Below are 57,671 nucleotides of genomic sequence, written 5' to 3' on the forward strand. Positions count from 1 at the left end.
TGACATCCTGCGTCACGTCGTTTACATTCATAACGAGGAGACGGTCCCTACATAAGGCCGTCGAACGAATCGTCCTCCGAAAACCGGTACCATGCGACCCCCTTCCAATGGGCACGCCATAGTGTGAGCAGTTACTCGTGAGCCGCGTCCCACTCGGTCGGCTTCCGGAAATTTCCACACTGGTTGCACTTGATCCGGCCCATCGAGTCCATCGCGTTGTCGATGCTCTCGCAGTTCGCACAGAACCAACCGTATCGCTGGTTGCAGTCTCGAGACTCGTAGGCGACGAGAAACGGCGCTTTAGAACCCGTATCGCCCTCGGACTCGGAGATGTAGACCGTCCCGTCGTCCGTGGATTTCGTTTGCATAACGCACCGTTGGTGGGCTCGAAATAAATGCGTGTCTTTCCCACGAATTCTCCTCGCGTGTGTCCGTGTGCGCGTTGGGATAATCCTGCAGGAGAGACCGACGGAATCAAGCTACCGGTGACGTAATTTCCGGCGAATGTCTCTCCACCTGGTACAGTACTCCGACATCGAAAACGCCTGTGATTACCCCGAACAGATCGGGCGGCTCGCACGAGCGATCAGAACGCGATCCGACGACGGAACACTGGTCATCGGAACGGGAGATAACACGTCTCCCGGCGTCTTGCCGCTGATGACCGAGGGCCGACAGGCGCTCGAGTTTTACGATGCGGTCGAACCGGACGTCGAAACCTTCGGCAATCACGACTTCGACTACGGCTACGAGGCGACTCTCGAGATCGTTCGGAATTCGCCACAGCAATGGGTGAGCGCGAACGTGATCCGGAACGGCGACACGTTCGGCGCGGAGGCAGGGGTCAAACCGTGGACGACGGTAGAGCGAAACGGAACGACCGTCGGAATCACCGGTGTCACGACCCAGCGAACCGGGTCGTTGAACCCGATGGCGACGGGGTTGGGGTTTCGTGATCCGATCGATGCCGCGGACGAAGCTGTAGCTGAGCTCCGCGCTGCGGGTGCCGAGATCGTCGTAATCTGTTCGCACCTCGGCGGGGCCGACGGTGACCTCGCGCATGCGGTCGACGCCGACGTTATTCTGGGCGGCCACGTTCCGAGCACGCGACTCGAGCGGATCAAGGGAACGCTGCTAACCCGACCCGGCGACGGTGGAAGCGCGATCGTCGACGTAACAATCGAGAGCGAGCCGGATTCGAGGATCGTCCGGACGGACGGGTACGAACCCGCGCCAGACGTCGTCGAGGCGTTTCGAGAACTCGAGGTCTCGGCGGGACTGAACGACGTTGTCGCGACGGTCGATGACCCGATCGAACGGACCGAATCGACGCTGTTCGGTGGCGAAAGTCGTGTGGGGAACTTCGTTGCCGATGCCTATCGGTGGGAGACGGGTGCCGACGTCGCCGTCCAAAACAGCGGCGGAATCCGCTCTGGAGCCTCACTCGAGGGCGAAGTAACTGCGTCGGACCTCATTAGCCTGATTCCGTTCGACGAACCGATTGCAATCGCAGAACTCACCGGAGAGCAACTAGCTGCGGTGTTCGACGACGCAGCGGGCCTCGACCTCGGATTTGCTGAACCCGGCTGGTGGCACGCACACGTAAGCGGGATCTCGCTCGAGTGGGAACGAGAGAACCACGGGGTGACGATTCAGCGGGTAAATGGTGAACCGTTCGATAGCGACGCAATGTACGAACTAGCAACATCGAACTACCTCTTTCATACGGACGACGAGTTCCCGGCGCTTGGGGCCGCTGATCGAACGGAAACGACCGAATCCACTCAGTACGAAGTATTACTCGAGTATGCACGCGAATGTGGAATCGATCCGTCAGTCGACGACCGGGTCCGACCGCGATACTAAACGTTTACCAGCGCGGGGAGTGTTCGAGTGGATGATGACGCTGGTCGTGGTCCCCGTTCGGTACCCACTAACAACACACTCTAAACGAACGCTCGAGCAGGCTATCAATGTCGCGCGCGAGCGCGAAGGAGCGCTGACTGTCTTGCACGTCAACCTATATCAGAACGGAAAGAGCGTAACTCGAACCGAACTAAAAGACGCCGTCGAAGAGCACTTCGGACAACTCAAGAACGTTCGGTACATCGTTCGCACCGGGTTCTTGGTTGAGGAAAGCATTCTCGAGGAAATTGCAGCGGAAGAAGCGGATGTCGCGGTCATCGGAACCAAACAGGTGAGTCGGTTGCGACGGATATTCAGGCGATTTACGGATAACCCGAATATCGATCATTACCTGCGTTCGCACCTCGATTGCGAGGTGATCACCGTGGATAAATCACTGAGTTGAGCGACGGAGACTCGGGGATGTCACTGGCCCGATTCGCGGTCGGTGGATCCTGCGTTACGAACGACGAGAACGGGAGTCGACGCGTTATCGACGACCCGCTCCGAGACGCTCCCTAACGAAGTCACTTTCTCCCGAGGACTTTTTCCGCGGGTTCCGATCACGATGAGGTCGATCCCCTGCTCGTTCGCGTACTCGAGGATCGCCTTTGAGGGAGTTCCGCGTCGGACGGATCCGACCGTGTTGAGGTCCCGCTCGCGCGCCGTAGCTTCGACCGCGTCGACGGCGCGCATTCCCTCGGACTCGAGTGACTCCTCGAGATCCGCCTTCGTCTCGTCGGCGGCCGCAGTCGTAATTCGACTGTCGACGACGTAGAGTCCGTGAACCGTTGCGTCGTTGTCTACTGCGATCGAAACGGCATGCGAGAGAGTTTCCGGAACGGTATCGCTGGCGTCCGTCGGAACGAGAATGTCGTCGTACATCTATCGATCTACCGTGGGATTTGAACGCTGTCCCCATAAAATGACCTCAGGGGGGGTTACGGTCCGGGCGCATCGGGGTTGCCGTCACCGGTCTGAAACTCCGTTCGCGGCGCTCGTTCCTGCACGTGCTGGTCCTCGATGGTCGTTCGGGCGACACCGCTCGTCTCGTCGAAGACGTGATGGGTGTGCGGGTAGGCGAACTCGACGTCGTTTTTCGCGAACCGGCGTCGGATCTCGGCCTGGACGTCCGAGCGGGCGACCGTCTGCTTGTAGGGATGTTCGATCCAGAACCGGACCTGTAAGTTCACGCCGTGATCGCCGTACTCGATAATATCGCAGATGGGCGCCGCACCGTACCGTGCGCTCCCGATTCGAATGTCAGGGCCGCCCGAAATGACGGTATCGACGCTTCGAGCCGCCCGTTGAGCATGGCGTCGAGCGGCTTCGAGGTCGCTTTCGTAGGTGACGTCGAACGCGACGGAGACTCGCGTTCGCTCGTCTTCTGCCGAATAGTTGACGACGTCCCGGCGGTGAATCTCGGAGTTTGGTATCACGAGAAAGGTATTATCGAGCGTGAATATCTTCGTGTATCTGATGGTGATGTCCTCCACGAAGCCTTTGTGGCCTTCGTCGGTGACTTCGATCATGTCACCGATCTCGAAGGGGCGGTCCGAGAGGATGAAGATACCATTGATGAAGCTGCTGATCAGGGGTGCGAGGACGACACCGACGATTGCGGAGATGACGGCGACCGAAAAGAAAATCTCGCCGCCACCGACGCCGAAGATGCTCGCCACGACTGCGAACGTGAACAGGAGAACGCTGACGCGCACGCCCCTGAGAATCGTCCGGGTGACGCTCGGCCGTTCGATCTGTCTGGCGACGGTCCGTCCGGTGAGTCTCACGACGAGCTTCGAGAGATACCAACCGGCGACGAGGACGAGACACGCGAGGAGAATCTCGAAGCCGGCGTCGACGAGCCGTTCTGAATCCCAGTCCGAAAGGAGACCGTAGGATTCTTCGGCCACAGCGAGCTCACCGGCCCTCAGCCAGTCTTCGCGCATAAAAACACACTCTTGTTGCCGGTGGTTAAGCGTTCTGACGGACTCGCCGATGACAACCGAATTTCGAAAACGAGTGTTACTCAATCCATAATAAATCATTTATCCTTCGAGAGCATACGGTGTCACATGTCACAGGACGAGCTTCGCTCGACCGTCGAGCGTGTCGGGGACCGATTCAACCTCGGCGAATACGAAATCGATGCCTATCTGACGGTCCTAGAGCAGGGCCAGCTCACGGCGAGTGAAATCGCGGATCGGACCGATATTCCCCAGCCGCGAGTGTACGACACCGTCCGAAGTCTCAGCGACCGTGGGCTGGTCGAGTTGCGAGAATCTCGCCCGATGAAAGTCGTCGCCATCGATCCCGAGGAGGCCTTCGAGAACGTCCAGAGCTCCCTCGAACAGATGATCGACGAACTCGAATCCCGGTATACGGCACCCGCTCGAGATACAGAGGCCGTCTCGCTCGTCAAGTCTCGGTCGACAATTCTGCGCTACCTCGAGGAGGTGATCGATGCGGCCGAGTACGAGCTTGCACTCTCGCTGACTCCCGATCTGTTGACTCGTTTCGAGGACGAACTGAAGGCGGCCGTCGACGACGACGTGAGTGTCGATCTGATCGTCACCCCCGCCTCAGAGGCGCCCGAACCCGACGAGTTCGATTACCTGGAAGTTGCGACGACCGCACGTGCCCGAAGAGGAATCACGACGCCAGTCGTCGCCGTCGCGGACGGAAACTATTCGATCTACGCAACGCAGGATGCCCTCCGCGACGACCAGGATCGGTATGGAGTCATTTTCAACCGGTCCGCACTGGGCTTTCTCGTCTCGGGCTTTTTCGGAACCGTGCTCTGGACCACCGCTGAACGGACGCTGGGCGAAAACGGAAAGGGGCGACCCTATCCCCGCCGATACGCGTCGATTCGGCGCTGTGTGAAAGACGTGATCGACGAAGGCGGAGAGTTCTACGCGACAATCGAAGGACGGGACGTCGCCGTTGGCGGTTCGCGCGTCGTGCAGGGACTCGTCACCGACGTTTCCTTCGAAGTTTCCGAAGAGGTCGCCTCGCTAACCCTCGAGACGAACGACGGCGACCTGACCGTCGGCGGTCGCGTGGCAGCACTCGAGGATATCGAGGCACACGAGATCCGGATCGGCCGACACAAGCCACCGGCGCTCGACGAATAGATCATCGGACATCCACGCTCTGTACATCCCGACTGAGCATTCACGCTCTGTACATCCCGACTGAGTATGGACTCGCATCCGCGCTCAATGAGTGTTTTACTGGCGAAACTCGATATTGATGAGAAGGAGACGACGCTACTCGTTTGTTTGGCTCAGTCACTCGAGAAAGTGATCGGTGACGAGAACGGATCGTCGATGAACGACGGCTGAGTCGACTTGTAAGCTCGTCTTAGACGCGTACAGAATCGAGAGATTCAGTTTTTATTACAACGATTCTAGCGAAGAATTATATTGGAGAGTGCACTCTAGTTGGAAGAGATGGCCCCGAAGGCAAGCGACGAACGTTCCCGGCGAAGGGTTTCCCGGCGGATATTCGTCAAAGCGGCGTCGGTGTCGGCGGCGACGACTGGCGTCGCCGTCGCCGGCTGTCTGGGTCGGGCGCGCCAAGAAGGTACGGTCGTGATGTCCGGCGATACGGACTTCGAGGACATCATGCACGCTGACGGCGACGAGCCGTCGGTTCAGCAGGCGCTCTGGGATGCCGGGCTCGACGAAGACATTACCGTCGAGGTGCAGGCGAGCGTCGACGATTCCGCACAGCGGATGCAGTCATACCAGTCCGCGTTGCAGGCCGGGCGATCCCCGCCGGACATCTTTATGATGGACAGCGGGTGGACGATCCCGTTTATTCTCCGGGAGCAAACGACGCCTCTCGAGGAAGAACTCTCGCCTGAGATCATAGAGCGGGTCGAAAACGAGTATCTCGAGGCGGCACTCGAGACGGCTCGCAACCCGGAAACCGACAGGCTCCACGCGATCCCGTTGTTCCCGGACTTCGGTACGGTGCTCTACCGGCAGGATCTGATCGAAGACGCGGGATACGAGACGGACGAGTGGGGGACCGAGCCGCCGACCTGGCAGGAGTTCTCCGAAGTGACGGGCGATGCACTCGAGGAGAGCGGTGTTGATTTCGGGTTCACGACGCAGGCGGCGGCCTACGAGGGACTCGCTTGCTGTACGTTTACCGAGGTGATGTCCACCTGGGGCGGCGGATACTTTGGCGGGACCGAGAACCTGTTCGTCGCGGGTGATCGCCCGATTACCGTCGACTCGGAACCGGTTCTCGATGCGATTCGGATGATGCGGACGTTCATCCACGGGCCAGACGACGAGCACGCGCTCGAGGGGTATCAGCAGATCTGTCCCTCGGCTATCGTTCAATGGTCCGAAGAAGAATCGCTGAGCCCGTTCGCGAACGGGAACGCGGTCGCCCACCGCAACTGGCCCTTCGCGATCGCACAGACCGGCGCAGAGGACGCTTTCGGCGAAGACCTCGGTGTGATGCCGATGCCGTACGCGGTCAGCGAAGACGAGTCGGAGTTCGAGGGTGTCGGCGGAACGGCCGCCGGACTCGGCGGCTGGCACCTCACTCTCAATCCCAACACCGATCGAGTCGACGAGGCGGCGCAGGTTCTGGAGGCGTTCACTCAGGAGGAAGTGATGCTCACCATCTTCGAACTCCAGGGCTTTCTCCCGCCGATTCTCGAGCTGATCGAGGAGGCGGATCCGGACGAAATCGGCCCCGTCGCACGATACACCGACCAGATACAAATCGCCGGGGAGAACGCCGTTCCACGACCCGTTACCGACATCTGGCCCGAACAATCCGCGCTGATATTCCAGGAGGTAAACGCCGCCTATCGTGGTGCAAAGTCGCCGGAGGGTGCGATGTCAGATCTCATGGACCGACTCGAGGCGAGCGAAGCAGGCGTGGAGGAACAGAATGTCGACTGACACCGATTCCGATCGAGAGTTGCTGGTCGGCGGAGACGGCGAGTCAGAACAGGACCGAACCGGTAACGTGATCACCAACTGGATGGAGGGGCTGAGCGAGGCGGCGTACGCCTACCTGCTTTTGCTTCCGGCGTTCGCGCTCTTGGCGTTTATCGCCTTCTATCCGCTGTTGATGACGTTCGTGATGTCCCTGCGGGAGGACCAAACGAGGGGTGCGGAGCCGTTAGGCGGGTTCGTCGGAATCGACAACTACGCCGACATCCTCACCGGAAACGCGCGACTCGCTCGCCAGTTTCTCGACGTATCGGTCTCGACCTCGTTCCCGTTTATCGACCTCGGCGTTCCGTTTTTGCAACAGGCGCTGTTCGTCACGCTCGCCTTCGCCGTTGTCAGCGTCTTCCTCGAGACAATCATCGGCTTCGGGCAGGCGTACGTACTGGATCAAGACTTTCGTGGACGGCGGTGGGTTCGCGTCGCGATCATCCTCCCGTGGGCCGTTCCGATCGTTATCCAGGGGATGATCTTCTTCCTGCTCTTTCAACCTACGGTCGGCTTCGGCAGCGACCTCATGCAGTGGCTCGGAATCTTCGGGCCCGACCCGCTCGCGGATAGTCAGGACTCGTTTATCATCATCCTCATCGCGGATATCTGGAAATCCTCTGCGTTCATGGCGTTGCTTATTCTCGCCGGACTCCAGAGCATCGATCGGAGCCTGTATAACGTCGCCCAGGTTGCCGGAGCGTCACCGTGGCAACGGTTCAAACTGATCACGCTCCCGCTGGTGTTGCCCGCCTTGCTGGTCGCGATGTTGTTCCGAACGATGGACGCCATGCGGGTGTACGGACTCATCGAATCGACCGCTGGTTGTACGACCGTTCCGTCGTTGACGTGTCTTGTCGTCGAAGCGATGTTTGGCGGGACTCGCATCTACGCGACGGCCGCGGCCGTTGCGTTCGCGACAGCGCTCGTGATCGGCCTGATCATCTCGGCGTACGTCTTTTTCTTCCGGGATACCGAGGGAGGTGTCTACTAATGACCGGTGATCGAAACCACGCCGAAGACGACGGCGGATCGGCTACGGAACGAACCGGTGATGAAGCCGTTAATCGGGACACTACCCTCGAGAAAGGGACCGAAGCCGGGGCCGAACTCTCGGCAACTCGAGCGGCCGACGGCGGAACGACCGTCGGCGAAACCGACGACGCGGAGCTCCGGCGAGGGTTCTTCCAGCAGTGGGTGGCCGACTCGATCTCGAATCCGGCCCGGGTGTACCGGTCGATGTTCTACGTCGCGACGATCTTCTTCCTGTTGACGACGCTCTTTCCGTTCTACTGGCTCCTGATGGTGGCGCTGACCCCCGAAGGGCAACAACAGGATATCATCCTGACGCCGAACGGATTCAATCCCGGGGCGTTCGTCGAGGTCTTCGAAGTGATTCCGTTCCACTGGTACATGTTCAACAGCTTCGTGATTGCGACGGCGTCGACCATCATCGTCCTCGTCATCGCGAGCCTCGCGGGCTACGCCTTCGGCCGACTCGAGTTCCCGGGAAAAGTTCCCCTGTTGTTGCTCGTGTTGGTGATTTCCTTTTTCCCGCCGGCGGCGTTTTTCATCCCGTTGAACGACCTGTTCAACACGCCCGTCGGAATCCTCGAGCCGATCACCGGCGATGGAACGCTGTACAACACGCCCGGGGCGATGGTCATGCCGCTGTCGGCGATCTTCATGCCGCTGGCGATCTTCATCCTGACGACGTTCTACTCGCAGATCCCCGAGGGACTCGAGGACGCCGCCCGTGTCGAGGGCACCACGCGGCTGGGAGCGCTCTTCCGGGTCATCATCCCGCTGTCGGCACCCGGCGTCGCCACGGCGGGCGTGTTGACCTTCATCGCCGTCTACAACGAGTTCTTCTTCTCGTTTCTGATGACAGACGGCCAGCCCGAGAACTGGGCCCCGATTCTCGAGGGGATCCTCGGTTACCAGGGGCAGTACGAAGTGATGTACCACCTCATGGCCGCCGCGAGCATCATCGGGGTCATCCCCGTCGCGATCCTCGTAATCGTGGCCCAGGAAAAGATCGTCAGCGGACTCACCGCGGGCGCACTCAAGGAATAATCACAAACTATGGCACGAGTACGACTCGAACACGTCACGAAACGCTACGAAGATATCACCGCGGTCGACGACGTCAGTCTCGACATCGAGGACGGAGAGTTCCTCTGTCTCGTCGGGCCCTCGGGCTGCGGGAAATCGACCACGATGGAGACCGTCGCCGGGCTCACGAAGCCGAGCGACGGAACCATCTACATTGGCGAGCACGAGGTCACGAACCTCGCGCCGAAAGACCGGGGCGTCGCGATGGTCTTCCAGAACATCGCGTTGTTCCCCCACATGAACGTCTTCGAAAACATTTCGTTCGGACTTCGACTGCGAACCTACGACGACGAGGAGATCGAGCGACGCGTCACGCAGGCCACCGATATCGTGCAGTTAGAAGGGATGCTCGAACGAATGCCCGACGAGTTATCCGGCGGGCAACGACAGCGGGTGGCGATCGCCAGGGCGATCGTGAGGAATCCGGGCGTGTTCCTGATGGACGAACCGCTCGCGAACCTCGACGCGAAACTTCGCGTCCACATGCGGACCGAACTCCAGCGACTTCATCGCGAGTTACAGACGACGGTTATCTACGTCACGCACGACCAGGCCGAGGCGATGACGATGGCCGATCGCATCGCGGTGCTCGACGCCGGAAAGCTCCAGCAGGTCGACCCGCCGCTAATCTGCTACAACAAGCCCGATAACCTGTTCGTTGCCGGTTTCATCGGCTCGCCGTCGATGAACTTCGTGGAGGGCGAAGTCGTCGAAAACGGACTAAAAACCCCGAATTTCCTCGTCGAATTCGATCCGACTCGAGTCCCCGACGTTTCCGTCGGACAAGCGGTGACACTCGGGATCCGCCCCGAGGATGTCCACCTCGCTGAGTTCACCGAATCGGTGACACAGCCGACGGACTCCATTCCCGCTCGAACGGACGTTATCGAACCGATGGGTGACGAGGTGTTCGTCTACCTGTTGCTCTCGGAGGCCGTCGAAGGTGGGATGGAACGGGACCCTGCGTCTTCGCCGGATCAACTTCTGATGAGCGTGACTTCCGACACCGAGATCACCGACGATCAGCCAATCGACGTCGTGTTCGACGGGACGAAGGTGCACCTCTTCGATACCGAGACGGGGACGGCACTCACGCACGGTATCACAGAACTCGGCGGGACGGACGACGGGGCGACGATGACCGAGGCGGACGGGTGACCCGTTTTCGCCCGTTCGGACGCCACCGGTGAAGCGAAGGGAGACCCAGACGGACTGCTGTCAGGCATTTCCGGCGCAACCGCGACCCGTTTCCTGCGGTTGCACCGATAAATCGTGACAGCGGACCGTATCATTCGTTGCAAATCGCCGACGGACCAAAGACCACCGAGTGCGTACCGGTCGGTACTGTTGGCTCCACATCGGAACGCTCCCGATCATCGCCGGCGAAACCGAACTCGGATTGATCAGCACCAATGACTCCAGACCGAACTGATATTAAAACGGGAATCGTCGGACTCGGAAACATTGGCCAGTATCACGCCGAGCGGCTCCTCGAGCTCGGCGTTCCGCTAGTCGGCGGCATGGACGTCGCCCCCGAAGCGCGGAAACGATTCACGCGGCGGTACGATGTCGACGTCTACGAGGACCACCAGGAGCTATACGAGGCCGTCGACGCGATTATCATCACGACGCCGAACAAGTTCCACGAACAGTACGCCGTGAGCGCCTTCGAAGACGACCTTCACGTTCTTCTCGAGAAACCGCTGGCCCATACCCTCGAGAGCGCAGAACGGATCGCCGACGCAGCCACACAGTCGTCGGGGATCACCATGGTCGGATTCAACAACCGGTTCGCAAATACCGTCCAGATCGTCAAAAACCGGATCGAACGAGGCGACCTGGGAACCGTCACACACCTCGAGGCGAACTACGTTCGGAGGCGAGGGATTCCCGGACGCGGTTCGTGGTTTACTCGGCGGGCGATCGCTGGTGGCGGCGCACTTATCGATTTGGGCGTTCATGCAATCGACCTCGCCCTGTACCTACTCGGGTACCCAACCGTCCTCGAAGTGTCCGGCGTCACGCGCGGCGAGTTCGGTCCGCGGGAGGAGTATGCGTACCTCGAGATGTGGGGAAGCGACTCGGGGCCCGGCGAGTTCGATGTCGACGACTCCGCGAGCGCCTTCGTCCGCTGTGAACAGAACCGGACGATTTCTCTCGAGGTGGCCTGGGCGACGAACCGGCCCGAAAACCACGAGTTCGTCGTCCGCGGAACGAACGCAGCCGCGAAATTCGACCTCCTCGAGAACGACCTGACCTTCCACTCGGCGAGTACGATCGGTCCGGATCACCTCGAGAACACGTCGATAGAAACGCGTCAGAACGATACCCACACGGACGAACAGCAGACGTTTTTCGACGCTATCGTCACCGAGATCGACCTCGAAGACAGCGTCGAGCAGGGGCTCGACGTCCAGAGAATTATCGATGCGATCTACCGCTCGAGCGAGGAGGAGCAAACGATCTCGGTTTCGGACCGATAGCGATTTGGCGTCGGTTTTCCAACAGACGCCCCCGTCTTATTTCGCCGCTGGCGTAAAACGCCCCCCATGGAGATCGGTCTTCACACTCCGCCGCTGGCAAACGAGTCGCTCGAGGGCGCACTCGCGTACTGCAACGAACAGGGCGTCACGGCGATCGAACCCGGTGTCGGCGGATTTCCAGGACAGGATCATCTGCCACGAACCGAATACCTTGACGACGCCGACGCGCAGGCCGACCTCGAAGACGTTCTCGATACCTACGAGACACGGATCAGTGCACTCGCCGTGCACAACAATCCGCTTCATCCGGACGAACAGCGAGCGGATCGAGCTTCGACCGAGCTTCGGGAGGCGATACAACTCGCGGCCCAACTCGACGTTTCCACCGTCACCTGCTTTTCGGGGCTCCCCGCTGGCGGGCCGAACGACGACGTACCGAACTGGATTACGGCACCGTGGCCCACAGAACACGCCGACGCGCTCGAGTACCAGTGGGGTCGAGCCCTCGAGTACTGGAACGAACTCGCGGCGTTTGCGGCCGATCACGGTGTTGACGTCGGGATCGAAATGCATCCAAACATGCTCGTGTACGAACCGCACGGATTGCTTCGATTGCGCGAGGCGACCAACGAGCGGATCGGAGCCAACTTCGATCCCTCTCATCTCTACTGGCAGGGAATTTCGATTACGGACGCGATTCGGTTACTCGGTGAGGACGATGCGATCAAACACGTCCACGCCAAGGACACGAGAATCTACGAGCCGCAGGCTCGAGAGAAAGGCGTTCTCGATACGACCGCCTACGACGACGAGGCGAATCGATCGTGGCTCTTTCGATCCGTCGGCTACGGCCACGACGAAACCCATTGGAAGGACATCGTCTCGACCTTGCGAATGGTCGGCTACGACGACGTTCTAAGCATCGAGCACGAAGACTCGCTCACGAGTTCTCGAGAGGGACTCGAAAAGGCAATCGAATTCCTCGAGCGGGTCCGCTTCGGAACGGATCCAGAAGATGCTTACTGGACGTAATTAGGGCCGTACGCGACGGCAGCCGAGATAGATGGAATTTCGTGGAATGTGTGTCGTTGCGCTGAGTGCTATCTCCGTTTCGTAAATTCAGTATCGTCGCTGAATCCTTGCTGTCGAACTCCGCTGGCGGTGGCGGGTGGTGTCGTCGATATCCTTCGTTGCGACCTCATTTTCCGATCGAGTTAACCGTATCATCGGACGGACTCGCCTCCGAAACGTCGACCCGACCACCGTCGTAGACGTCGACTTCGTATCCTTCGTACGTGAACGTAACCCGAATGTCGGAGTCGTTCCCCTCCGGCGGATGTTCGTCGAACAGTAAATCCAGTGCTTCGGGATCGATCACGGAATACAGTGGATCGTACGCGGGCGGTCGCAACTCCACGACATCGACACCTTCGGCGTTCGCTACGGCTTCGATGATCGCCCGGGTTGGAGGGATCCCTCGATCGGCCGTCGAAGTGTCTCTTGGAGTGACCATATCCTATGGTAACTGTTGACAAGGCATAAGTTTGCTGGTTAATTCCACCGGATCAGGCTATCGTCTACATATTCCCAGAGAGAACCCGTCGGTTACTCTCGGTCACCTTCGAACCGTGTTTGGGCGTCTTTAAATTTCGTACTGAAGAAGACCCTCGCAGTCCTCACGAGCCCCTCGACGGTATAATTACGGCCAATATAGACACTAACGAGGGCGAGAAACGTTCCGGCGATCACGTCTGAAAACCAGTGAATACCGAGATACATCGTCGAGAGTGCAACACTACCGGCGAGAACGCCCGAAAGAGGGACCCACAACGGATACTTCTCTCTGGTATGTACCGCGAGGAAAAATACCGTCATTGCCATCGATGTATGAAGCGAGGGAAACACGTTCGTGTTGTGATTTATCGAGTGCGTGAGAAATCCCGATTCAGGGAACGCCGTATAAAGAAGCCCATCAAATAGCGTTGGGTCGACGTTTCGAGGGCCGTATGCGATAAACACGAAATAACACAGCAGGCCGATTCCGTAGTTGGCGGTGTATGCGAGTATGAGCGTCGAAAGGTCGTCCATCTCACGGAGAGCGAAATACGCGACGAACGGAAACGCGAGCAAGAACGCGTAGCCGTATATATAGACGAACACGAAATACGACGTCAATTCGTCCATCTGGATCGACTGCAAGAAGACAACGGGCGTTTCGCCGAAAAGCGCTCGGTCGATCCCGAAGAGATAATCCGTGATAGCAACACCAGTTACCTGTGTCGAAATCGTCTGAGCGACGTCCTGCGTCGCCCATCTGAGGAACAGCACGCAGAGTAACACAGTCGTTGGAAGCGCGATCCCCTCGAGTCGCCATCGGAAGTCCCGAACTGCCCGAACGAGTTGACGAGGGCCAACGATGACGAGCGTCGCCGTAACGAGCATAGCCAGGACGGCGAGGCCGATCTCGAGAACGACGCTAGCGAAGACCATATTGTGAGAGTACAAACTGCAGGCCACTAATACAAACCGGTTGGGAAACGACGAGTCCCGAGACTACTCTGTAACTGTCATCGCGCAGTGAATGTGTTTCGGTGGAATCGAATCGAGACCGCATCGGTGGCCGGACCTGGATGCGGTCACTCCAGTAACGTATCATCGTCGTATCGATACCCCTCGTCTTCGAACAAGGTCCGAACCAGGTCCTGGTTAATCTCTCCATCCGATCCAGGGAACCGCAGTACGGAAGCCGTTCCATCGGCCGATCGACTGCTATCGTCGGGCGATCGAACACCGGCCAGTTCGGCGTAAGTTTCCGGCTTTTCAGCGTACCCGTCGAAAACCTCCTCGACGACGTGATCCCGGTCGATCAGCCGAGAGACGAGAGAGCGAAACCGTGGGTCTCCGAGCTGTGGGTGCTGGAAGTTGTATCCAACGATATACGCCGAATCGGTCGAGGAATTCACCATCGAAACGTCGCTCTCCTCGACGATCGATCCGGCGTGTTCTGGCGGGAGGTCCGCACCGATGATATCGATGTCGTCGTCCGCCATCATATCGATAAGAACGCCTGGATACGGACCGACGATGTGGAATTCTATCCCATCGTACTGCGGAAATCCGTTGAGAATCGACGGGCGATCCGAAACGGCCGGATCCAAAAGGACGTGATCGTCGAACAGTTCGAACTCGAGTAGCTCGTTCGCTTCGTGTTCGCCGAACCTGAACAGGCCCGAACCGATAGGAGGCTCGTTATCCGTGGTTCGGGCTTCGGTCTGGTACTCACCGACGGGTTCGGAACGGGACTCCCAGACGTGTTCGGGCAGGATCGGAACGGTGAGTGGCCGACTCGCAACCGCTTCGCTGGGCGTTTCGAACGAAAATTCGACGGTCCTCGCTCCAACCGTCGACACGGAATCGACCACCGACTGACACCCTCTGTACTGTGACGTCGGTACCCCACTTTCTATCTCTCCAAGCGACGTGTCCTCGAAAAACCGTATCGTGAACTCGACGTCGGAGGCATCCAGTGATTCGCCGTCGTGCCAGGTGAGGCCCTCTCGAAGTCTTACCGTCGCCTCGATCTCGACGCCCGAATCGTCCCACGAAATGTCGTCAGCTAGCCACGGAACGTACTCGCCGTCGATCCTGCGAGCGAGTGGATCATACAGGAGTTCGAGCAGCGGCCGTTCGCTTCCGACGTCCGCAGCGATCGGGTTGAACCGATCCGAGAGCCCCTCCCCGAACAACCCCACTCGGAGTGGATTGGTTCGGCTTCCGTCCGCAGGCTCGGTCGAAAGCAGGTCGATATACCCCTCGGCACGGTTTGGAGTCCACGATGTTCTCACTTCGTTGCGAGCACCTCCCAGATGGTTTGGGAAGGCCACGACCGAATGGGGGCCGATCTGCTCGAGCGATTCGAATAGTTCCTCGAGCGTTTCTTCGCGCGTTTCGCCCTCGGACGTATGCTGTTTCTCGAGCAGTTCGTCGATCGCCATGTTCGAGAAATTAAATGGGTTCTGCCACCCTTCTTCGGTCCTGAACGCCGAGTGAAGCAGATCGCGAAGGGCATCCGGCTCGAACAATCCGGGGTGGCGTCCGACGAAGATGTCGTAATCGCGCTGGATGAGAATTTCTCGGTAGAATTCGCGCTCTGCGACCGGTTCGGTGGTTACTTGGATTCCAGCGTCGGCGAGGTTCTCTCTGAGCTGGCTCAGAATCGATGCCGCGATATAGTCGTCGTCCGTCGGGACCGTTTTGATGACTAATGAGACTTGCTCCGGCGTGTTCTCGTCCGACCCAGACCAGAACCGCTCCATGCACCCCGCGACACTTCCAGTTGTCGCTGTGGCAATTCCAGCGAGCAATTGACGGCGGGTGGGTGGAGCGAGTTCCTCCATACGAGACCCGTAGTCACCACGATGTATAGGACTTACTCCCCAGACGACAGCTTTCTTCAAAGCCTGTACTGCCCGTGTGCGGATATCGAAATCGGAAGGGGCGGTATCACCGCTAGCCGCTCTTGGGGTCGCCGGCCGAACGCGAACATCACCGGCCCGGATCATTCACGACTTGATGATAGTATTGACTGCTTGACTGTCTTTTCATCGATCGTACGTGGGCCATAACAATACCCGGTATTGGCGACAGAGGAAACGTGGAAACCGTTCCCGACTCGGCCCGGCGGGGCCCCCGCTGACCGCTCTCGGAGAACGGCCACAATCGATAGCTATGAAACTCGCACTCATCGGCTTCGGACAGGCAGGCGGGAAGGTGGTCGACGAGTTCCTGGCGTACGAACGCACGATCGACGGTAGCTTCGTCGAATCGGCAATCGCAGTCAACTCTGCGACGACTGATTTACAGGGACTGGAACAGATTCCCACGGAGAATAGGGTACTCATCGGACAGGCACGGGTGAAAGGACACGGTGTCGGTGCCGACAACGAACTCGGCGCGACGGTGACAGAGGAAGATATCGGCGAGATTCAGGGAGCCGTAGATCGCGTCCCGGTTCACGAGATCGACGCATTCCTGGTCGTCGCCGGCATGGGGGGCGGAACCGGTTCGGGTGGTGCCCCCGTCCTCGCGAAACATCTCAAACGGATCTACTCCGAACCGGTGTACGGGCTCGGAATTCTCCCCGGTACCGACGAAGGAGGGATCTACACGCTCAACGCCGCACGATCGTTTCAGACGTTCGTTCACGAAGTCGATAATTTACTCGTCTTCGACAACGACGCCTGGCGACAGACCGGCGAATCGATCCAAAGCGGGTACGATCAGATAAACCGAGAAATCGCCGAGCGATTCGGCCTCCTGTTCGCCGCCGGCGAAGTCGGACAGGGCGATCACGTCGCCGAAAGCGTCGTCGATTCATCCGAGATCATCAACACCCTCTCGGGCGGTGGCGTTTCGACGATCGGATACGCCCGAGAGACGGTCGAGAACAGTCAAGACGGACTCATGTCCAGATTCCGCGGGAGCGACTCGCCGGACGAACTGTCCGCGACGAATCGACTGACGAGTCTGATTCGAAAGGCGGCGCTCGGCCGGCTCACGCTTCCGTGTGATGTCTCGAGTGCCGAACGGGGACTCGCAGTTGCGACCGGCCCGCCGTCGTACCTGAACAGGAAGGGCGTCGAACGCGGACGTACGTGGCTCGAGGAGGAAACGGGAAGCATGGAAATCCGAGGCGGTGATTACCCGCTCGTTGGAGAAAACGAGGTTGGATCGATCGTGCTCCTCTCGGGCGTTACGTCGGTCCCGAGGATTGAGACGCTCCAGCAGGTGGCGATCGATGCAAAGGATCGGAACGCGGACATCCAGGCACAGAGTCAGGATCAGTTCTCGTCGCTCATGGACACCGGTGGCGAGATAGACGCACTTTTCTGACGGGAGTTGTTCCTCCATCGGCTCTGAGAGGAGAACTCGGACAGTAACGGCCCGTTCGAAATTACGACAGAACCCGATCCTTTCGAGCAGTTCGTTCTCAAAAGGATCGGTGTGGGGTTGAAACCGTTGTTATTATTTTGAGAATATTTCTAAACATGTTTTTTCTTTTTATGGTAGAATTCTTCCGTAGAAAGGTATAGTGAGTTTTACCGCAACATTGTTATCGTCGCAGTTAGTTACATTCAACAATCATCATGGTTGGGAGACAATGACACAACATGGGATAATCAACACCAAGGTCGGGGTGGTCGGCGCCACGGTACTAATTATTGGAAACGTGATCGGTGTGAGCGCGTTCGTCCTTCCCGGACCCCTCGCAGGCGACGTTGGTCCGGGCGTTATCTTTGCACTGTTGCTCGCGCTGATTCCGCTCGTCTTTGGGATCATCATGTCGCTACAGTTGGGTGGGGCGATTCCGGTCGCGGGCGGTAGTTACGTCTACGCCTCCCGCCTCGTCGGGCCGTTCTGGGGGTTCTTACTCCCGTGGATTACGATCCCCGGCGTTTGGGCCGGAATGTTGTTCATCGCACTCGGGTTCGCGGAGTACGTCGGGTTCGTCTCCGAAACGATCTCGTTCGTTCCGGCGATCCCCGAACTCACCTTGATTTACGGCTTGCTCATCCCGTTCATTATCTTGAACGTACTCGGCATTCGAATGGTGGCGATCATCCAGTTCCTGATGGTGTCGCTGATCGTCGTCGGAATGGCCGCGTTCATCGTTCCCGGGGCGTTCGCCGTCGAAACGTCGAACTACACGCCCCTGTTCCCCAAAGGAACCGCGCCCGTTATCGTCGCGATCGTTTCACTGTACTTCCCGTTGCGCGGCTTCCGCCTCGTCGTCGAACTCGGTGAAGAGATGAAAGATCCCGCTCGAAACATCCCGCGCGTACTGGGTCTCTCCGCCGCCATTTCGTTGACGCTGTTGATCGGCCTCGTCATCGTCCTCGTCGGCACGACGAACTGGGAGACACTCGGCGGAATGGACGCCGCAGTCGCACAGGTGTCGATGGACACTGCTCCGGCCTCGCTCACTGCGCTCGTCCTCGTCGCCGCGGCGATGGGAGCGCTCACCTCTATCAATATGACCTACACCGCGTACTCTCGTCTCCTGATGCGAGCGGGCCGCGACAATATTATTCCCTCGGCGATCGCTCGAATCCACGAGCAGTACGATTCACCGTACGTCGCGGTGATTCTGCTCGGAGTCCCACCGCTTCTCGTCGCCCCGTTCTCTCCCGGTACCGTGACGCTCTCGGTCGCACTCTCCATGACGATCCTCTTTGGGCTCGCCGTGGCCGGCATCGCGCTCTGGAATCTCCCGAAAGTATACCCCAAGCGGTACGAACACTCGTTGTACAAACTCCCGCCGTGGCTGTTGAAGGTCACCGCGGTCGGCGCAGTCGGATCTGCGGCGTTCCTGTGGGTGCTCGTGGCAACACAGCTACCGCTGATGGTCGGCGTCTTAGTCGGATGGATGGCGCTCGGGTACGTCTTCTACCGAACTCGAGTCTACTGGTTCAACCGACGAGGAATCGATCTCAAGAGTCGAATGGGTCAGCTTCACGAGAGCGAACAGGCCGACGCCGACTGATCAGGCGCGCTCTCGGCGACCAGGGGTGCTCTCGGCGACCAAGGGCGCTCGGTGAAGGTGCGTTCTCGATAAGTAGTACGTTCTCGATGACCAGGAGAATTGTGCTGGAATCAAGAACGGTTCTCGAGCGGAAGCGCGGTCGTCTCGATCAGATCTCGGTGTCCATCAAGAACGGCGAACCGTTCTTCGCGGCGCGTCTCGAGCCAGTACAGCAGTCGTTTCGCCCACTCGAGTTTTTTCGCTTTCATCGAATTGACGGACGGATCGTCGAAATCCCAGCCGACGAAAACAAGGGTCGAAGCGCCGAGTGCATCCGCGAGGAACGCCGCTCGGTCGCCGTCGGTAAATCCGCCGAAGTTGCGGACGGGACCGGACGGTGGCGCCTGTGTCGTCGGAAGAACGAACTCCGACGTACACGCCGGAACGATCTCGCGCACCGCGGAGATGTTATCGCCGTGGCCGTGAACGGCGACGGGCGTCCCGCGCTCGGTCAACCGAACGACGGTCTCCGGGTTTTTGTCGAGGTCGGTCACCATACAGTCGACCGTGATGCCGCGATCCTCGAGCGCATCGACCGCCGTCGAGGCACCGAACACGACATCGCAGTCGCGAGCGCGTTCGATTGAGTCCGGCGTCTCGAGAGAGGGTCCCGCGCCCGCTATCGCGACGGTTCGGTCCCGGGTACCGCGGAGATGCTCGAGGTCGAACGGCTCCGCTATTTCCGCGAGAATGTCGCGTGCGCGCTCGTCGGCCGACCGATCGAAGTCGAAATCCTGCAAGATAGCTTCGTAGACGGGTTCGAATTCGTTGTATTCCATGCGTTGGGGTCTCGGGGTAGCTCGCGATGAGACTAGTTCCATAACTGTAAAGCGGTGCGGTTCCGCTCGGCTTGCGGAGTTTCTCCCAGTTATGGAATGTATACTTCCAATTAAGATGTGTATAGATGTCTCTTTCGGATGTAGTACCACAATAATTCCGTGTTGTGGGCCGGGGGTCGCCTCCAAAGTACCCCTACCCGGGAGGCCGCCCGGCGTCCATTCCCCTCTTTCGAAGCCTTCGGTATAAGCTTTCTCTTACTGCAAGACATCGGTAATACCCATCCTATAATCAACAATAGTCTTGTTTTCACTGTATAGAACGGTTGAAAGCCGAGAAAAAGGATCCATCATCGCTCAACGAAGAATCGTTCTGCTTCATCGAGAGGCCCCTTTGTATATCGGCACCGCCGAGGGCATCACTGTCTGCTGGAATTCGTTTCTCTGAGCTGTACTCAATTGTGTTCTGCGGTACTCAGTCTCACTGAGCTATACTCAATTGGTTCTACTGTGACCGACGGAGAATCGTTGTGATCGATCGGGTCGCCCCTCGAGTCGGCTTACTCCGATCCGTCGAGAAGCGGCTGATCGCGCTCGGCAAACGTCGACCCGATGCGCGCGGCGTCGCGCGTTTCGGCGACATCGTGGGTTCGAACGATGTGGGCTCCGCGTTCGATCGCCATCGACGTCGCCGCGAGGCTTACCGGAAGCCGCTCGTCCGTCTCGCGGCCCGCGATCTCTCCGAGGAAGTTTTTTCGGTTGATCGAGACCAGCATCGGTTTTCCGAGCGAGCGGAACTCCGAAAGCCTGCGAAACGTCTCGCGATCGTGCTCGGTGGTCTTGGCCTCGCTCCACCCGCCGAAAGCCGGATCGACGATAGTCTTGTCCGTGAATCCGTTCTGCTTCAACGATTCGTGCACCATATCGACGTAATCCGCCTTCTCGGCCCACGCTGGAGATTTGCGATCCGCCCAATCGGTTTCTTCGACCGCACCGGGACGCTCGAGATCCGGTGGACTCGCCATTTTGACGACCGCGGCGTCTTGCTCTCGACAAACGGTGGGCATCTTGGGATCGGCGAATCCGCAGATATCGTTGACCATATCGAACCCCTGAGAAAGCGCCTCGTCCGCGACAGCGGCATACCGAGTCTCGATCGAAAACACCGCATCGCCGGCGGTCTGATCGATCGTTTCGAGTGCGACGTGGAGACGGTCGAGTTCTTCTTCAGCCGTCAGGACGTCGAACCGTTTGTTCGCGGACTCGAGGCCGATATCGACGATATCCGCCCCCTCGCCGATGAGTTCCTCGTCAACGTACGCCGCCGCATCGGCGGGGTCATCGTATACGCTCGGATCGTAGGGCGATTCTTCGCTCACGTTTAAAACGCCCATTACCCGCGCTGGATGCTCGTCACCGATACCCAGTCCAGCAGCGTCGACGCTGTTCATACGGACAGTGAGGAAGGGAGACAAAAAGGTATCGCGGTTGCGGTCAACTGACTCAGTTATCGTCGACTACTGTTTCGTACAGTGCTATTACCCGAGGAATTAGTTCCGGTCGATTACTGGCCGAGTTTCGTCTGCTGATCTTCAGCGTCCGCACCTTCCTCGAGAAGCGCGAGTCGGGAATCTCGCAACAGCACCTTCTTGACGATCGACGGGTTCTCGAGGAGTCGGTGTTTGGCGTGGGCACCGCGGCCCCGCCCTCGACCCTTTCGCTCGGACTGAATCACGTTGAGGAAGTTCTGCTCCTGGAGGATTTCCTGGACGCGACGTTCCGAGAGGATGTCGAAGTCGAGTCGTCTCGCAAGTTCCTTGTACTGATTGTAGATAATCTTCGTCGGAAACTCTTTTTGGGAACTGTTCTGGGTCAATAGGGTGAGCGCGTACAGAATTGCCTTGGCCTGCTGGGGAGATCCCTCGATCAACTCGTTGAACCGATCGGCTTCGGTCTTTTCTTTTGCCTCTCGAACATTTTCGGCAGTCACACGTGCGTCGTTTTGTTTCTTCGCGAGCCGGCCCGCGTTTCGGAGGATGTCGATCGCTTTCCGTGCGTCACCGTGTTCCTGCGCCGCGAGCGCGGAAGTCAGCGGAATCACGTCGTCCTCGAGAACGCTGTCATGGAACGCGTCCTGGCGCTTCTCGAGTATCTCGACGAGTTGGTTCGCGTCATACGGCGAGAAGACGAGTTCGTCCCGTGAGAGGCTCGATTTGACCCGTTCGGAGAGGTGATCCGGAAAGTCGATCTTGTTCGAGATACCGATGATGCCGATCGCCGAATCCGAAATCCGTCGGTTCTCGCCGGCTCGAGAAAGTTTTCGGAGGATTTCGTCGTCCTCGAGCATATCGATCTCGTCGAGGATAACGATCGTGACATCGGTACAGTGATCGATCGTTTGCCAGAGTCGCTTGTAGTAATCGCCCGTTCCGAGTCCGCGGTCGGGAACGGTGATGCCGCTGTTGTCCGGTTCGTTTACGATCTGTGCAATCGTTTTGACGACCGAGGCTTCGGTATTTTGCTCTCCACAGTCGATAAAGGCGTATTTGACGGTCACGTCGTCGCGTTCGGCTTCCGTGATCACTCGCTGAGTGACCGACCGAGAGATCAGCGATTTCCCGGTTCCCGTCTTCCCGAAGATGAACAGGTGATTCGGCTCGCTCCCAAACACTGCAGGGTTTAGTGCATCGGCAACCCGCTGCATCTGCTCGTCCCGCCCGACGATTCTGTCGGGTCCTGGAAGATGCGTAATCTCGAGCAAACGCTCGTCGGCGAAGATTGGATCATCGTACCGAAAGAGCGGGTCCCGGTCATCGTTGGAGGACATTCCAGTACCGAAACGATACTAATTGGCCAATCATAAACCCATAGGGTTACCTCGCGTGTGTAAATGTTATATGTACCCCTTTTCTGAGGTCTGAAACCCGGCAATTGCGGACTCTCGAGAAAAGAGCTGTTCTCGCGTTTCTATCTGGGGTGTCTTGAGTCGGACCCCCACACCAGTGTCGCGAGTGTAAGAGGGCTGAAAAATGGGAGAGAAGTGTTGACCGTAGCCGACGGGAATCAGTACGCACGCGAATCTATTCGAAGGTGGATCAACACGACGTACAATTGTAGTACGCAACAAATCAAGCACTAGTACGCCCTGATCTATTCACAGATCCGATGAGTTGAAGTAACGTGTTCGTTCGAGCCGGACTGCTCGGCTCGTTCTTTCCAGACTCGAGTTGAGAACGGTTCGTCCAACGAATCGATCGCAATCCATACGGTCGAGAAATCGAGATGAAATCGCACGCCGTGACAAGGATACTCTCGCTCACGGAATTGACTGCCTCGCGCGCGAAACCGATTTTTGACACGCATCATGGGGGTGCTCCCTGTTCGATTTCGCTGCCTGATTTTCGTCTTCGACCGGATTCGACGAGCGCTCTCGAGGATCTGTTGTGATGGCTGGATACGTCCGATAAGTGGTACCGAGTCAACGAGAAATCTGCACTCGCTCGCGGAACAATCAGGTCCGATCCGAACCTGAACTCGATCGCCACAGCAAGGGGGGACTTTGCGACGAAGGGATGGGATGCGTGATGCGATGGGACACACACCCCCGTCGCGTTTGTAACGTCAAATGTGGGGGTGGGGTTGTTGAATATCGACGAATTCCGGACCTACCATCATTTTCCAGGCAAGATTACACCCGCGACAAAGGTGTGTTCCCAAACAGAACCCCCACCCACATACACCGTTACAAACGCGAAGGAGGTGTCTCACCCCCAATCAATCCAATCCATTTTCTGAGATCGGTAGAAACCGCCGTATTCAGCGTAGAGACAGCCGAACGCCCTATCAAGAAATGATTACACTAGATTACTACCACTAGACTAGATCAGTTCTAGTTCCCTTCTTCTCTTACTCTACTTACTCTACAAGAACAACAACTAGAATTACCTAGAACTAGCTAGTATAGAACTAGTAACTGATGATTAGAAGGTGAGGTAGTTTAACACATCCCCACTCCAACCGGTCGGGCTAATCCGCTTCAAGCGGTCCGCTCCACTCCAACTCCATCAACTCTATTGATTCTATCAACTCACTCCAACTCACTCCAACCAACTTCATTACTACAATCCCATCAGACCCATCCTGTTCTAAAACTCTTCTCACCACGACCGCTCCGTCATTACGACCGTCCCTCACCACGACCGTCCCTCACTTTCCCCCTCTTTCTCGAGGCGTCTCTCCATCCACCGGGACTTCCTTCGAACAGACTTCTTTTCCCTGCTCACGATTAGCGGAGTACATGGCCTCAAGTGATCCACCCGCCGTGGCAGTTGTGGACGCGACGACTCCCGGGAACGTAGGAACCATCGCTCGAGCGATGAAGAACTTCGGCTTCGAGGATCTATTGCTCGTTGACCCGCCGGAACTCGATCCGGATGGCGAAGCCTACGGGTTCGCTGGCCACGCTCGAGACGATATCTTGCCTAACGCCACGGAACTTTCGTTCGACGAACTCGTCGACGAACACCACACGATCGGCTGTACGGCCGTTACGAACGAGGATGACCAGAGCCACGTTCGGTTTCCGTACACGACTCCCTCCGAACTGGCCGAGCGACTACCCGCGGTCGACGCTTCCACAGTACTGGTCTTTGGTCGAGAACGCGTCGGCCTCACGAACGAGGAACTGAGCCGGATGGACGAGATTTGTTCGATCCCTGCAAGCGCCGAATACCCCGTGCTCAATCTCGGCCAAGCCGCAACGATCACCCTCTACGAACTCAGGACCCTCACTCTCGAGGACGCAGACACTCAGCTTCCGGACAGAGAACGGGTTCGTGCGCCGGAACCGTTGCTCGAGCGCCTCTACGACCAGTGGGGCGATCTCCTCGTGGAACTCAACCACCCCGAGGAAAAACGGGAGAAAACGATGCGAATGATCCGCCGCATCTACGGGAGAGCGGATCCAACCGAAGGAGAGATCAACACCTTCCTCGGCCTGTTACGACGCGCGACGGAACGGCCGGACCAGCAGGTGTCGGAACGGCCGGACCAGCGGGTGTCGGAACAGCCAAACCAACAGGCGTCGAAAAAGCCAAACCAGCCCCCTTCAGAATCCCGAGATACGTAGTCGATAGCCGTCCCGAATAGGTCGACGAATCAGGCTCGCTTCTGGATCTCTTCGCGAAGTACCTCGCTGACGAGGTCGCCGTCCGCTTTTCCGCGGAGTGCACCCATGCACTCGCCCATGAGCCCGGAGAACGCCTGCATCCCCTCGGATTCGACCTGCTTCTCGTTACGTTCGACGACCTCGGTGATCGCCTCTCTAACTTCGTCTTCACCCGCCGAGCCGAGTCCAGCTTCTTCGGCGGCGTCCTCGGCCGACTGCTCGGGTTCTTTGGCCAACACCGTCAGCAGATCCGGGATCCCCTCGTTCGGAAGCTCACCCCCCTCGGCTAACTCGAAGACTTCCTCGAGGTGGCGCTGACTCAACTTCCCGACCGGAACGTCGTCGCGTCTGAGTTCGGTGAGTGTGGACTCGAGGGTGGTCGCGGCTAGCGTCGGATCGATGCCATCAGCAACTACATCTTCGAAGACGGGCATGTACTTGCCGTAGGCGACCTGATTCGCTAGCCCGGCTCCCAGTCCATACTCCTCCTGGTAGCGTTCGACTTTTTCCGTCAGGAGTTCGGGTTCGGGGACGTCGCTCGGATCGGGTTCGACGGGCGGCACGTCCGTTTCGGGGTACATCCGCGCGGCACCGGGAAGCGGACGGAGGTATCTGGTCGTTCCGTCGTCGTTCGCCCCGCGCGTTTCCTCCGGGACACCCTCGAGTGCAGTTTGCGCACGCGATGCGACGGCTTCGATCGCCGACTCCGCAACGTCAGTATCCGCGGCGACGATTGCGACGGCGTCCTGTTCACCGGCACCGACGGCGTCTCGCAACGCCGCAACTTCTTCTGGAGTCACGCCGTAGGCCGGAAGCTCGTCGGTGTGGAAGATACCACCCGCACCGTGGCGTTTGGCGTGATCCGAGAACTCGGTTCCGAGCCGTCGGTCGGGTGCGATCTCCCGGCCGACGATCCCGTCGAACCCGTAGAGGGGAACGGCAGTCACCGATCCGCCCGAGGATAGCGCGCCGCCGATTACGCCGCTGTCGGTGTTCGCAAAGACGTCCGTTACGTCCTGAGAATCTCCCACAGAAGCGTCTCGATCGTCCAGTTCGGTCACGATCTCGACGAGTTTCGCCTGCCGCCTCACCTCGTTGCGAACGATGTCGTCGATGTCGTCGAGGCTCTGGACGCCCTTGATCTCGACGCGTGCTCCCTCCTCGATGGAGACGTTGACGTCCTGGCGAATCGTTCCGAGTCCGCGCTTGACTTTGCCGGTCGAGCGAAGTAACATACCGATTCGCTCTGCGGCCTCGAGGGCCTGTTCCGGCGACCGAATATCTGGGCTGGTTCCGATTTCGACGAGCGGAATGCCGAGCCGGTCGAGACTGTAGGTCACGCCGTCGTCGGTTTCCTCGACGCGCTGGGCGCTCTCTTCCTCGAGGAGGAGGTCCTCGATGCCGACCGCTCCCTCGCTCGTCTCGATCGAACCGCCCGTCGCGATAAGCGTCGAGCGCTGGAAGCCCGACGTGTTCGAGCCGTCGACGACGATCTTTCGCATGACGTTCGCTTGATCGACCGGGTGCATATCCATCAGCTGTGCGACTTCGAGCGTGGTCTCGAGAGCTTCCTCGTCCAGCCGGTGAGGCGGCTCGTCGTCTTCCTCGACCAGACACGTCGAGTCGTAGGCAAGATAAGTGAACTCTCGGTCGACCTTGCTCTCCTCGACGGCGGCGTCGTCGAGTTCGCCGAGCTCACTCCGCGTCGGGTGGAGATAGCGGGTAAACTGACGCGTCGCTTCCTCGGGTTCGCGCAACTCCGTCGGACACTGACAGAACAGCTTCGTCGCCGTATCGAGTTGCTGGTGGATTTCCAGCCCGGCGACGAGTCCGAGTGCCTCGTAATCGTACTCGTCCTCGGTCATTGTCGATGACTCGGAGGCCGAAGGGTAAAAAACCGTTCAGTTCGTCCGGATCAGTTCGTACCCGCTTCTTGACGAGCCCGACCCGAGATTCAATCTACACCGTCCCGGTAGAGTAGCCGTTACCGTCCCGGCGGATTCGACGACTCCGGTGAGTTCGTCTCTGTCGGGTTGGTCGTCGATTTCGCCGGTTCGGATGACTCTCTCCCATTCGGCCCGGCGAAATCGACATCCTCGGTGGTCGCCCGCGAAACTGCCTCGAGAACCCGTTCGACGCTTGCCTCGAGCGCGCTCACACGACACGTTTCGTACAGTTCTTTGGCTTCTTCACCTGCGAAGTGTCGGTCCTCGAACGACCGCGTTTCGATCACGACGAGCGGTTCAGCCGCATCGACCGCCTCGAGAACGAGCTGATTGCCCGAGCTGATTTGCACGTCGGCTAATACCACCGCGTCGCTCTCCGAGATTGCTTGCTCCAACTCTCCGAGATGGCTCTCGGAGAGCGAATCGAAGGGCGGCGCTTCGATCCGTTCGATCTCGAGTCGACGGGCTGTTTCCGCGGCGATATCGCCACTCGGAACCGGGCCGAGGGAGGTTTCGACGTCCGCATTCCTCAATCGCGCCACCACGCCGACGGCTGCGGATCCGGAGCCAAGTATGTGAACCCGATCGGGAACTGTAGGGGTGTGCGTTTCCGTTTTCCGGCCTCCATCCGTAGGGGTGTGCGTTTCCGTTTTCCGGCCTCCATCGAAATCAGCGCTTTCGGCGGCCGGAAGCGCCGTGACCGTACTCGTTCCGGTGACCGGGTTCTCGGTCACGGCCGCGTTCGAATTGAACACGTCTGAGAGCGTCTCCGCAGATAACACCGCCTCCGGCGCTCCCGTCCGCCGAACGCCGCCGTCGGCGAGCATCACCACCCTGTCGCAGTACCGCGCCGCGAGATCGAGGTCGTGAATCGCCGCACAGACGGCTCGCCCGCTGTCGACCAGCTCGCGGACTAACTCGAGGGTTTCGACCTGGTGGTTGATGTCGAGACTCCCCGTCGGTTCGTCGAGCAGGAGGGCGGGCGTCTCCTGTGCGACGGCTCGAGCAAGCACGACCCGCTGGCGTTGGCCCCCGCTCACTTCGTCAATCGGGCGATCCGCGAGGGCTTCGGTACGGGTCCGCTCTAGGGCTCGGTCGACCGCGTCCCGATCCTCGCGCGTCGGCGGAGAGAACCGAGATCGATGCGGGTGACGCCCCATCTCGACAACGTCCCGGACGGGAAACGAAAACGAGAGGCTCGTATCCTGCGGGACGACCGAGACGAGCCGGCTCGAGGCCTGTGAGGACACGTCGTGGATATCGACGCCGTCGATCGTAACCCGACCCGCGTCGGGCTCGAGTGCGCCGCTGATGGCGCGGAGTAGCGTCGTCTTTCCGGCCCCGTTCGGACCGACGAATCCGACGAACTCGCCCGGTTCGACGGTGAGTGAGATGTCCTCGAGGATAGCGACATCGTCGAACGAGAGCTTGAGGTTTCGGACGGAAACCGTGCCAACCGTTTCGCTCGAATCGCGAGCGTCCAAACCCTCGTCATCGGCCGTTCCGTATCGGTTAGTCATACCGAGTGCACCTCCCGACGAGTGAGCAAGAACAGGAAAAACGGCGCTCCGAGCGCGGCGGTGACGATACCTACCGGGACTACGGGCATTCCGAACTCGATTCCCAAGGGTAACGACACAGAATCGAGCCGAGCTATCGTATCCGTCGCGACGAGAAACGATGCGCCCGCGAGCGCGCTCGTTGGGAGCAGGATTCGGTGATCGGGACCGACGATCAACCGCATGATGTGCGGGACGACGAGGCCGACGAAGCCGATGACGCCGGCGACGGCGACTCCCGCGGCGGTGATGATACTCGCGAGCGCGAGCAAGAAGAGTTTGGTCCGTTCGACGTTGACGCCCAGGTGATGGGCGTCTTCCTCACCCAGCAAGAGAACGTTCATCTCTCGAGTGAACCCGCCGAGGATGAGAACCCCGACGACCGAGATCGGCAGGGCGAACGCGACGTCTCCCCAGGAACTGTTGTGGAGATGTCCCATCATCCAGATGACGGCTTCCCGGAGGTCGTCGCCGCTGTAGACGAGCATGTATGAGATGGCGGCACCGAGAAACGCCTGAACCGCCACACCGGCTAGGAGCAACGTCGCGACGGGCGTCCGTCCGCCCTCGGTCGCGATCGCGTAGACCAGAAAGGCCGTTCCGAGCGCCCCGACGAACGCCGCGAGGTGGAGACCGCCGAAGGGAATCAGTGCGGGAAACGCGATCGCGGCAACCGCGCCCGCGGCCGCGCCCGAGGAAACGCCGATTATCGACGGGTCGGCCAGCGGATTGCGAAAGAACCCTTGCATCACGGTTCCGGCGGCCGCCAACGAAAATCCGACCGTCGCAGCGAGTGCGATTCGGGGAAGCCGAAGCGTCTCGACGATGACCTGATTCGTCGCGGAGACATCGAACGAGAATACCCCGGCGTACTCGAGGCCCGGAACCGGAACCGACCAGCCGACCACGGGAAGAGAGCCGCTCTCTATCGCGATCCCGGTCGGGATAACGATCGCGTTGAGGATCGCCATTCCGACAGTTGTGGGTTCGATCCAGACCGATCCGAGCCCGGCGCTGACGACCACGACGGCGACGAGAAGGCAGGTCAAGCCTGCCGACCAGGTGACGGTTCGGACCGATCGCTTCATCGAACAAAACCACGCTTGGAGTAGTCAAATATTTGTTGAAGTATCGTGGATACACACCCAGATGAAACAGCAATTGGCAGTGTTTTTGACCGTTTTACTCGTCGTCTCAGCGCTTGCTCCGCTGGCCTCGGCGAGTCCAGTCGCACAAGCCGACGCGGGCGATCGAACGGGCACGGCTGGTGCGGTAGGTTCGACGGCGACAACCGCCGCAGATGCACAGTGTGAGTACCCCGTCGAACACACTGACGCGACGGGCGAAACGATCTCCCTTGAGGATGCACCCGATTCAGTCGTTGCACTCCAGCCCAGCGACGCGCAGACGATGTTCGAGATCGGTGCCGAGGACCGACTCGACGGAATGCCCGACACGCCGGCAACCGAAGATCTCGATATGGGCGATAGAGAAGCCGTAATGGACGAGGATTACACGGTGCTCGACGAACAAATCGTCGCGCTCGATCCTGATATCGTGCTTGCGGCCAACGCGACGTTCGACGACGACATCGAACAGCTTCGCGAAGCCGGACTTAATGTCTACGTCTTCGATGAAGGAAATTCGATAGACGACGTAAAGGACAATACACTCACCACGGGCGAACTCGTCGGTGAGTGCGACGGAGCGGAAACCTCGGTCGAGTGGATGGACGAACGGATCGACCTGCTCGAGAACGCGACGGCCGAGGACGCCGACGATCGACCGCTCGCGTTCTACGACATGCGCGCCGGCCAAACGGCCGGAACCGAGTCGTTCCAGGACGAGGTACTGACGACTGCCGGCGTCGAAAACCTCGCCGAACGGGTCGGCCTCGAGGGTTGGGGCGAAGTCGACTCCGAACAGATCGTCGACGAGGACCCAGAATGGATCATCCATCCTGACGACGGAATGGACGAGTACGAGTTCAGCGCCGGCGTTGACGAAACGACAGCCTATGAGGAAGACAACATCTTGCCCGTTGACGATAACGCGATGAGTCAGCCCGCCCCGCAGGTCGTCTTCGCTATCGATGAAATCGTCGAAGGCGTCTATCCAGACGCCTACGCAGCAATCGAAGCCGATCTCGAGGAACTCGATTCGGAGTACCGGGACGACGGAGCAAACGACGGCGAGGGTGACGATGAAGGGGAGACCACAGACGACGAAAGTGGCGACGATACCATTCCCGGATTCGGCGTCCCAGCCGCTGCGGCGGCACTGATCGCGGCGAGCCTGTTTGCGCTTCGACGTCGCTCGTAGACAGTTCTCTCGTCAGTACGAAACGTTCGAATTCGTCCGCCTGTTCCGGCCTCGAACTAATTCGTTCGACTGTTTCGGCCTCGAGTCCCCATCGCTATGAAAAGGGTTTACTCGCGGGCCTTCGCATGGACGAGTATGGTCGAAAACGTCATTTGGCCCGCCTATCTGGATGCGACCTGTTCTCGGGCCGACGGACGACGCGTCCCCGAGGATCTCGCCGTCGACGAGCCCACAGTCGACGAAATCGCACAGGCCGTCCAGCAGATCGGTTACGACGCGGTCGTCGAACGCGATAAGTCCTACTCGAGAGCCCCGTGGGACGAGCGCGGTCGCGTCGTCGTCCGCGGAGCGGAGGATTCGACGAAGAACGATCTGGTTCAGGCCGTGGCGGCCTACGTCGTCGCGATGCGAGAGTGATGCGTCGGGTTGGCCAGGTCGTCCGGATTTCACAGGGACTCGCGATCCTCAGAGCGGACGACGATACGACGGGTGGATCGGCGGACGACATCGACCACGCGATCGGAACGACCGTCCTCGACGACAACCTCGAAGAGATCGGACGCGTCGTCGACGTGTTCGGTCCCGTAGACAAACCGTACCTCGCGGTGACGACCGACGACGACGTCCACAACCCGTCGTTGGTCAGTACGACATTGTACGCTCGGTAGTCGCGTTCATTTTTGAGGTCGTCCCGTTTCGTTTTCGAGTCTCATCTTTGATAGGGTCGGTTGGGTTGGAAGTCATTTCCGTCCATTCGCCACCCTCGTTCTGGCGACAAACCGGGAAACAGGTATAACCGACCCTATGAGCGCCTAGATCCCCGTTACCGAGCTATTCAATTCTCCCTCCTCGAAGAAGAAAACACAGATACCATAGGGATCCAAAGACCCCTACATGAACGATCGGGCTCGGATTGTCCTCGCGGTCGGCGTGACGGTACTGCTGTTTCTCGGCGTCCAACTCGGCGCATTAGCCCTAGTCGAACCGTTCCACGATTCCGACCGACAGGCCGTCGAGGACCCTACGGATCCGACTAACAGCGCGATCTACTTTGCGGTCATCCTCATCGCTACCGGACTGATGCTCGCGGCATTTAAATACGATGCCGAGCGATTGATTCGAGGGTTGATCATCGGTGTGAGCGGCATGCTTTCCTGGTTCGTCTTCATGGAAATCATCCCACCAGTTGTCACGGTTGGGTCGGTAAACGCGGTCGCACTGCTGGCCGCCGCTGGAGTCGCAGGTGCACTTTTGCTCTATCCGGAGTGGTACGTCATCGACACCGCCGGGGTGTTGATGGGTGCCGGCGCCGCCGGACTGTTCGGCATCAGTTTCGGCTTGCTCCCGGCGATCCTGTTTCTCGTCGTGCTGGCGATATACGACGCGATCAGCGTCTACAAAACCGAGCACATGCTCGATCTTGCCGACGGCGTAATGGACCTCAAGATCCCCGTCATCTTCATCGTCCCGACGACGCTTCCCTACTCCTATCTCTCCGAAGGGAGTACCGACGGCGTCCTCGAGGATACGTCGAGTTCGGAGAGCAATGAGAACGCTTCGAACGCGAGGACAACTACGACAGATGAAGACACGCAACTCGAACAAAACGGTGGCCGAGAGAGCGGCGGCGCAAACAGCGGTGCACTCCTCGAACAGCGCGAAAAAGACTCGGATACGAGCACGGACGAGACGAACGAGGAGAGCGGTAGCGACCAGGAACGCGGTCGAGACGCCCTCTTTATCGGACTTGGCGACGCGGTGATCCCGACGATATTGGTTGCAAGCGCCGCGTTCTTCATAGAAGCGGGCACGATCGATGTTCCGGGAATCGCATTGAACGCACCGGCGCTCGGCGCGGTCATCGGAACCAACATCGGCCTCCTTATTCTGATGTATATGGTGATGAAGGGGAGAGCCCACGCCGGCTTACCGCTACTCAACGGCGGCGCAATCGCCGGCTACCTCGTCGGGGCTCTTGCAAGCGGGCTGTCGATTATGACCGCGCTCGGTCTCTAAGCACTCGGTCTCTAAGTTATGGCCGCGTTCAGCCTCTAAGAAGTCGTCACTCGTCCCCGTGCTCGACACCTTCGATCAAGCTGTCGATCCGCTCGTTTTCGTCGGGGATGTCCTGCGGATAGACGCCCGCGAAAACCAGGTGATCCTCTTTATTGTCGAGTTGGCAAAGATCGACGAAGACGCCGACGCTCCCTTCCGCATCGAGTTCTGCTTCGCCCTCGTAGGTCGTAATCGATATCGCCTGTGAAAGCGTCTCGAGTCGTCGTTGACCGACGTCTGTCTGGGTTTCCACGGAAAGCTCTCCGTACCGATCCTGCACGAGTTCAAGAAGTTCTCCCGGCCCCATCTCTCCGATAGGGTTGTGATTTTCTCCGGCGATCTCGACCTGTGGCGTCGCGATCGTTCCGAACACGCCGGCCTCGATTTCACCGAGGCCGAGCACCGATAGGTCGATCGTTCGACTGTACTCGTTCGCGTAGTTCGTCACTTCGACCGTCTCGCTCGCGACCGATTCTTCTTCGACCCACTCATCGGTTCCGTCGTGCTCGTAGCCAGTTTCCTCGAGCGCGTGGCCTGAGACCGCAGCGGGTATCGCCTCGTACGTGGTCAAATCCTCGAGAAAGCTTCCGATACACCCCGCAGTGAGTCCACTACCCCCGGCCCCGACGGTTGCGATGAATACTCGTCGGTTCATAGTACTCGGCCACTTTCGATAGCAGTAAAAGTATCGTGTGCCCTCCCGACTCCACCGTCGTGTAATCCGATCCTACCGGTGGCGAAAGTGGGGCTCGACTGGGTTATTCGTCAGTTTCGAGTCGGTACGTCGCCCCGTCGTCCGTGTCCTGCACTTCGACGCCGAGGGCCTCGAGTTCGTCTCGCAACTCGTCGGCGCGCTCGTAGTTTCCGCGGTCGCGTTCTTCTTCACGAACGTCGAGAACGAGTTCGACGACGTCCCCTGCAAGCTCAGCAGACCCGGTCGTCTCGCCGTCGAAGGAGAGTCCGAGAACGCTACCGAGTTCCTCGAGCGTTTCGACGGCGCGGCGGAGCCCGCGATAGTCGAAAGCGCCGTGCTCGGTTTCCGCAACCGCATCTACGTGACGATTGATCGCCGTCGCGACCTCGAGCAGGGCCGATTGGGCTTTCCGGGTGTTGAAATCGTCGTTCATCGCCGCCATAAACTCGTCTCGAGCGCTTTCGACCGCGTTTCGAAGCTCGTCGTCTTCGGCTTTCGTTTTCGCATCGGGTGAATCGACGGCGCCGACGGCGGTTTCGTAGGCTCGTTCGAGCCGATCCCAGCGCTCTCTGGCTTCGGCGATCGTTTCATCGGAGTACAGCTGTTTGCTGTTGTACGAGCCGGCGGTGAGGAACGTTCGGAGCGCGTTCGTCCCCCACGCGTCGACGGCATCGCTAACGGTGACGAAGTTGCCCAGACTCGAGGACATCTTTTCGTCGTCCATCTGGAACAACTCGCAGTGGAGCCAGTAGTTCGCGAACTGGTGGTCGGTCGCCGCCTCGGATTGGGCGATCTCGTTTTCGTGGTGTGGAAAGACGAGGTCGCGTCCGCCAACGTGGATGTCGAGCGTCTCGCCGAGGTGGGTCATGCTCATCGCCGAACATTCGATGTGCCACCCGGGACGGCCCTCTTCCCAGGGGGAGTCCCACGTCAGCCCCTCGGGCGGTTCGCCCGCGACTCCCTCGTGGCGGTGTTCCTTGATCGCGTCCGGATCGACGCCGCCAGCCTTCCAGAGCGCGAAATCAGCTGGATGGCGCTTCTCGCTTCGTTCGTCCGGTTCGCCCTGTTCTTCGATCTCCTCGAGATTTTGATTCGAGAGCTTCCCATACTCCTCGAACTGCGTCACGTCGAAGTACACCGATCCGTTCGATTCGTACGCGTAGCCCTTTTCGATCAGCGTTTCGACGAGTTCGATGATCTCTGGCACGTGTTCGGAGACTCGAGGGTAGACTTCCGCTCGGAGGAGATTGAGCGATCCCATATCCGAAATCGTCCGATCGATGTACGTCCGAGCGACCTCCGCTTCGCTCTCACCGAGGTCGTCTTCGCCCACGCGTGCGGCGATCTTCTCGTTAACGTCGGTGAAGTTCTCGACGTGTCGAACGTCGTAGCCGAGATACTCGAGCCAGCGGTGCATCACGTCCACGTGCACCCACGAGCGCGCGTGGCCGAGGTGGGGCGGGTCCGAAACCGTCAGGCCACAGTAGTAGAGCAAGACGTTATCGGGGTCCTGTGGCTCGAACGGCTCGGATTCACCCGTCAGCGTGTTCGTTATACGTAGGGTCATTACGTTTCCGTAACCACGGATCGAAGTTAAAGCGTTGGATAGGGTACGAACTCTCTGGCCGTTCGGGAACCTCCCCGGCCGGATCCCGACTGAAGGGAACGGCTAGGAGCGTTTGCGGACAAAACTATCCGCCGCGAAAAAGACAGCATGGTAACAAGATAAGAACCGTTATGTGTTACCCTCTTATCAGCTGATACAATGGGTGAAAAGGAACCGGGAAGGGGACACGCTGATGACGGTACTACGGTAGTCTCCCCGCTCGGCCCTGAAACCGTTCCATCGGCGTTTATCGGCGTTGCCATCCTTTCGCTGATCTGGTTCGTACTAAGCGTTTACCGCATTACGTTCTCGGTATCCCTTCCCGACTTTCTGGAGGTAACAGGGATAACCTACACGGGGGTCAGCGTTCTCTTCGGCGCGTTTTTTAGCGGGTACGCACTAAGCCAGTTCCCCGCAGGCCTCCTCGCCGATCGTTTCGGTCCTGGAACGATTATTGCATCCAGCATTCTGGCGACTACCGTTGCGCTCGGTTCGCTCTCCGTCGCTAGCAGTTACGCACACGTCTTCCTCGCTGTTCTCGTTATCGGATCCGGAATCGGGAGTTATCGAGCAGTCAGCCAGATCGCGGTCGCTCACACTGTTCCCGAGAGGATGGAAGGGGCTGCGTTGGGACTGCTCACCGCTGCGAACCCGCTGGGATACGTGGTGGGTCCCGTCGCTATCGCGATACTACTCACGAAGTACGATGTCTATACGGTACCGCTTTTGCTCGCTCTCGTTCCCGTCCCACTTGTTTTGCTCGCTTATCTCGTGAACCCCGTATCGATTCGATCCGCTTCGAAGGTCGGGCGTGGGCCGACTGCGCGACAGGCGCTTTCGACGTTCAGAGAGCACCTGTGTGCGACTACTACGCTTCTAGTGATCGCGTTCGGAACGGCGTTCACGACGACATCGAACTCTCTTCTGGCTATTCTTCCGCTATATCTGGTCGAAACGACATCGCTTTCGCTTACGGTCGGTGGTCTTTACGCCGGAGGCATATTCGGCGTCGGGGCGATAGCGGCTCTCACCGGTGGCGTTTTCAGAGATCGGGTCGGTGCTATCCCAATCCTCGTTGCCGGATTCGTAACCGCCGCCGTTGCGCTCGCCGTGCTCTCGTTCGTTTCTTCGCTACCGCACGTTCTCGCTACGCTCGCCGTGTTCAGCCTCGGCCTGAACAGTATCCTTCCCGCTCGAGATCGCGTTATTAACAGCCACGCAAGCGACTGCTCCGATCGGCATACAGGTGCGATGATCGGCGGACTTCGGTCGCTTTGTTATCTCGGCGGCAGTCTCGGGGCCGTACTGGTTGGCCTCGGTTTTGCGAGGTTCGGAGTGACCGTCGGATTCAACTCGCTGATAGCGGTACTCGTAATCGGTGCAATTTGCGTTACAGCGCTGTGGAACGTCGAAAACAGTCGATACTGAGGGAAGTTTTACCCGCTTCGTGGTGTCGAGGTTTCCTTGAGCACACGTTCGATCGTTCGAACGGCGTTCGCTCCCGCCAGTCGCTCGACGACGACGATCACCGCCCCGTCGCTGAACCCCGCGCCGCCGACCTCGATATCCTCGAACTCGAGCGCCTGCAAAGCTTCACCCAAATGCGATGGATCGACGGCCCCAGACGCGAAAACGGCGGTATGTCCGTCACCGTCTGGACCGAATACCGATCCGTCGACTGAGAGTACGTTCTCGAAATCGGCACCCTCCCCGTCAACCTGAACCGGTCCGATACCGCTTTCCATAGTGACGCGGATCTCCGGCGATTTTGCGTCGTACTCCGGAAGCTCTTCTGCGTATCGGCGAAGCGCCGTCGCGACGGCTTCGTTTTCGCCGTCGACATCGAGAAAGCGTGCGCCGGCGGTGTAGTTGATAACGCCAGCGCGCAGTGCGGTGATCAAAAACGGATGATTCCGTGCCGCCCGGCGCGTCTCGCTCGCGAGGGACATATGCTCACTCGGGAAGTCGACCAGCATAAACGACGTGGATGTACGGGCGCTGGGCGGTACGGCCGTACCGCGGCGCTTTTGCCTCGAGGACCCCAAGCTACCGATATGAATCCAGCAGACGTCGAGGACCTCATCGAATCGGAGCTCGAAGACGCCGACGCGACCGTCACGCGGGCGAGGGGAGAACACGATGACGACCACCTCGCCGCGACGGTCGTCTCCCCGGCGTTCGACGGCCTTTCGTTGGTCCAACAACACCAGAACGTGTACGACGCACTCGACGGACACATGACGACCGATATTCACGCTCTCGAGCTATCGACTTACACGCCCGAAGAGTACGAGGACGCCTCGTAACCGATCAAGATAACCCTACATTTATCGTTCAGAACTAATACGATACTGACATGGAGTCGCTTAATTCCCGGATTCGACTGCTGTGGATCGCACAAGGTGCGATCGTCGCAGCGATTCTCGGCGCGGTGCTCGTCGGTGTTGATCGAATAGTTGTCGACGTTCCGATGGGGGTGATCGCCGCGGTGATCGCGGTCGCCGCAATCCTCGGAATCGCCTACGCGGTTCGGCTCTATCAGGTCTGGCAGTTCGAACTGCAAGACGACGCCCTCTATTTAGAGCGAGGGGTCGTGACGTTCGTCGAAACTGCGGTGCCGTTCGTCCGGGTCCAACACGTCGATACCCAGTTCGGTCCCATCGAGCGCGCGCTCGGCCTCTCGAGCGTCGTCGTCTACACTGCAGGATCGCGAAACGCGGATGTCCGGGTTCCCGGATTGACGCCCGACCGTGCCCGGAGTTTGCAGGATACGCTCCGAGAACTGGCCGTCGAGAGCGATACGGACGACGCCGTATGAATCGACTTCACCCATTGAGTGCCGTCACGCTGGCACTTCGGCGTGCGCTTGCCGGGTTATTTGTCGCCCTCACGGTCGTCACCGGGCTTGCCGCCTTCGTCGACTTTGTTTCGGGCGCCTGGATGACCGTCGCCGTCCCGCTCGGGTTCCTCCTCGGTGGAACTTACGGAATCGTCTACTACTTTCGGTTCGAGTACGAGATCACTGACACTACGTTTGACGTTTCCTCAGGCGTTTTCTCGAGGCGGTCTCGAGAAATACCCTACAGACGAATCCAGAACGTCGACGTTCGGGTCGGTATTCTCCAGCGGCTCCTCGGTCTCGCCGTCGTCTCGATTGAAACCGCAGGCGGCGGCAATACGGAAGCCGTCCTGAACTTCGTCAGCGAGGAAGAAGCAAACCGGCTTCAACGGGAGATTCGTCGCCGAACTGCGAAAGCGACGGAAACGCAAGAGAAGTCTTCGGCGGATGACCTCGAGGACGTTCCAGCGGCCGATTCGGAGTCCGCTCGGGACCGAAACGAAGCGGGAGATCCGATCGAACACCCCGACGAGACTGTCGATGGTCGAGGTGGAGAGCCGTCAGTCGACCACGAGTCGCCTTCGACAGCCGCTCAGCGACGGGATCACGCCAAACGGGAAAAATCGCTGTTCGGTCTCGAGGCTCGAGAGCTGCTCTTGTACTCGTTCACGTCGTTCCGGCCAGCAGTGGGCGCAGCGCTCCTGTTTTTCGTTTTCATTGCCATCGACCCGGTGATCAACCACTTACTCACCGTGGCACAACCGGTTGGCGGGCCGGAAGACCTCGAGACGGGAACCGCCGGTAATTACGGTATTTTGACGGCCGTTTCGTTTGTCTACGCCGTTGCGGTCACGTATCTCGTGAGCGTCGCCTACACGTTCGCAACGTACTACGGCTTCAAACTCAGCCGTGCCGGCCAGGACTTCGTCTACGAACGCGGGCTGGTACAGCGCTATAGCGGCTCGATTCCTGCCGAAAAAATCCAGTCGGTCACCGTGACTGACAACCCGCTACAGCGGCTGATCGACTACGCGGGAATGTGGATCGAGACGGCCGGCTACGGCCCGGAAAGCAGTAGCGGCAGTCAGTCCGCTGTTCCGCTCGCCCGGAAGTCACGGGTTTACGAGTTCACCGAGCGATTGACCGGAGCTGAGACGCCAAAGTTCCTCAGCCCGCCAGAACTGGCTCGCAGACGGTACCTCGCCCGGTACTCGATTATCGCAGGAGTGATCGTTGCCATCGCGTTCGGCGTCTCGCTGGCGACGACGCTCGAGCAGTGGTATCTCGCCGCGATCGTATTCCTCGCCGTTCCGCCCGCGGCTCACCTGCGTTACGTCAACATCCAGTATTTCGTCGGCGAGGATCACCTCGTGGTTCGGCGCGGCTTCTGGCGTCGTCGAACGACCGTCATCCCCTATTACCGCATTCAGACGGTTTCGACGCGCCGCTCGGTCTTTCAGCGACGGCTCGGTCTCGCCTCGGTCGTCGTCGATACCGCGAGTTCCAGTTCGTTCTCGATGACCGCACCGACGATCTACGACCTGGAACTCGAGGACGCTCGAGACGTAAACATCACCAGTCGAAAACAACTCCAGCGGACGCTACGTGAGCGAGCCCAAGACGACGATCTCGGGTTAACTGTAGACTTTACTTGACCGGTCTGTAGCCCTTCGAAACCGCACTTTTGATCGATCGCCGTGTGTTATCTCCGCGCCGCTTGCCGCCGTTGGCGTCGGGCTTTCGGTGGCTTTTACCTGACTCACCGACACACTCTGCGTATGGTAGACGATGGCGAGTTCCGCATCGAGGAGGACAGTCTCGGCGAAATGCAGGTTCCCAAAGACGCCTACTGGGGCGCACAGACCCAGCGGGCGATCCAGAACTTCCCCATCTCGGGAATCTCGTTCGGACGGCGGTTCGTTCGGGCCCTCGGCGTCGTCAAGAAGGCCGCGGCACAGGCGAATCGAGACCTCGGGCTCGTCGACGACGAAATCGCGGAGTCGATCATCGAAGCGGCCGACGAGGTCATCGCGGGTGAACACGACGATCAGTTCCCCGTCGACGTCTTTCAGACCGGTTCGGGAACGTCCTCCAACATGAACGCGAACGAGGTTATCGCGAACCGCGCCGCCGAAATCATGGGTGCAGAGGTCGGTGACCGTGTCGTTCACCCGAACGACCACGTCAACTACGGTCAGTCCAGCAACGACGTGATCCCCACGGCCATGCACGTTGCGTCCCTCGAGGCCGTCGAAAAGGACATCATCCCGGCGCTCGATACGCTTCGTGAGTCCCTCGAGCGGAAAGAAGACGAGTTCGACGACGTCGTCAAGACCGGTCGAACGCACCTTCAGGATGCGACGCCGGTCACGCTCGGCCAGGAGTTCGGAGGCTACCGGGCTCAGGTCGAAAAGGGACTCTCCCGGGTCGACAAGGTCCGCGATCACCTCTCGGAACTCGCACTCGGCGGAACCGCGACCGGAACGGGCCTGAACACCCACGAGGAGTTCCCCGGCCGCGCGGCGGAGTACATCACCAAAGAGACCGGCGTTCAGTTCCGCGAAGCCGACAATCACTTCGAGGCCCAGGCGGCCCACGACGCGATGTCCGAGGCACACGGCGCGCTTCGAGTCGTCGCTGGCTCGCTCAATAAGATCGCAAACGACCTCCGATTGCTCGCATCCGGTCCTCGAAACGGACTCGGCGAACTCGAGCAGCCCGAAAACCAGCCCGGCTCCTCGATCATGCCCGGCAAGATCAACCCCGTCGTCGCCGAGGCCGTCAACCAGGTCCACAAGCAGGTTATCGGAAACGACGCCGCGGTCTCTTCGGCCGCCGCCGAAGGCCAGATCGATCTCAACCTCTACAAACCAGTTCTCGCGCACAACTTCCTCGAGTCCGCCGAACTGATTGCGAACTCGAGTTCGATCTTCGCGGATCGATTCGTCGACCCGATCGAAGCGAACCGCGACCACTGTGAGTCGGCAGTGCTCGAATCGATGGCGCTCGCGACCTCACTCAACGTCCACATCGGCTACGACAAGGCTAGCGAAGTCGCCAAAACGGCGCTCAAAGAGGACAAAACCGTTCGCGAAGTCGCCCTCGAAAAGGAGTACCTCACCGAGGATGAGGCTGACGAGGTTCTCGATCCGGCCAAGATGACCGAACGAGGCATTCTCGGCCAGGACAAGTAGACCGATAGACTGACCGGTCGTAACACAGGACGTAACTGATTTCAGACACTAACTTTGGACGAGATCGCGCTCGCTTATCGCTTTCGAGAGGCGGAAAACGAGAGCCTTCGAATCCGAGGACTCCTCTCGTCGTTCGTTGTGCGTTCGTGGAACTGAATCGATAGAAAGGACGCCGACCAGAGCCGCTCGTGTAGAATAAGAGAACCCAAGCAGTTTTTACGGATGCTGTCGTCTGACGAAACATGCACACCTGTCGTAACTGTAATCAGTCGTTTCAGACTGAACTTGCGCTTGAGCTGCACCGGGATTCGTGTAAGAAATCACAACTTTGCTGTCACGTTTGCGGGGATCGATTTCGCGAGGGCGATGCGACGCGTGACGGATGGCACTACGAATGCCCGAACGACGATTGCGATGGGAACGGACTACAAGAGGATATTTTCAACGTCGGGGACGTCCGAACTGCAACACAGTAATTCGTCTGGGTGTCACTGATTCGGTTCTACGACGCGCTCTTTTCGATTTGAAGCCGCTTGTGGCGTCTCCGCTCTGGATCCGATTTAGGGCGTTGACCAGGATGGGTTCAGCCCCAGCTACCGCCTCGGAGAAGTTGGGTAGCATCTGTTGAGTATCTCCAGGGAGAGAATATGATATAGCGAAATACGATTTACTTGTCCGATTCGAGACGGCAGTTATTGAGTATGATTGTAGTAAACGAAATATCCGTATTAGCATTCGATAGAAAAACGCTCAGAAAAGGGAGTAGATGTTCCGCTCGTAAACCGTTCGAACCTGATCTCCCCAGTTGTGCGTGTAGGTGTCGATGATGTCGCTTGCGACGTCTCCGCGGAGATACTTCACGACGCCTCGGTCACCGGTCCGATCCCGAAGATGCGTAGTGAAAAAGTGCCGGAAGTAGTGAGGCGTCACGTTTTCGGTTGCACCGCCACCCGTGCGATACCAGCCCCGTTCTCGAGCGTGTTTTTCGACCATATAGCGAACGTCCGCCGGCGTGAGCCGCGCTCCCCAGGAATCGCCGGTATCGAGAAAGAGCGGTTCCGCGGGAGAGCGACTATCCGGTCGGATCGCGAGCCACTCGAGGAGAACCCGACGGAGCTCCTCATCAACGGGGATAATCGTGTCCCGTTCCCGTTTGTTCGACGCAGTTCGCTCCGCTCCGTTGGTGGTTGCCCCTCGAGAAGGCTCCGCGGAGACGAACAACGAATCCGGTCGGCGCTCGAGTTGCACGCGCGGATCGAGGTTGTACTCGAGGGCCGAAACGTCCGTATCGAGGTCTCGAACGTCGAGGTTACAGCATTCGCCGACACGCATTCCCGTTTTGAGCAGGGTAACGACGACGGCTCGCTCGAGGGGGTGACCGATCGAGTCGACGAACGAGCGCATTTCCGAAATCGAGATCTCACGCCGCGTAGGGTTCGTATCGATCGATTCGGACATTTCTTCCATGACCAGCGCCATGGGGTTGTCCTCGAAGGTTCCGACGCGGCTCATGTAGTCGTAAAACCGGTTGAGATACGAGGCGTAGGTCGCGATCGTACTCGGCTTTCGGCGTCCTCGAAGGGAATGGATCCAGGCCATGCACTCGCGTCGTTCGGCGCCGCCGGGCGAATCGACGTCGGCGAACTCCGAACCGACGTAGCTCTCGAAATCCCGTAGAACGCGTTCGTAGGCCTCGAGCGTCCGTTCGCTTTTCCCGTGATACCGCTGATCATCCAGGAAGTACTCGATCGGGTCGGAAACGGCTTCGGCCGAGTCGACTTCAGTCGCCATCGGTATCACCGGTAGTGGTGTATCCGCCGTGGCGGCCGCTGTATCGAATTCGATTTTCGGCCTGGAGTTCTTCGAGTGTCTCCTCGAGTCGGTCTTCGATGTTGTCACTTACTGCCTCGAGGAGTTCGTCCCACGAATACGTGTCAGAAGAAAGTAGTTTGAGCACCCGTGTTTCGAGGCCGTTACCCCTAGGGTTAGGGCCGCCAGAACGGGGTTCCTCGATCGGGGAATCGAACCCCTTTCGACCGGCTTGAACCATCGTTCGAATGAATTCGCTCTGGCTCATTCCGAGCTCTTCAGCGTGGGATTTCCACTCGTCTTTCTGGTACTCGGGAACGTACGTCTTCACAGATTTCCGAGTTGTTTCGGGCGACTCCGCCATACTGAACGCATTCGATTCCCGGACCTTCAATCCACCCCATATTTTGAGCTAAGTGATCTTATCTCGAATCTCATGACTCTATAGGCGCCAAATATAGTCCTAGAGCTTAAGATACAATTGCTCCGAAACACCACAATTTGAGATAAAATTCGAGCGCTGCAGCACTGACTTCGCTCAAAAACAGTGAGTCCCAAATCGAGGGGTCGCACATACCATCTCACTTATGCTGTTCGTTCCGCCATCATTCCAGCACTGAAAAAGGTAAATAAATATCGCCAAAACGCAGTTGTGGTGAGTATTTCTCCCGATCTTTCCGAACGACTCGGGGTGCTAGTGAACGCGTCTAATCTACGTGTTGATCGATCTCGAGAATCGCCCACTGTGGATCCCTCCAGTCAGTCCCGTCCATCGATCTGAATCGATAGATCGGGTGTTCGGTTTTCTCGACATCTTCGTAGTCATTGCTCACTGTATACGAGTGCGTTTCGGGTGGATAGATCAGTATGAGGGGTCAAAACCGGCTGGTTTGAGCGGAACACAGCGTCAAAAACGACGATGGGTCCGTAAACGTGGCCAACAACAAAGCGTCTTCACAGGACACTCAGGGGCTGTTAGAACGACTACAGACGTGTCGTTCCGTCGGTCGAGATCAGTTCCTGATGAGTTTCGGAGAGTGCTATCCTCGGTCAGGTATTCGCTTTGGAAAAAACCGGGACTCGAGTCGCAGCTATCGCTTTCGACTCGACGACTGTTTGTCGTCGATTCCAAACGAACACCGAATACTGTCGGTCCCAAGAACGAGTTTGGATGCGGAGTGAATTGGGTGGCATTGTTCCGTTTGCAGTTCAGACTCGAGTCTCGGGCGAATTGAATACATGGTGCGCTATCGAGAGCGGTGTTAGGTCACTCCGCGTGCGTTCCCCCCTGGATTCGCCACCCCAGAACCCGACTCGAGCCGTTTTCACAGACAGTCGAGGGAATTTCCCGACCCTAGGCCGGCTCGAAAATCCAACTGTGGCTTCGAACGTTGACTATACGCAAGCGATAGAAACACATCTGGGAGGTGCGGTTGAATCGTATGAGACCAACGGTATCCCATAGCCTGCGAGCGGCCGCTTTATATCCGTAAGTAGGGAGTCTGTGTCTCCTGTCTCTACTCGAGCATGAACAGGAGTCTACGGGAAAGGGCTGGTTCGGAAATTTTCGACCTTCCGTGAGTGAGCGAATCGGACCTAGACGCGGCCATAGTTTCTGCGAGGTCAGCAGGACTTCCCCCGCCAGACTGTCCAATGTCCGTGAAACCGCTGAATTCGCTTGATGACCAGCGAACACCGCTTGCTTGACACCGAGTCGACTTCACCAGCTGATCAACTTATTCTCCGCTTGTCTTTGTAGGTAGTTCGTTCGATGCGGGTACCACCGGACGACTGCCGTGTTCGGAGTTGGTCGATTCGAGTCTCGAGTCTGAATTCGGTTCAGCGAGGGTGATTCATAGAGCGAACTATCGGATGACCGGTCTCGTTCCTCAACCGTCGTTGCTTAGTTGGGAACTCTACCTGTGTAGTTAGTATTGGTTATTGTTGCCACACCCGTTACGACTGGGTAATGACACTATGTCTACGGTCGCTGTCGGACAGATAAATCCTATATCGCTATACCGAAGAGAGGGTGGCTCGAGGATGATGGTCCATCCATTCTCATCCCCATCGCACAGAACAAATCGTTTTGACCCTGGAACCGAATTCTGGGGATAGATGCTACTCTCCGGAACAGTTATCGCCGACTCGAGGTCCGTACTCGACGACGGCGCACTCGTCGTCGAAGGATCCGAGATCGCGGCGGTCGGCGACCGATCCGAAATTCGCGATCGGTATCCGGATCTCGAAGAACACGAACACGATATTCTAGCGCCGGGGCTCGTCGGCGGACACATCCATTCGGTGCAGAGTTTGGGGCGGGGAATCGCCGACGACTCTGAGCTCCTCGAGTGGCTATTCGAGTATGTCCTCCCCATGGAGGCGTCGCTATCGGGCGACGAGATGGAAATCGCGGCGACACTCGGCTACCTCGAGATGATCGAGAGCGGGACGACGACCTGTATCGACCACTTATCGGTAAACCACGCCGACAGGGCGTTCGAAGCCGCCGGCGAAAGCGGAATCCGCGGCGTGCTCGGGAAAGTGATGATGGACCAGCGCTCACCCGAGGGGCTTCTCGAGGAAACCGAAGAAGCGCTCGCCGAATCCGAACGGCTAATTCAGCGGTACCACGGCTCGTTCGAGGACCGAATCCGATACGCGGTAACCCCCCGCTTTGCAGTCTCGTGTACAGAGGAGTGTCTTCGGGGGGCTCGAGAGCTCGCTGACGCCTACGACGGTGTTCGAATTCACACGCACGCGAGCGAGAACCGAGGTGAGATCGAAACCGTCGAATCTGACAACGACATGCGAAACATCGAATGGTTAGACGAGGTCGGACTCACCGGCGAGGATGTCGTGCTCGCCCACTGCGTCTGGACGAACGAACGCGAACGGGAGATCCTCGCCGAGACGGGAACCCACGTCACCTACTGTCCGTCCTCGAACATGAAACTCGCGAGCGGCGTCGCGCCGATTATGGACTATCTCGAGCGCGGGATTCCGGTTGCCCTCGGAAACGACGGTCCGCCGTGTAACAATACGCTCGACCCGTTCACGGAGATGCGACAGGCGAGCCTGCTCCAGAAAGTCGACCGACTCGATCCGGTTGCGATCCCCGCAGAGGAAATATTCGAAATGGCGACGATAACCGGCGCAGAGGCGGCCGGTTTCGATAAACTCGGCGAGCTCCGCCCTGGATGGCGTGCGGATATCATCGGCATCGATACCGACAAAACGCGTGCGACGCCGTTACACGATCCGATCTCACACCTCGTCTTTGGAGCCCACGGTGACGACGTCGAGTTCACCATGGTCGACGGCGACGTGCTCGTCGAGAACGGTGAAGTCCGTTCGCTCGATGCACAGGAAGTTCGCGAGGAAGCGTCTGAAATCGCACTCGACCTCGAAGCGTACCGAGAGCAGACCGACGACGCGCGTCCTTGACATCCTCCTCGCCGTGAACGGCGAGGATTCCTCTCGTGGGAGTCTCAGTCGTTCCGAGCCTTCCCGAGAGCGATATTCCCACTCGGTGTGGTACTCTGGTTTGTGTATGCCTCGTTGGCCATTGTCTCCACGACGGAGGGCGGGCTATGGTGATCCTGCCATTCGTGATTGTTCCACTTGAGGTACACAGGCCGTGCCATCGACCTGACTTCGTTGTTCTGCTGTCTGAGGAACGACTCCGACGCTGTGAGATCAGCGTGTCCCTCGAATCCGCACGGACACGTCAACGTGTCCGCAAGCCGAACCGTCTCTTCGCGTTCACCACACTCTGGGCACGTCTGACTCGTCCATGCCTCTGACTCCTCCTTGACTGAGATACCGTATTCTTCACACACGCATTCAAGTCGATTGATGAACCGTCGGTACGCCCAGAAGTTGTGTGTCTTCTCGTTCACGCGAGCAGACCAATGCGTCGATAAGACGCCCGTGATATCGCCAACGTACAGTATGGATACATCGTCTTCGTGTAGGCGTTCCACGAGATCACGGACGAGCGCATCCTGTACGTGATCTCGGCGATTTGTACGCTTGCGATATAACCGGTCGATGCGGTTACTGGTCTTTCGCTGATTTTCGAGGAGTGACTGATAGTACGCGATTTCTTCGGTGGTTTCGCGGAACCGTTCGAATTCATCGCGCCCATCGTACAGGTATTGTGAGCCAGTTGTCGTGGTGCAAGCGACGAGGTTGTTCGCGCCGACATCCAAGGCGGCCTCTTCGGAGGTCAGTGGTGAATCCAATCGAGAATCGTCGATAGTGATTGGTTGGAAAGCCCTGAACGTGTCTGCAAGTTCGTCGTACACGAGTTCTAACCGGCCTTGCTCACCGCTCCACTTCGGATCACCGGTCACTTCAAGTCGGAGGCGATCTCGGTGTCCGAACCCGTATTCGTCTTTGAGATCGGACCCGATCGGCACTTCGAGCCGGGAGCGTTCCCCAATTTCGATGGTGTACTGGTCGTTACGAACGTACGTACGGAGCACACGCCCGTCTCCTTCGTTCCCCCAGTACCCGGGCGGACTAGGTTTCTCATCGAGCTTTCCCTCGTGGTACTTCTCGTTGAGCGAAAGGAACGACCGCCAGGCTTCGGTGTTCTTCCGGATAAGTTGCTGAGCAACGGAACTGCTAGAACACCTTTGTATTTGCCTTCGAGTGTTCCGGTGTCGACATCCCAGACACTGTCAGTGTTGTCTGAGAGGAACGCTTGACGGCGAGCGTAGTTGGTTTCGTTCCAAAGACTCGCAGATGCATCCAACCATCGAACGAACACCTCGCACTCCTTCTCGGAGCGAGGCCGAACGTTGAATCGGTTGGATCGCTTCATCACCTATCGTTACGATTCAAGTGTTTGTAAAACTACGGGATTGCGTTGGAGACTCGGCCTTGCTATCGAACACGAATTGTTCAAAAGTTGCCAGATTCATCCCGCCGTGAACGGAGAGGGACCTTCGGTCCCTCAAGCAGTCGGGCGTAGCCCGACGACGGCGAGGCTTTCTCCTTGCTTCTCCGTAATTGAATTCAGTCGTTCGTCGCGATCACTTCGATTTCTATGCCGACGCCTTTCGGTAGGTTTGCCACTTCGAACGCGCTCCGAGCCGGCGGCTCGTCGTCGAAAAAGTCCGCGTACGCCTCGTTCATCTCGTCGAACGCGTCGATGTCCTCGAGAAGAACGGTGACTTTGAGAACGTCGCTCATCTCGAGGCCTTCCTCGGCTAAGACTGCCTCGACGTTGGTGAGACTTTGGTCGGTCTGGACGGCGATCGGTTCGTCATCAAGCAGTTCACCCGACGGGGTCAGGGGAATCTGTCCTGCCGTAAAGACCAGGTCACCGTTCGTGGTCGCCTGACTGTACGCGCCGACGGCCGCCGGTGCGTCGTCCGTACTGATAATTCGTTTCATGAGTAGCTGTTACCGTCTAATCGCTTAAATATTGGTGAGCACTGTCACCCGAGGGTGAACGTTACTTCCACCCAGCTCGGTCAGTCGTCGCCAGTGGATGGGGCGTCATTTGCTGGGCCAACAGAATCGCTTGGCTCGTCGAACAACGGACTCGAGTCGCCCGGCACGAACGTGTTCAAAAGCAACGCGGAGAGTCCGGTCATGATGACTGCCTCGCCGAAGAACGTCTGTGCTCCCTGTGGAAGCCCCTGCAGTGCTTCGGGGACGACCGCGACGCCGAGGCCGAGACCCAGGGCAGTCGAAATGATGACCATATTCCGGCGGTTCATTTGTACGTTTAAGAACAGCAATCGCATTCCGCTCGCAGCGACCATGCCGACCATGACGAGAACGGCACCGCCGAACACCGCGTCCGGAATCGTCGTAACGACGGCTCCAGCGATCGGGCTCAGTCCCATGATCGTCAGAAAAATACCGCTGACCCCGACGACGTGTCTGCTCATGATGCCGGTGAAATTGACAATTCCGACGTTCTGGGAGAACGAGGTTACTGGGAACGAGCTAAATATCGCACCGATCGAACTCATGAGGCCGTCCGCGAAGATGCCACCGCGGAACTCCTCTTCGTCGGGATTGCGTCCCTCCGCAGCGGTGATTCCGGACATGTCACCGACCGTCTCCATCGCGGAAACGAGAAACAGGAACGCAAACGTGACGATCGCGACCGGATCGAAGGCGTAGCCGAACTCTCCAGGCGTCGGGATCTCGAACAACCCTGCATTGGCGATCGGACTGAAGTCGACGACCCCGACCGCGATTGCGACGAGGTAGCCGACGAGGATTCCGATGAAGACGCTCAAGATGCGCGCCATTCCCTCGAGGAAGAGGTTAAACAACACGGCGATCAGCAAGACGAGACCAGCGAGGCCGAGGTTCTGTACGGAGCCAAAGTCCGCTGCAGTCGGATCTCCACCCGCGGAGTACTCCATCCCCGTCGGGATGAGATAGAGTCCGATGATGATCACGATCAGCCCCGTTACCAGCGGCGGGAAAAACGGCTCGATGCGCCTGAACTGCCAGCCAATCAATCCTTCGACGAGAATTCCGGTGACCAGTATCGCTCCGAAGACAGCCGCCAACCCCTGTTGACTTCCGATTGCACTAGCCGCTCCGAGGAACGTAAAGCTCGTTCCCATGACGATCGGGAGTTTGGCGCCGACCGGTCCGATCGTGTACGCCTGTATAATCGTCGCGAGTCCAGAAAACAGCAGGACCATCTGGACGAGATACCCCGTATCCGCGGCCCCCAGACCGACTTCGCCTGCAACGAGGAACGCGACCGCGGTCGACGGGACGATCATCACCAGGACGTGTTGAATTCCGAGCGGAATCGCCTCCGACAACGGTGGTTTTTCGTCGAGTTCGTACGCGAGGTCTATTTTCCCATCCCTCTCCTCAGACATGAAGTGTTGTCTTTCACCTCTCAAATTCGGCATTTATATGTTCTCCTCTCGAGGAACGGCGCGGCTCTCCGATCGAAGCGTCGTCTCCCCACTGAGGGACCAAGAGCCAATCAATAGCTTTTATTTGCGCCACAAGAAGTATCAGCATGGAGAAACTGGAGCGATCGGTTCACGACGCGCCGATCATCGAGAAGGACGACTACGAGTACCTCGTCCATCCGATCAGCAACTGCGTCCCAGTGCTCGAGCCCAGCCTGCTTCGAGAAGTGGTCACTCGGATCGTCCGCGCCGCAGAACTCGAGAACGTCGACAAAATCGTCACCCCGGCCGCGATGGGGATTCACATCTCGACCGCCGTCTCGCTGGCGACTGATATTCCGCTCGTCGTTATTCGCAAACGCGAGTACGGTCTCGAGGGTGAAGTCTCGCTCACACAGGAGACGGGCTACTCGGAGAGCGAGATGTACATCAACGATGTCGACGAGGGCGACAACGTCCTCTTGCTCGATGACATGCTCAGCACCGGCGGGACGCTCCGAGCGATCACCGAAGCGCTCGAGTCCATCGGTGCGAACATCGTCGATATCGTCGTTGCGATGCGGAAGGTCGACGGCGGCGATGCGATGGTCGACAGCGAGTACGACGTCGCGTCGTTGCTCGATATCGTCGTTCGCGACGGCGAAGTCACGATAATACGCGATGAGGAAGAACGTCAACTTGTCGACGACCAACCCGCGACGTAACGAACGGGGTCCTGTCGGTTCCGACGTGCAGTCTGGCTCGAGTTGTGTCGTTACTCGCCGAGACCGACCGCGAGTTCGGTTTCCGTGTCGCCGTCCGCTAACAGTGAGCGAACGCCAGCGATAGTCTCGTCCGCTTCAACGGTATTTTCCATCAGTACCGTCTCGCTCGGAAACAGCTGTTCGCCGAGCAAGAGGCCGTGCTCTCGAGCGGTCGAGCCGGTAACCGTCAGGTAGACGCCGACGCCGGCGTCGGCAATGGCCGCTTCCTCTTCGATCGTCGGATCCGGATGCTCGAAGCGGATGCCTTCAAGCGCTTCTGTGCCGAGAACGGCCTGGACCAGCCGTTCGTACCGCGGTACGATACATAGCGGTCCGGTGTACTCCTCGAGGAACGCTCGGTCGATCGATTCGGACGACGGCGTCGCGTCCGGGGTCGCCATCAACGTGTGATAGACGGTATCCCCCAGACCGGTGACGACTTGCACGTCGGTGTCCGACGGATCGATTCGGGCGTTGATATCCGCGATGCGCTGTAGCGGGTCCGCACGCAGTTCGACGACCTCCTCGAGGACGAGGTCGGCGCTGTCGAATCCCAGCGCGAATTCGTGGGTTCGAAGCGCGCGAAACGGTTCCTCTCGACCGACGAGTTGTACCGACGTTCCGGACGGAACGCCGTCGACTCCCTCGAGCGGGATGGTGACGCTATCGAAGACGATCCGACGCGGTTTCCCCGCGCGGTCGTCGCGCAAGAGGGTATACTCGGGTTCGGTTGGGTCGCCGACGGTACTGTAGTCTGCGAGACGATGGTACACGTCGCGGTCGCACGAAAGGGTGTCTTTCGTGAGCGCTTTCTCGTGACGAAGCGTCGAACTGACGTCGTCCGCGAGATCGTCGACTCCCAGTCGGGTCGCTAGCCGATCCAGTACTGACTCGAGTGGTCGTCCTTTTCGAGGAATCGCGATCGGGATCGTCTCGCCCATTGGCCCAAAATCCACAACCGAGCAGTAAACGAGTTGCGTTTTGTCGCTCCGGGAGTCAGTTAGAGAACATCGAACCGAGCTGATCGCGCCAGTCGTTCAGTTCGGCGATGTCTTCCGAAAGCGTCTCGACCTCCGTCTCGACGTCTTCGACCGTCTGTTCGACTTCCGAAACGGTTGCCTCGACGTCGTCGACCGATTCCTCGACGGTCGAGACGGTCGTTTCGACGCCCTCGACGGTTTCTTCTACTTCCGAGACCGTTCCTTCCACGTCGTCGACGGACGCCTCGACCGTCGTAACGGTGTCTTCGACGTCTTCGACCGTTTGCTCGACTTCCGAGACCGTTCCTTCTACGCCCTCGACGGACGCTTCGACGGCTTCGACATCCTCGACCACGCCACCGACATCGTCCTTGAGCTCGGTGACGTCGGACTTGGTCGTCCCGACATCATCTTGGAGGTCGTCGACGACGCTTTGGGTCTCTCCGATCTCGGATTCGAGGTCGTCGAATCGAGTATCGATGCCATCGACTTCCTCCGAGAGGGTATCGAGTTGGTCCGTCGCCGAGTTCAGCTCCTCGCCAAACAGCGCCGTCTCGGATTCGACGTGATCGACGTCCGAAACGACCTCCTCAAGTTCGGATTCGGTGGCGCTGACACGTCCCTTCATCGAGCCCAGTTCCGATTCGACGCCCTCGAGTTCGGACCTGAACTGCTCGATGATCTGCTCGCCGGTCCCATACTCGTCGAGGAACTCTTCGATCGCCCCCGAGTAGGCGGCCACTTCCTCGACGCGTGATTGGAGGTGATCGACCCTCGCGAGATCCGGGCCGTTCATTTCGATATCGAGTTCGGAACGAAGGATCTCGAGATCGCGTTCGCTAACGGATCCGGATCGGATTTCGTCCGCGAGTCGGGCACTGACGGAGTGAGGGTCGTCGGTTGGTGTCACGCTCACGTCCGTCTCAGACTCGGATTCGCCGTCGTCGGCTGGCTCCGTCTCGAGTTCGTCGTCATCGGCCGTCTCGGACGCTGATTCTTCGCCGCCACGCGCGTCGGCTTGGTCGGAGTCGGCGTCGGTGTCGGGCCCGAGACCGAGTTCGGCTTCGGGATCGTCGACCGACTCCGTCTCGTCGTCTTCCGGACTCGGAATGTTGTCTTCCTCGAAGTCGAGGTCGACACCGGCGGAATCCGCCGTATCGTCGTCCTGAGTCCCTTCTGTCTCCGCGCGGTCCTCGTTTTCATTGTCTTCCGCGTCGTTCTCGAGGCCGAGATCATCGGCGTCGTCCGCCTCGGAAGCGACTTCGTCCGCCGCAGGTTCGTCCACGGCTGGTTCTTCGGGAGAGGATTCGTCGTCGAGACCGGGGACAGCGTCGGAGTCCCCGGAAATCATGTCTTTGACGACCTGATTCCGGTCGTCGGTGATGATTTCGTCGATCATGGTGTCGTCGACTTCGTTGCTGGCCGCCGACTCGGATCCGCTCTGTGAGTCGTCTCGGCCGTCCGTATCGCCGGCCGACTCGTCCCTATCCGCGCTCGTTTCGACGTCGACAGTCGTCGAATCGGTCAGGAATGGAGCCGCCTCCGACTCGTCTCCGATGCGGATGCCGTAGACGGTGACGAGCGTCTCTTCGGGGGAGAGCGTTCGCGTAAATTCAACGTGATGGTCCTGGAACGCGGTCCAGTCTTCGCTGTAGTAGTTGGGATGGAACCCGACGCCATCCATCGGGAACGATTCGGGAATCTCCTCGGAAACGTTGACGGTGATCGCTTCGTCGCGGTCCGAGTCGATTTCGAATCGAATTGCAGGAACTGGGAATTCGTCGGCTGCAAATAGTTTCCGAACAGTCACCCCATCAGAACGTGTTTCGATTACCTCGTCTATGTCAGCGGCTGAACTCATGAGAGCAATATTAACTTACCATTACTATAAATTGCACGGCAGTGTCGGCAGTGGCGATTTGAACCGTCAGGAGGCTAAAATGCCCAAAAATTGGCCATTCCGGCTCGGCGAGTGCAGGAAACGGACCGAACCCACAGACGGATCAGAGGTCGACTCTGTCTCCGATTTCGATGATCTCGAGGTCCGTTGGATATTCGAAACTGTTCGCATGGTGAAAGAGTGCCTTCGGGTCCGCGGTCAGCCCTCGCCACATGTCCCAGTGACTCGGACAGAGGGTGTCGAGTTCGAGTGCGCTCGCCGCCTCGATGATCTGGTTTTCGTCGTTGTACCAGCGGGTTCGTTTCGGCTCGCCGGTCTCCTTATCGGGAACGTTGCCGACGGTGCCGAACGCGAGGACGCCGATGTCGATATCGTATTCGTCGCCGATTCGCTCGAACTCGTCCGACGGTTTCGTATCGCCGCCGTGGAAGAACGTTCCCGCCTCGTGCTCGATAACGTAGCTAACCGGATGGGTTGCGTCGGGATCGTTCGCCTTCTCGATGTGTACGGTAAACTCGCCGATTTCGACTGTATTGCCCTCCGTAACCTCTTCGAACTGCTCGTCGGTAACGTCCCACTCGTCGGTCCAGCCCTCCTCTCGAGTGACGGCGAGGCTGTCGTCGGGGCCGTACAGCGTGGTACCGGTGTTCTCGAGAATCGGGGCCTGGCTCGGGCCGTCGACGTGGTCCGTGTGTTCGTGCGTTGCGAGGATCGCATCGGCGTCGGTGATATCTGCCGGATCGAAGGGGATCGGAATCATCCGAACGGTCCGCGGTGGGTCTCCGATTCCCACGTAGGGATCAATAAACACCGTCGTCCCGTCGGTCCCTTTCAGTGCGAATCCGTTACAGCCGAAGTACCAGATAGCGACGCCATCCGGGTCAGCATCCTCAATCGCACGAACAAGCCACTCGTCCCAGTCGCTCGTTGTCATACGTGTGTTTGTTCGGAGTGAGTGCGTAAGTGTTGTCGTTTCGGCTTCAGTTCGCGATAGCTGGGGTCGGACCGTTTTCGACGGAACGCTTCGAGAAGAGTCGGTCCAGTGGTTGAATTCTCACTAGGCCGAGGCCGAAAGGTCAACGATCATTGCTGCCTCGTCGTCTCGGTCATCTGGTATTTGGGACCGAACCAGGTTCGCGTCAGGATCGTACTCGATCAGCCCGGCGTCGGCGAGCAGCGGCAGATCCGTGTGGGTGATGAGTCCTTGAATGCGCTTCCAGTCCCCGGTCGAAACCGGTCGGTTTTGGTCGTCTCGAAGTCGCTGGCTGAGCTCGACCGAAACTGACTCGACCGTTATAGCGTGGGATTTTTCTGCGAGACTTTCGAGAACGTATCGACGACGCGGATCGGCTACCGCATCGAACAGCGCATCCATTTCTTCGGCGTTTTTTTCTGAAAACTCACAGATGTCTTGAATATCTGCCTCGAGATCGGCGGGGTCGACGGCTGCCGTCGCGCGCCTGGTCTCGGTATCGTAGGCGATCAATCCCGCATCCGAAAGAACCGGAAGATGCCGATGGTGCAAATCGACCAGAAGAGACTCGATAGACCCGGTTTGTAGCTCTTCGTCGCTGCTCTCGAGTCGTTTCGCGAGGTCCGACGCCGCGACCGTTGACATTGGCGAGTCGAATAACAGTGTAACGAGACGCCGCCGAACAGGGCTAGCAATCGCGTTAAGCACGGCATCGAGTTGTTTCTCGTCGCCAGTTGCATGTTTACTCGTCGGACCGTACGCATAGTTCGTCATTACTGCTTCTGGGGACGCCATCTCATTAAGCACGTTCCCAAACTCTGTAGGATTGTTCGAATGAACAGTCGCTCCGCTAGCACTGTTCGCTCGTTGCAACGGATCCAGTGTAATCGCACAAATCGTAAAAACGACCGCTCCGTGTCGTATTTCGGACTGCAATTTTCCAGGGGTTGTCTGGGATCGGCTCACTCTCCCTTCCCTAATCCCAGCGCGAACGATCCAAGTCCGGTGATCACGAGAACGAAATCCAGTATGCCACCGAGCACCGGGACTGCAGAGACGAGAGAAACGAGCAGTGCTCCAACGACCAATCCTTGCCAATACCGTGACCCGCCGACGAGCGAGGTTCCAACCGCAACCGTTGCCAAAACGCTGCCGAGCAAGAGGGCGATCACGAAAACGATCATGCCGGGAATAAGTACCAACACACCGACGATCGTGATGATGAGAACGACTGCGCTTCCAATAGCGATAACGAGTGCCAGCAGTCCGTACAGGAACGACTCACCGGGCAGGGAGCGCATACGGTCGACGTTTCGCTTCGACGATTCCGGTGCAATTGCGAGAACGAGCGTCCCGATGAGCAACGTTCTCACGAACTGACCGACGATTTCGCCGAGGATCGAAACCGTGGGAGGAGTCGGTGATTGAGGTCAGGGCTCACCTGTGTGATGGAACCGAGCAATGAACCCAGCTCGACACTCACTGGGACCGCGATGGGGGACATGCCTCTATCGAGAGTTGAGGCTCATAAATGTTTTATGAGTGGCAGATTACTGAAACTGCCTTACCAGGTACCGTGGAAGGTATCGAACTCGAGGCTATCGAGCGGTTCGTGGCCGACGGCGATTTCGTACTCGCCGGGGGTAAGCATCGGCTTGTGGAACTGCGGGCCGTCGTCGGTCGTGATCCGCGGACAGCCGGTGTTGACGAACGCGTCCATGTCGAAGTTCCGAAGCCGGTCTGGCGTGACTTCGTCCATCGTGATGAGGTAGGCGTTGTCGTTTTCGTCGAGAATGTCCTGGGCTTGCTCCCAGCGACCCTGGCCGATTTTGGTACAGAAGATGACGCCCCACTTTTTGGCGTCCATCGCGCGGTGGATCGCGCCGTAGCGCTGTTTCATGAACTTTTCAGTATCCGCGACGGTGACGACGTTGTTGACCGGATCGGCGATGACGACGTGTTTGTCGGGGTGTTCCATCGCAAGGCCCAGCGGGTGGAACTTGCCGCCGCCGACGTAGAGGATCTGATTCGCCGGCACGTCCGCACTCGCGTAGTTACATCCGAGCACCTGCCCTTCGTGGGTCAATCGCTCGTCGCCGCGACGGCTGTCGACGTCGTAGCCGTGCTCCTCGAGGAACGCTTTCATTTCCTCGTAGAGGTTCATGTGCTGGGCGGTTGTCACGAGGCCGACATCGGGGTCGTCTTCGGGATCCTCGAGCGTCTCGAGGGCTTCGTCCATGATCGGCGTGACGTCGACGTTCGAGAACAGGGGCACGTAGATCACCTTGTCCGTGTCCTTCATCGGCGAGTGGCCGAAGTGAACGAAGACGTCGGTGCGTTTCATCAGGTACGTATCGAGGTCGCAGGCTCCGTAACAGGGCTGTCCCGAGAGCATGATCGTCACGTCCTCGCCGACGCGTTCTCGGAGGTCGTCTGCGACCTTCGGCCCGCGGCGCTTGAGGCCTTCTGGGAACTGAAGTCCGACTTTGGTGGCGTCGCGTTCGTTAATCTCGTCGACGATCCGCTCGAGTTCGTAGTCCCACTCTCGATCGTGCTTGAGGCTCATCCCGGTGTTTCGGAGGTCTCCCTCGCTGTACTCCGACTGCTGGCTCATTACAATTTCATTCGTGGGCGCACGTAAAACGGCGGCGCTTTCCGTCCCAATTACGAAATCGGTCCTTTCGGCCCTCGTCATGGAGGGATAATTTTCCAACCGAGTTTGGCGACACTGAGAGGGTACTGTTGGGTATCGTCACGTTCTCGTGGTCCGAAAAGTCATGGTACTGCAGTCTAAATGGGGTGTCAATGGTAGCACGAGGCGATTCGGACGGATACCTATTCGACCTCTACCGCCAATACATTGGCGAGCCGTCGGGTCGAAACGACATCTATGTTGGATTTGGCCTGTTCTTCGGTGGTATCGGACTCGCGGTTACAGCATTGGTGCTTTTTATTTGGGGGAGCACCCACGAACCCCGGTCGACGACGTATGTAATGTGGACGGAACCGGCCTACGGGTTCGGGATGCTGTCGCTTCCGGCGATGATGCTCGGCATAGTCGTTTTGTTACCCTCGAACCGACGGATGTTGTATACGTCCGTAGCGGGTGCAACGGTGACATTCGTTGCCGTCATGGGATTCTTCT

The 57,671-nt window shown here is 58.7% G+C and carries 51 protein-coding genes and 2 pseudogenes (1 of these 53 running past the window's edge); 26 read left to right on the forward strand and 27 right to left on the reverse strand.

The features are described from left to right. Positions 1–131: 131 nt before the first annotated feature. Positions 132–368, reverse strand: coding sequence for a DUF5816 domain-containing protein (locus QNM96_RS14735; protein WP_283837286.1), 237 nt, complete (start codon positions 366–368; stop codon positions 132–134). A 136-nt stretch (positions 369–504) separates the two neighbouring features. Here QNM96_RS14735 and QNM96_RS14740 point away from each other — a divergent pair, with 136 nt between their 5' ends. Next, positions 505–1,866, forward strand: a complete 1,362-nt coding sequence (locus tag QNM96_RS14740) for a 5'-nucleotidase C-terminal domain-containing protein (RefSeq protein WP_283837287.1) — start codon at positions 505–507, stop codon at positions 1,864–1,866. A gap of 34 nt (positions 1,867–1,900) precedes the next feature. Next, entirely contained in the window at positions 1,901–2,311 is a 411-nt protein-coding gene (locus tag QNM96_RS14745) for a universal stress protein (protein ID WP_283837288.1), read from the forward strand. 20 nt (positions 2,312–2,331) lie between these two features. Here QNM96_RS14745 and QNM96_RS14750 read toward each other — a convergent pair whose 3' ends face one another. Both QNM96_RS14750 and QNM96_RS14755 read right to left on the reverse strand, forming a co-directional pair. Continuing rightward, on the reverse strand, positions 2,332–2,790 hold the full coding sequence (locus QNM96_RS14750) for a universal stress protein (RefSeq protein WP_283837290.1): 459 nt from the start codon (positions 2,788–2,790) through the stop codon (positions 2,332–2,334). Positions 2,791–2,846: 56 nt separating this feature from the next. After that, positions 2,847–3,854 (reverse strand): mechanosensitive ion channel family protein, encoded by a 1,008-nt coding sequence (locus tag QNM96_RS14755; RefSeq protein ID WP_283837291.1) that lies wholly within the window; start codon positions 3,852–3,854, stop codon positions 2,847–2,849. A gap of 126 nt (positions 3,855–3,980) precedes the next feature. Between QNM96_RS14755 and QNM96_RS14760 the strand changes: the two genes are divergently transcribed. The 8 genes from QNM96_RS14760 (at position 3,981) to QNM96_RS14795 (ending at position 12,505) form a co-directional block, all read left to right on the forward strand. Further along, on the forward strand, positions 3,981–5,042 hold the full coding sequence (locus tag QNM96_RS14760) for a TrmB family transcriptional regulator (protein ID WP_283837292.1): 1,062 nt from the start codon (positions 3,981–3,983) through the stop codon (positions 5,040–5,042). Positions 5,043–5,129: 87 nt separating this feature from the next. Next, entirely contained in the window at positions 5,130–5,252 is a 123-nt protein-coding gene (locus QNM96_RS14765) for a hypothetical protein (protein WP_283837293.1), read from the forward strand. Between the two features lie 108 nt (positions 5,253–5,360). Beyond that, positions 5,361–6,836 carry an extracellular solute-binding protein gene (locus QNM96_RS14770; RefSeq protein ID WP_283837294.1) on the forward strand — a complete coding sequence of 492 codons (1,476 nt, stop codon included), beginning with the start codon at positions 5,361–5,363 and terminating at the stop codon, positions 6,834–6,836. After that, positions 6,826–7,869: a sugar ABC transporter permease gene (locus tag QNM96_RS14775; protein ID WP_283837295.1), complete on the forward strand. Its 1,044-nt coding sequence runs from the start codon at positions 6,826–6,828 to the stop codon at positions 7,867–7,869. The genes QNM96_RS14770 and QNM96_RS14775 overlap by 11 nt, the downstream gene beginning before the upstream one ends. After that, a complete protein-coding gene (locus QNM96_RS14780; RefSeq protein ID WP_283837296.1) occupies positions 7,869–8,951 on the forward strand; it encodes a carbohydrate ABC transporter permease in 1,083 nt (360 codons plus the stop codon). Before QNM96_RS14775 ends, QNM96_RS14780 begins: the two co-directional genes overlap by 1 nt. A gap of 9 nt (positions 8,952–8,960) precedes the next feature. After that, a complete protein-coding gene (locus tag QNM96_RS14785; RefSeq protein ID WP_283837297.1) occupies positions 8,961–10,148 on the forward strand; it encodes an ABC transporter ATP-binding protein in 1,188 nt (395 codons plus the stop codon). A gap of 254 nt (positions 10,149–10,402) precedes the next feature. Continuing rightward, positions 10,403–11,473, forward strand: a complete 1,071-nt coding sequence (locus QNM96_RS14790; RefSeq protein ID WP_283837300.1) for a Gfo/Idh/MocA family oxidoreductase — start codon at positions 10,403–10,405, stop codon at positions 11,471–11,473. Positions 11,474–11,539: 66 nt separating this feature from the next. Next, positions 11,540–12,505 carry a sugar phosphate isomerase/epimerase gene (locus QNM96_RS14795; protein WP_283837301.1) on the forward strand — a complete coding sequence of 322 codons (966 nt, stop codon included), beginning with the start codon at positions 11,540–11,542 and terminating at the stop codon, positions 12,503–12,505. A gap of 166 nt (positions 12,506–12,671) precedes the next feature. On the opposite strand, the gene QNM96_RS14800 is transcribed toward QNM96_RS14795, so the two are convergent. From QNM96_RS14800 to QNM96_RS14810, 3 genes are all read right to left on the reverse strand, one after another. Continuing rightward, complete coding sequence (locus QNM96_RS14800) at positions 12,672–12,986, reverse strand: HalOD1 output domain-containing protein (protein ID WP_283837302.1); 315 nt, start codon at positions 12,984–12,986, stop codon at positions 12,672–12,674. A 92-nt stretch (positions 12,987–13,078) separates the two neighbouring features. Further along, on the reverse strand, positions 13,079–13,963 hold the full coding sequence (locus QNM96_RS14805) for a phosphatase PAP2 family protein (RefSeq protein WP_283837303.1): 885 nt from the start codon (positions 13,961–13,963) through the stop codon (positions 13,079–13,081). A gap of 146 nt (positions 13,964–14,109) precedes the next feature. Beyond that, positions 14,110–15,870 carry an ABC transporter substrate-binding protein gene (locus tag QNM96_RS14810; RefSeq protein WP_283837305.1) on the reverse strand — a complete coding sequence of 587 codons (1,761 nt, stop codon included), beginning with the start codon at positions 15,868–15,870 and terminating at the stop codon, positions 14,110–14,112. Positions 15,871–16,201: 331 nt separating this feature from the next. Between QNM96_RS14810 and QNM96_RS14815 the strand changes: the two genes are divergently transcribed. Both QNM96_RS14815 and QNM96_RS14820 read left to right on the forward strand, forming a co-directional pair. Further along, positions 16,202–17,365, forward strand: a complete 1,164-nt coding sequence (locus QNM96_RS14815) for a tubulin/FtsZ family protein (RefSeq protein WP_283837307.1) — start codon at positions 16,202–16,204, stop codon at positions 17,363–17,365. Between the two features lie 268 nt (positions 17,366–17,633). Beyond that, on the forward strand, positions 17,634–19,016 hold the full coding sequence (locus QNM96_RS14820; protein WP_283837308.1) for an APC family permease: 1,383 nt from the start codon (positions 17,634–17,636) through the stop codon (positions 19,014–19,016). 110 nt (positions 19,017–19,126) lie between these two features. On the opposite strand, the gene QNM96_RS14825 is transcribed toward QNM96_RS14820, so the two are convergent. From QNM96_RS14825 to QNM96_RS14835, 3 genes and pseudogenes are all read right to left on the reverse strand, one after another. Then, a complete protein-coding gene (locus QNM96_RS14825; protein WP_283837310.1) occupies positions 19,127–19,834 on the reverse strand; it encodes a 6-hydroxymethylpterin diphosphokinase MptE-like protein in 708 nt (235 codons plus the stop codon). Between the two features lie 605 nt (positions 19,835–20,439). Beyond that, a pseudogene (gene folP / locus QNM96_RS14830) lies at positions 20,440–21,282 on the reverse strand (dihydropteroate synthase); the annotation flags it as partial. A gap of 113 nt (positions 21,283–21,395) precedes the next feature. Continuing rightward, positions 21,396–22,658 (reverse strand): orc1/cdc6 family replication initiation protein, encoded by a 1,263-nt coding sequence (locus QNM96_RS14835; RefSeq protein WP_283837311.1) that lies wholly within the window; start codon positions 22,656–22,658, stop codon positions 21,396–21,398. Between the two features lie 1,470 nt (positions 22,659–24,128). Here QNM96_RS14835 and QNM96_RS14840 point away from each other — a divergent pair. Then, positions 24,129–24,959 (forward strand): RNA methyltransferase, encoded by an 831-nt coding sequence (locus tag QNM96_RS14840; protein WP_283837312.1) that lies wholly within the window; start codon positions 24,129–24,131, stop codon positions 24,957–24,959. Positions 24,960–24,988: 29 nt separating this feature from the next. On the opposite strand, the gene gatE is transcribed toward QNM96_RS14840, so the two are convergent. The 3 genes from gatE to btuC all read right to left on the reverse strand — a co-directional run bounded on the left by gatE (position 24,989) and on the right by btuC (position 29,591). Continuing rightward, positions 24,989–26,863: a Glu-tRNA(Gln) amidotransferase subunit GatE gene (gene gatE, locus QNM96_RS14845; protein ID WP_283837313.1), complete on the reverse strand. Its 1,875-nt coding sequence runs from the start codon at positions 26,861–26,863 to the stop codon at positions 24,989–24,991. Between the two features lie 119 nt (positions 26,864–26,982). Next, entirely contained in the window at positions 26,983–28,464 is a 1,482-nt protein-coding gene (locus QNM96_RS14850; RefSeq protein ID WP_283837315.1) for a heme ABC transporter ATP-binding protein, read from the reverse strand. Beyond that, entirely contained in the window at positions 28,461–29,591 is a 1,131-nt protein-coding gene (btuC, locus tag QNM96_RS14855) for a vitamin B12 ABC transporter permease BtuC (protein WP_283837317.1), read from the reverse strand. The genes QNM96_RS14850 and btuC overlap by 4 nt, the downstream gene beginning before the upstream one ends. A gap of 61 nt (positions 29,592–29,652) precedes the next feature. On the opposite strand from btuC, the gene QNM96_RS14860 reads away from it, so the two are divergent. The 4 genes from QNM96_RS14860 (at position 29,653) to QNM96_RS14875 (ending at position 32,841) form a co-directional block, all read left to right on the forward strand. Continuing rightward, positions 29,653–30,825, forward strand: a complete 1,173-nt coding sequence (locus tag QNM96_RS14860) for a PGF-CTERM-anchored ABC transporter substrate-binding protein (protein WP_283837319.1) — start codon at positions 29,653–29,655, stop codon at positions 30,823–30,825. 135 nt (positions 30,826–30,960) lie between these two features. After that, on the forward strand, positions 30,961–31,242 hold the full coding sequence (srp19, locus tag QNM96_RS14865) for a signal recognition particle subunit SRP19 (RefSeq protein WP_283837321.1): 282 nt from the start codon (positions 30,961–30,963) through the stop codon (positions 31,240–31,242). Continuing rightward, positions 31,242–31,493 carry a Gar1/Naf1 family protein gene (locus QNM96_RS14870; protein WP_283837322.1) on the forward strand — a complete coding sequence of 84 codons (252 nt, stop codon included), beginning with the start codon at positions 31,242–31,244 and terminating at the stop codon, positions 31,491–31,493. The genes srp19 and QNM96_RS14870 overlap by 1 nt, the downstream gene beginning before the upstream one ends. A 226-nt stretch (positions 31,494–31,719) precedes the next feature. Next, positions 31,720–32,841 carry a presenilin family intramembrane aspartyl protease PSH gene (locus QNM96_RS14875; protein ID WP_283837323.1) on the forward strand — a complete coding sequence of 374 codons (1,122 nt, stop codon included), beginning with the start codon at positions 31,720–31,722 and terminating at the stop codon, positions 32,839–32,841. A gap of 46 nt (positions 32,842–32,887) precedes the next feature. On the opposite strand, the gene QNM96_RS14880 is transcribed toward QNM96_RS14875, so the two are convergent. Continuing rightward, positions 32,888–33,535: a DUF6517 family protein gene (locus tag QNM96_RS14880; RefSeq protein WP_283837324.1), complete on the reverse strand. Its 648-nt coding sequence runs from the start codon at positions 33,533–33,535 to the stop codon at positions 32,888–32,890. A gap of 103 nt (positions 33,536–33,638) precedes the next feature. Further along, entirely contained in the window at positions 33,639–35,141 is a 1,503-nt protein-coding gene (cysS, locus tag QNM96_RS14885; protein ID WP_283837325.1) for a cysteine--tRNA ligase, read from the reverse strand. A gap of 198 nt (positions 35,142–35,339) precedes the next feature. Here cysS and QNM96_RS14890 point away from each other — a divergent pair, with 198 nt between their 5' ends. Continuing rightward, positions 35,340–36,608, forward strand: coding sequence for an MFS transporter (locus tag QNM96_RS14890; protein ID WP_283837326.1), 1,269 nt, complete (start codon positions 35,340–35,342; stop codon positions 36,606–36,608). A gap of 8 nt (positions 36,609–36,616) precedes the next feature. Here QNM96_RS14890 and QNM96_RS14895 read toward each other — a convergent pair whose 3' ends face one another. Next, a complete protein-coding gene (locus tag QNM96_RS14895; RefSeq protein ID WP_283837327.1) occupies positions 36,617–37,129 on the reverse strand; it encodes a hypothetical protein in 513 nt (170 codons plus the stop codon). A 105-nt stretch (positions 37,130–37,234) separates the two neighbouring features. Here QNM96_RS14895 and QNM96_RS14900 point away from each other — a divergent pair, with 105 nt between their 5' ends. The 5 genes from QNM96_RS14900 (at position 37,235) to QNM96_RS14920 (ending at position 41,689) form a co-directional block, all read left to right on the forward strand. Then, on the forward strand, positions 37,235–37,486 hold the full coding sequence (locus QNM96_RS14900; RefSeq protein ID WP_283837329.1) for a BolA family protein: 252 nt from the start codon (positions 37,235–37,237) through the stop codon (positions 37,484–37,486). A 50-nt stretch (positions 37,487–37,536) separates the two neighbouring features. After that, positions 37,537–37,998, forward strand: a complete 462-nt coding sequence (locus QNM96_RS14905) for a PH domain-containing protein (RefSeq protein WP_283837330.1) — start codon at positions 37,537–37,539, stop codon at positions 37,996–37,998. Further along, a complete protein-coding gene (locus QNM96_RS14910) occupies positions 37,995–39,674 on the forward strand; it encodes a PH domain-containing protein (RefSeq protein ID WP_283837331.1) in 1,680 nt (559 codons plus the stop codon). The genes QNM96_RS14905 and QNM96_RS14910 overlap by 4 nt, the downstream gene beginning before the upstream one ends. A 123-nt stretch (positions 39,675–39,797) precedes the next feature. Continuing rightward, positions 39,798–41,213: a class II fumarate hydratase gene (locus tag QNM96_RS14915; RefSeq protein WP_283837333.1), complete on the forward strand. Its 1,416-nt coding sequence runs from the start codon at positions 39,798–39,800 to the stop codon at positions 41,211–41,213. Between the two features lie 242 nt (positions 41,214–41,455). Further along, the gene (locus QNM96_RS14920; RefSeq protein ID WP_283837335.1) at positions 41,456–41,689 is read left to right on the forward strand and encodes an HVO_2901 family zinc finger protein; all 234 of its coding nucleotides are present in this window, start codon (positions 41,456–41,458) and stop codon (positions 41,687–41,689) included. A 274-nt stretch (positions 41,690–41,963) separates the two neighbouring features. Here QNM96_RS14920 and QNM96_RS14925 read toward each other — a convergent pair whose 3' ends face one another. The 3 genes from QNM96_RS14925 to QNM96_RS14935 all read right to left on the reverse strand — a co-directional run bounded on the left by QNM96_RS14925 (position 41,964) and on the right by QNM96_RS14935 (position 43,855). Then, positions 41,964–43,004 (reverse strand): tyrosine-type recombinase/integrase, encoded by a 1,041-nt coding sequence (locus QNM96_RS14925; protein WP_283837337.1) that lies wholly within the window; start codon positions 43,002–43,004, stop codon positions 41,964–41,966. Then, positions 42,994–43,386 (reverse strand): DUF5805 domain-containing protein, encoded by a 393-nt coding sequence (locus QNM96_RS14930; protein ID WP_283837339.1) that lies wholly within the window; start codon positions 43,384–43,386, stop codon positions 42,994–42,996. The genes QNM96_RS14925 and QNM96_RS14930 overlap by 11 nt, the downstream gene beginning before the upstream one ends. Before the next feature lie 343 nt (positions 43,387–43,729). After that, positions 43,730–43,855 carry a hypothetical protein gene (locus tag QNM96_RS14935; RefSeq protein WP_283837340.1) on the reverse strand — a complete coding sequence of 42 codons (126 nt, stop codon included), beginning with the start codon at positions 43,853–43,855 and terminating at the stop codon, positions 43,730–43,732. 1,285 nt (positions 43,856–45,140) lie between these two features. On the opposite strand from QNM96_RS14935, the gene QNM96_RS14940 reads away from it, so the two are divergent. After that, positions 45,141–46,469, forward strand: a complete 1,329-nt coding sequence (locus QNM96_RS14940; protein WP_283837341.1) for a 5'-deoxyadenosine deaminase — start codon at positions 45,141–45,143, stop codon at positions 46,467–46,469. 44 nt (positions 46,470–46,513) lie between these two features. Here the strand turns inward: QNM96_RS14940 and QNM96_RS14945 are convergent. The 3 genes and pseudogenes from QNM96_RS14945 to QNM96_RS14955 form a co-directional block, all read right to left on the reverse strand. Next, positions 46,514–47,853, reverse strand: a pseudogene (locus QNM96_RS14945) (transposase). Between the two features lie 194 nt (positions 47,854–48,047). After that, entirely contained in the window at positions 48,048–48,428 is a 381-nt protein-coding gene (locus tag QNM96_RS14950) for a Rid family detoxifying hydrolase (protein ID WP_283837342.1), read from the reverse strand. 80 nt (positions 48,429–48,508) lie between these two features. Next, complete coding sequence (locus tag QNM96_RS14955; protein ID WP_283837344.1) at positions 48,509–49,891, reverse strand: nucleobase:cation symporter-2 family protein; 1,383 nt, start codon at positions 49,889–49,891, stop codon at positions 48,509–48,511. A 146-nt stretch (positions 49,892–50,037) separates the two neighbouring features. Here QNM96_RS14955 and hpt point away from each other — a divergent pair, with 146 nt between their 5' ends. Next, a complete protein-coding gene (hpt, locus tag QNM96_RS14960; protein ID WP_283837346.1) occupies positions 50,038–50,634 on the forward strand; it encodes a hypoxanthine/guanine phosphoribosyltransferase in 597 nt (198 codons plus the stop codon). Positions 50,635–50,684: 50 nt separating this feature from the next. Here the strand turns inward: hpt and QNM96_RS14965 are convergent, their stop codons facing one another. From QNM96_RS14965 to dph2, 6 genes are all read right to left on the reverse strand, one after another. Beyond that, on the reverse strand, positions 50,685–51,614 hold the full coding sequence (locus tag QNM96_RS14965; protein WP_283837348.1) for a hypothetical protein: 930 nt from the start codon (positions 51,612–51,614) through the stop codon (positions 50,685–50,687). A 55-nt stretch (positions 51,615–51,669) separates the two neighbouring features. Next, a complete protein-coding gene (locus QNM96_RS14970; RefSeq protein WP_283837350.1) occupies positions 51,670–53,514 on the reverse strand; it encodes an AAA family ATPase in 1,845 nt (614 codons plus the stop codon). Positions 53,515–53,656: 142 nt separating this feature from the next. Next, complete coding sequence (locus QNM96_RS14975) at positions 53,657–54,487, reverse strand: MBL fold metallo-hydrolase (RefSeq protein WP_283837352.1); 831 nt, start codon at positions 54,485–54,487, stop codon at positions 53,657–53,659. Between the two features lie 123 nt (positions 54,488–54,610). Continuing rightward, the gene (locus tag QNM96_RS14980) at positions 54,611–55,171 is read right to left on the reverse strand and encodes a hypothetical protein (protein ID WP_283837354.1); all 561 of its coding nucleotides are present in this window, start codon (positions 55,169–55,171) and stop codon (positions 54,611–54,613) included. Between the two features lie 317 nt (positions 55,172–55,488). Beyond that, positions 55,489–55,899: a hypothetical protein gene (locus QNM96_RS14985; RefSeq protein ID WP_283837355.1), complete on the reverse strand. Its 411-nt coding sequence runs from the start codon at positions 55,897–55,899 to the stop codon at positions 55,489–55,491. Between the two features lie 191 nt (positions 55,900–56,090). After that, the gene (dph2, locus tag QNM96_RS14990; protein ID WP_283837357.1) at positions 56,091–57,140 is read right to left on the reverse strand and encodes a diphthamide biosynthesis enzyme Dph2; all 1,050 of its coding nucleotides are present in this window, start codon (positions 57,138–57,140) and stop codon (positions 56,091–56,093) included. Between the two features lie 191 nt (positions 57,141–57,331). Here dph2 and QNM96_RS14995 point away from each other — a divergent pair, with 191 nt between their 5' ends. After that, a protein-coding gene (locus QNM96_RS14995) for a permease (protein ID WP_283837359.1) crosses the window boundary here: on the forward strand, positions 57,332–57,671 show its 5' portion. It continues 581 nt past the right edge of the window; 340 of the gene's 921 nt are visible here — the first part of the coding sequence; its start codon is at positions 57,332–57,334; the stop codon falls past the right edge of the window.

This window comes from Halostagnicola sp. A-GB9-2, from assembly GCF_030068615.1.
In the GTDB taxonomy this organism is placed as follows: domain Archaea; phylum Halobacteriota; class Halobacteria; order Halobacteriales; family Natrialbaceae; genus Halostagnicola.

Bases quoted from the DNA above. Each gene is read 5' to 3' on its own strand.
- QNM96_RS14735 (WP_283837286.1), bottom strand. From the start codon at position 368: ATGCAAACGAAATCCACGGACGACGGGACGGTCTACATCTCCGAGTCC.
- QNM96_RS14740 (WP_283837287.1), top strand. From the start codon at position 505: ATGTCTCTCCACCTGGTACAGTACTCCGACATCGAAAACGCCTGTGAT.
- QNM96_RS14745 (WP_283837288.1), top strand. From the start codon at position 1,901: ATGACGCTGGTCGTGGTCCCCGTTCGGTACCCACTAACAACACACTCT.
- QNM96_RS14750 (WP_283837290.1), bottom strand. From the start codon at position 2,790: ATGTACGACGACATTCTCGTTCCGACGGACGCCAGCGATACCGTTCCG.
- QNM96_RS14755 (WP_283837291.1), bottom strand. From the start codon at position 3,854: ATGCGCGAAGACTGGCTGAGGGCCGGTGAGCTCGCTGTGGCCGAAGAA.
- QNM96_RS14760 (WP_283837292.1), top strand. From the start codon at position 3,981: ATGTCACAGGACGAGCTTCGCTCGACCGTCGAGCGTGTCGGGGACCGA.
- QNM96_RS14765 (WP_283837293.1), top strand. From the start codon at position 5,130: ATGAGTGTTTTACTGGCGAAACTCGATATTGATGAGAAGGAGACGACG.
- QNM96_RS14770 (WP_283837294.1), top strand. From the start codon at position 5,361: ATGGCCCCGAAGGCAAGCGACGAACGTTCCCGGCGAAGGGTTTCCCGG.
- QNM96_RS14775 (WP_283837295.1), top strand. From the start codon at position 6,826: ATGTCGACTGACACCGATTCCGATCGAGAGTTGCTGGTCGGCGGAGAC.
- QNM96_RS14780 (WP_283837296.1), top strand. From the start codon at position 7,869: ATGACCGGTGATCGAAACCACGCCGAAGACGACGGCGGATCGGCTACG.
- QNM96_RS14785 (WP_283837297.1), top strand. From the start codon at position 8,961: ATGGCACGAGTACGACTCGAACACGTCACGAAACGCTACGAAGATATC.
- QNM96_RS14790 (WP_283837300.1), top strand. From the start codon at position 10,403: ATGACTCCAGACCGAACTGATATTAAAACGGGAATCGTCGGACTCGGA.
- QNM96_RS14795 (WP_283837301.1), top strand. From the start codon at position 11,540: ATGGAGATCGGTCTTCACACTCCGCCGCTGGCAAACGAGTCGCTCGAG.
- QNM96_RS14800 (WP_283837302.1), bottom strand. From the start codon at position 12,986: ATGGTCACTCCAAGAGACACTTCGACGGCCGATCGAGGGATCCCTCCA.
- QNM96_RS14805 (WP_283837303.1), bottom strand. From the start codon at position 13,963: ATGGTCTTCGCTAGCGTCGTTCTCGAGATCGGCCTCGCCGTCCTGGCT.
- QNM96_RS14810 (WP_283837305.1), bottom strand. From the start codon at position 15,870: ATGGAGGAACTCGCTCCACCCACCCGCCGTCAATTGCTCGCTGGAATT.
- QNM96_RS14815 (WP_283837307.1), top strand. From the start codon at position 16,202: ATGAAACTCGCACTCATCGGCTTCGGACAGGCAGGCGGGAAGGTGGTC.
- QNM96_RS14820 (WP_283837308.1), top strand. From the start codon at position 17,634: ATGACACAACATGGGATAATCAACACCAAGGTCGGGGTGGTCGGCGCC.
- QNM96_RS14825 (WP_283837310.1), bottom strand. From the start codon at position 19,834: ATGGAATACAACGAATTCGAACCCGTCTACGAAGCTATCTTGCAGGAT.
- QNM96_RS14835 (WP_283837311.1), bottom strand. From the start codon at position 22,658: ATGTCCTCCAACGATGACCGGGACCCGCTCTTTCGGTACGATGATCCA.
- QNM96_RS14840 (WP_283837312.1), top strand. From the start codon at position 24,129: ATGGCCTCAAGTGATCCACCCGCCGTGGCAGTTGTGGACGCGACGACT.
- gatE (WP_283837313.1), bottom strand. From the start codon at position 26,863: ATGACCGAGGACGAGTACGATTACGAGGCACTCGGACTCGTCGCCGGG.
- QNM96_RS14850 (WP_283837315.1), bottom strand. From the start codon at position 28,464: ATGACTAACCGATACGGAACGGCCGATGACGAGGGTTTGGACGCTCGC.
- btuC (WP_283837317.1), bottom strand. From the start codon at position 29,591: ATGAAGCGATCGGTCCGAACCGTCACCTGGTCGGCAGGCTTGACCTGC.
- QNM96_RS14860 (WP_283837319.1), top strand. From the start codon at position 29,653: ATGAAACAGCAATTGGCAGTGTTTTTGACCGTTTTACTCGTCGTCTCA.
- srp19 (WP_283837321.1), top strand. From the start codon at position 30,961: ATGGTCGAAAACGTCATTTGGCCCGCCTATCTGGATGCGACCTGTTCT.
- QNM96_RS14870 (WP_283837322.1), top strand. From the start codon at position 31,242: ATGCGTCGGGTTGGCCAGGTCGTCCGGATTTCACAGGGACTCGCGATC.
- QNM96_RS14875 (WP_283837323.1), top strand. From the start codon at position 31,720: ATGAACGATCGGGCTCGGATTGTCCTCGCGGTCGGCGTGACGGTACTG.
- QNM96_RS14880 (WP_283837324.1), bottom strand. From the start codon at position 33,535: ATGAACCGACGAGTATTCATCGCAACCGTCGGGGCCGGGGGTAGTGGA.
- cysS (WP_283837325.1), bottom strand. From the start codon at position 35,141: ATGACCCTACGTATAACGAACACGCTGACGGGTGAATCCGAGCCGTTC.
- QNM96_RS14890 (WP_283837326.1), top strand. From the start codon at position 35,340: ATGGGTGAAAAGGAACCGGGAAGGGGACACGCTGATGACGGTACTACG.
- QNM96_RS14895 (WP_283837327.1), bottom strand. From the start codon at position 37,129: ATGTCCCTCGCGAGCGAGACGCGCCGGGCGGCACGGAATCATCCGTTT.
- QNM96_RS14900 (WP_283837329.1), top strand. From the start codon at position 37,235: ATGAATCCAGCAGACGTCGAGGACCTCATCGAATCGGAGCTCGAAGAC.
- QNM96_RS14905 (WP_283837330.1), top strand. From the start codon at position 37,537: ATGGAGTCGCTTAATTCCCGGATTCGACTGCTGTGGATCGCACAAGGT.
- QNM96_RS14910 (WP_283837331.1), top strand. From the start codon at position 37,995: ATGAATCGACTTCACCCATTGAGTGCCGTCACGCTGGCACTTCGGCGT.
- QNM96_RS14915 (WP_283837333.1), top strand. From the start codon at position 39,798: ATGGTAGACGATGGCGAGTTCCGCATCGAGGAGGACAGTCTCGGCGAA.
- QNM96_RS14920 (WP_283837335.1), top strand. From the start codon at position 41,456: ATGCACACCTGTCGTAACTGTAATCAGTCGTTTCAGACTGAACTTGCG.
- QNM96_RS14925 (WP_283837337.1), bottom strand. From the start codon at position 43,004: ATGGCGACTGAAGTCGACTCGGCCGAAGCCGTTTCCGACCCGATCGAG.
- QNM96_RS14930 (WP_283837339.1), bottom strand. From the start codon at position 43,386: ATGGCGGAGTCGCCCGAAACAACTCGGAAATCTGTGAAGACGTACGTT.
- QNM96_RS14940 (WP_283837341.1), top strand. From the start codon at position 45,141: ATGCTACTCTCCGGAACAGTTATCGCCGACTCGAGGTCCGTACTCGAC.
- QNM96_RS14950 (WP_283837342.1), bottom strand. From the start codon at position 48,428: ATGAAACGAATTATCAGTACGGACGACGCACCGGCGGCCGTCGGCGCG.
- QNM96_RS14955 (WP_283837344.1), bottom strand. From the start codon at position 49,891: ATGTCTGAGGAGAGGGATGGGAAAATAGACCTCGCGTACGAACTCGAC.
- hpt (WP_283837346.1), top strand. From the start codon at position 50,038: ATGGAGAAACTGGAGCGATCGGTTCACGACGCGCCGATCATCGAGAAG.
- QNM96_RS14965 (WP_283837348.1), bottom strand. From the start codon at position 51,614: ATGGGCGAGACGATCCCGATCGCGATTCCTCGAAAAGGACGACCACTC.
- QNM96_RS14970 (WP_283837350.1), bottom strand. From the start codon at position 53,514: ATGAGTTCAGCCGCTGACATAGACGAGGTAATCGAAACACGTTCTGAT.
- QNM96_RS14975 (WP_283837352.1), bottom strand. From the start codon at position 54,487: ATGACAACGAGCGACTGGGACGAGTGGCTTGTTCGTGCGATTGAGGAT.
- QNM96_RS14980 (WP_283837354.1), bottom strand. From the start codon at position 55,171: ATGTCAACGGTCGCGGCGTCGGACCTCGCGAAACGACTCGAGAGCAGC.
- dph2 (WP_283837357.1), bottom strand. From the start codon at position 57,140: ATGAGCCAGCAGTCGGAGTACAGCGAGGGAGACCTCCGAAACACCGGG.